Genomic DNA, 56,748 nt, shown 5'->3' with positions numbered 1-56,748 from the left:
CGGGCAGGGCCCTGCCCGCGCCGCAGGCCGGGCTGCCGGCCTTGAGGCGGAAGTCGGAGGCCTTCCAGTTCCCGCCCTTGGTCTCCTTGACGAACAGCGGGTTGGCGTCCGGGTTCCCGCGCAGGTCGAGGCTGTGGCTCTCCTTACCGCCGGTGGTCACGCCCTTGTGCGATTTGAAGGTCTTCAGGTCCTGGGAGTAGAAGGCCTCGTTGATCGAAGCTCGTCCCGTACTGCCACCAGTGCAGGAAGTTGTAGTCACCGCCCTGCGGCCGGTAGTAGGCGTTGTGGTCGATGCTGGAGATCATCTGGTTGGCGTAGAAGGCGCCGGGGGCGTAGCGGTTGGCATCGCCGTCGACGTTGACCATGGAGGCGTAGCGCCAGGGGTCCTCGGGGGAGGCCTGCGTCTGCTCTGAGGAGAAGATGTTGTTGGCGACCACCGTGTTCGTGGTGTCCCAGCTCAGGCCGCGCTTGGAGCTCCAGGGCTCCAGCGAGGTGCAGGTGCCGTCGGCGCTCCTGGCGTTGCAGCCCTTGGAGCGGGTGTCCTCGCGCACCACGAGGCTGGTCAGCGCGTGCGAGACGGTGTTGTTCCACACCGCGGAGTTGTCAGAGCCCTGGACCCTGATCGCCGTTCCCGCGCCGTCGATGATGTTGGAGGCGATGGTGCTGTGAGAGGAGACCTCGTCGAGGATGCCGAGGGGGACGTTGATGAGGTGGTTGCCCACGATCTCGGAGTTGATGACGCCCTCGTCGAACCAGATGCCGGCGGTCTGCACGCTCTCGTTGTTCCGGGGCAGCGAGGCGTCCACGCCCGAGGCGGAGTTGTCCACGGTGTTGAAGGCGTAGCGCACGTTCTCCGAGTGGGTCACCTTGGTGTCCGCGATGGTGCAGTAGGCGCCGCAGTCGGTCGTGATGAACCCTGCGGAGTTGGTCCCCCGCCAGTAGTTCTTCTCGATGACCGTGCCGGAGGAGGCGTTGACGTTGAGGGCGGCGCCGCCGTTGTACTCGAAGCGGTTCCCCGTGACCTTGGAGTTCGGAGCGCTGGCCAGGTGGAGCGCGCTGCCGGCCGCGGAGTACCGGAAGGCGTTGTTCTCGATCGTCTGGCCTTCCTTGGAGGCGACGACGGCGCCGCCGCCGGTGAAGACACCGATCTCAGGATCCTTGTAGTCCCAGCGCTGGAGCGGGGAGTACTTCTCGACGACGATCCCGGACAGCGTGGTCTTGGCCCCGTGGAGGGTGAGCGCGCGGTGCTGCTGGACGACCTCGACGGTGTGCTGGGCCGGGTCGACCCCGATGACGTAGGCCGTTCCCCGGTGGGGCTTGGTGTTGAAGCCGCCGTAGGAGTTGCCCGGCTTCTTGAGGGTCACGGGGTCGGGGTCGTCGACGTAGAAGGAGGAGGCGTTCACCTCGCTCCTCGAGGCGACCTGCTTGAGCGGCTTGCCGTCAACGAACACCTGCTCGGGGTAGGCCGCCATGCCCTCGACCGCGGGATTGGCGTTGGTGGTGCACACGTCGCAGAAGCGGACCATGTCGTGGCCCGTCGACCACGTGCCGTCGCCCCCGGCCGACCACGAGGTCGGCACCTCGGCCCCGGACAGGACCGGGGTGGCTCCGGCGGCAGCGCGGATGGTCACACCCTTGTCGACGAAGATGTTGCCCTCGCGGTAGGTGCCATCGGCGAGCTCGACGACCTGTCCGTCGCTCGCCGCCTTGAGGGCGGCGCCGAGCGTCTTGTAGGGCTTGGCGGCGGAGCCGTCGCCGGAGTCGGATCCGGACGAGGCTGAGACATGGACCACCGACTCCTGAGCGGCGGCAGGGGCCGTGAGCCCCGGGGCTGCCGCCCCTAGGAAGAGGATGGCGAGCAGTGCAGTGGATCGGCAGTATCGGCGCATCATTGTGTCGTCGTCTCCTGGTGGTGGGTGGACCCCGCAACCGTACCGTTACGAGGAGGCCCAAAACGGTGACATATTGCGCATTTACACCTTTCTGGGAACTCGGGAGGAGCCTTTCAGGATCCTCCAAGGAACCACCCACTCGCGGCTGAGCCGCAGCAGAAGGGGTCCCGACCACCGATGCTACACGCGATCACGAGCCACATGCGCACCACGAACCATATCTGCCACAATCGGATCATGAGTGACATGCCGTACCCCACCATCCTTGTTCGCGGAGAGATAAAACTAGGCCAGTTCTTGAAGCTCGCCGATCTCGTCGAGGACGGCGCCGAGGCCAGGATCGCGATCCAGTCGGGCGATGTGAGCGTGAATGGCCAGGTGGAGCGGCGTCGCGGGCACCGCCTGTCCGACGGCGACGCCGTCGAGATCGCCCTCCCCTCAGGATCGGCGGGAGCGCGGGTGAGAGTCGAGGCCTGATCCGGGGGCTCGGAGGCGCGCGCCATCCGCCGGAGCGCCGAGCCGCGGCTAGGCCATCGCGCCTCGGGGCGGGCAGGGCTCCACGAGCGGGGCCGCCCGCGCCCCGCAAGGGGTGGGCCTCCCCAGGCATCATGCGATCAGTGCCTGGTCAGAGACTGTTCAGAGGTTTCTCAGTGATGGAGGCACCCCGGCCCGAGGAGGGCCTTGATGTCCGAGTAGAAGGCCTGGGAGGCCTCCACCCTCAGTGAGGGGGCGAGCTGGGTGCGGACCTCCCGGCCCGGGCTGGTCAGGTTGAGGCGCACGACGCTCGCGCCTGGGTGGCGCTGGAGGAGGTCGCGCAGCTTCTCCACCAGGGGCCCGGTGCAGCGGTTGGTCGGCAGCGTGAGCGTGACGGCCTCATGCGTGGCGCTGGAGATGTCGGGGAGGGAGAGCTCCTGGGCGTAGAGGGAGACGGCGCCGTCGCGGCGGGTGAGCTTGCCCCGGATGGTGACCACCGTGTCCGGCGCCAGCATGGTGGAGACGGTCTGGTAGGTGGAGGGGAAGAAGAGGGCCTCGATGGAGCCGCCCAGGTCCTCGATCTGGGCGATGGCCCACAGGTTGCCCTGCTTGGTGGTCTTACGGGTGAGGCCGGTGATGAGGCCGGCGATGGTGACCATGGCGCCGTCGGGGCGCTCGTCATCCTCCACGAGCTCGGAGATCTCGGTATCGGAGAGCTTGGCGAGGAGGGGCTCGATGCCGAGCAGCGGGTGATCGGAGACGTAGAGGCCGAGCATGTCGCGCTCGTAGGCGAGCTTGTCCCGCTTATCCCACTCGGGCAGGTCGGGGATCTCGGAGGAGAACACGGGCCCGGAGGAGAAGGGGTCATCGGCGCCGCCCGCTCCGCCGTCGCCCATCAGGGAGGCGAAGAGGTCGAACTGGCCAGCGGCCTCGTTGCGCTTGACTCCGATGATCTCGTCGACGAAGTCCTCATGGCAGGCCTGGAGCGCGCGGCGGGACTTGCCCAGGGAGTCGAAGGCGCCGGCCTTGATGAGGGAGTCGATGGTGCGCTTGTTGCACACCACGGCGGGGACCTTGTCGAGGAAGTCCTCGAAGGAGGTGAACTCGCCCTTCTCCTTGCGGGCCTTGACGATGGCCTCGACGACGTTGAGGCCGACGTTGCGCACGGCGGACAGCCCGAAGCGGATGCCCCCGCCAACGGCGGCGAAGCGCGCGCGGGAGGCGTTGACATCCGGGGGCAGGACGGTGATGCCCATGTGGCGGCACTCCCCCAGGTAGACGGCGAGCTTGTCCTTGTTGTCCTTCTGGCTGGTCAGCAGAGCCGCCATGTACTCGGTCGGGTAGTGGGCCTTGAGGTAGGCGGTCCAGTAGGAGACCACGCCGTAGGCCGCGGAGTGCGCCTTGTTGAAGGCGTACTTGGCGAAGGGGACCACGACGTCCCACAGGGTCCGGACCGACTCCTTGGAGAAGCCGCCCGCCACCATGCCGGCCTCGAACTCGACGAACATCTTGTTCAGGATGTCCATCTTCTTCTTGCCCATGGCCTTGCGCAGGGCGTCGGCCTTGCCCATCGTGAAGCCCGCCAGGTCAGTGGCGATCTTCATGACCTGCTCCTGGTAGACGATGAGGCCGTAGGTGGTGCCGAGGATGGGCTCGAGGGCGTCGGCGAGCTCGGGGTGGATCGGGGTGATCTCCTGCAGGCCGTTCTTGCGTAGGGCGTAGTTGGTGTGGGACTCCGCGCCCATGGGACCGGGGCGGTAGAGGGCGCCGACGGCGGAGATGTCCTCGAAGTTGTCCGGCTTCATGAGGCGCAGGAGGGTGCGCATGCCGCCGCCATCGAGCTGGAAGACGCCCAGGGTCTCACCCCGGGAGAGGAGCTCGTAGGTGGCTCGGTCGTCGAGCTCGATGTGGTCGATGTCGAGGGCGGGCTTGCCGTTGGCGACGATGTTGTCCAGGGCGTCGGAGATGACCGTCAGGTTGCGCAGGCCCAGGAAGTCCATCTTCAGCAGGCCGAGGTGCTCGCAGGTGGGGTAGTCGAACTGGGTGATGTAGGCGCCGTCCTGGAGGCGCTGCATCATGGGGATGATGTCGGTCAGGGGCGCCGAGGACATGATGACGGCGCAAGCGTGGACGCCCCACTGGCGGGTCATGCCCTCCAGCCCCTTGGCGAGCTCGACGATCTTCTGGGCGTCGGGGTCCTCGGCGTGGAGCTTGCGAAACTCCTCGGCCTCCCCGTAGCGCTCGTCCTCGGGGTTGAAGATCCCCTTGATGGTGATGTCCTTGCCCATGATGGTGGGAGGCATGGCCTTGGTGAGGCGGTCTCCGACGGCGTAGGGGTAGCCCATGACGCGGCTGGAGTCCTTCAGGGACTGCTTGGCCTTGATGACGCCGTAGGTGACGACCTGGCTGACCTGGTCGGCGCCGTACTTGTCCTTGACGTACTCGATGACCTCGTCGCGCCGGCGCTCGTCGAAGTCGACGTCGATGTCGGGCATGGAGATGCGCTCGGGGTTGAGGAAGCGCTCGAAGATGAGACCGTGGCTGAGGGGGTTGAGCTCGGTGATGCCCATGGCGTAGGCGACCATGGAGCCGGCGCCGGAGCCGCGGCCAGGCCCGACGCGGATGCCGCGCGCCTTGGCCCAGTTGATGTAGTCGGCCACGACGAGGAAGTAGCCGGGGAAGCCCATCTGGACGATGACGCCGATCTCGTACTCGGCCTGCTTGCGGCAGTCCTCGGGGATCTGGCCGCGGAAGCGCTTGTCCATGCCGGCCCAGCACTCCTTGATGAACCACGACTCCATGGTCTCGCCCTCAGGGACCGGGAAGACGGGCATGAAGGAGGCGCCGTCGTCGACGGTGGCGAAGTGGACGTCGCACTGCTCGGCGACGAGGAGGGTGTTGTCGCAGGCCTCGGGCATCTCCTTGAAGAGCTTCGCGCATCTCGCGGCCGGGACGCAGGTAGTAGGTGTCGCCGTCGAACTTGAAGCGGTCGGGGTCGGACAGGACGGAGCCCGAGTTGATGCACAGCATGGCGTCCTGGATGGTGCGGTCCTCGGGGCGCACGTAGTGGGAGTCATTGGTGGCCAGCAGGGGCGCGCCGATCTCCTTGGCCAGGCGCAGGAGGTCCTTGGTGACCCGCCGCTCGATCTCGAGGCCGTGGTCCATGAGCTCGACGTAGAAGTACTCCTTGCCGAAGATGTCCTGGAGCTCGCCCGCGGCCCGACGGGCCTCCTCCCACTGGCCGAGCCGCAGGCGGGTCTGGACCTCGGAGGAGGGGCAGCCGGTGGAGGAGATGAGGCCCTTGGCGTAGCGGCTGATCAGCTCGCGGTCCATGCGGGGCGCCTTGCCCATCTGGCCCTCGAGGGAGGCGAAGGAGTCCAGGCGCATGAGGTTGTGCAGGCCCTCAGTGTCCCGGGACAGCAGCGTCATGTGGGTGTAGGAGCCCCGGGCTGAGACGTCGTCGGAGCGCTGGGACTCGTCGCCCCAGAAGACACGGGTCCTGTCATGGCGCGAGGTCCCGGGCGTCACGTAGGCCTCGACGCCGATGATCGGCTTGATCCCGGCCTTGCGGGCCGCGGCGTAGAACTCGTAGGCGCCGAACATGTAGCCGTGGTCGGTGATGGCCAGCGCCCTCTGGCCCAGGCGCTTGGCCTCGGCGACGTAGTCCTTGATCTTGCCCGCGCCGTCCAGCATGGAGTAGTCGGTGTGGACGTGGAGGTGGACGAAGTCGTCCGCCGGAGTCGTCTGTTCCTGCTCTCCGCTCGCGCCTGCCATGGCCTCATCCTAGGCCCCCGGCGGGGGGACCTGCGCCGTCACCCGGGCCAATGGCGCCGACAGGCCGAGAAATGGCGAGGTTTGAGGATTGCCCGGCCCCTTCGCCGCCCACAGCGCAGCACCGGCACGAGCGTCCTCCTGCTGACCTGCGAAATTGCAGGTGATGTCGCAATGTCAGAAAAAGGAGTCCTCAAACCTCGCCACCTGAGGAGGCCTCATCAGGTGGCGCGCCGCTCCCCCACGCGCATGATCCGCGTGATCGTCTTGGCCATGTCCTGGTGAGGGATGCCGGCGTCGAGGTAGGACTCACCGCTGACCGCCTCGTAGCCGCGGCCCTCGTAGAAGCCCATGGCCCGCTCCTGGGCGGAGAGCACCACCGTGACGCTCACGGCACCATCGCCGCGCGCCCCGGCTCTCTCCAGCGCGACATCCTCCAGGGCCGCGACCATCCGGGCGCCCAGTCCAGCGCCCCGGCAGACCCGGCGCACCGCCAGCCTCCCCAGGTGGACCCGTCCGGGACGCTCGGGATCCAGGAGGATCCTCCCCGTCGCCAGCGGTGTCCCGTCAGCGCCCCGCGCGAGCAGATGGATGGTCGACGCCTCGAAGTCCCGGGCGTCGATCTCCTCCACGAACGGCACGTCCTGCTCGTCGACGAAGACCTCCAGGCGCACATCCGCCGCGCCGTGGCGCAGCGCGTCGGCCTCGGGCCCCGACTCATCGCCGACCGCGCTGGTCAAGCGGATCGGCTCGATCACCGCCGTCGCCGACGGGATCCGCAGCCCCACCGTCCCCGCCAGGCTCATACGGCCCTCATCGCATCGAGGGCGCGCGCCAGGTCCTGCGGGTACTCCGAGCGGAAGCGCATCGACTCCCCCGTGATCGGGTGGTCGATTCCGAGCTCCACGGCGTGCAACCACTGCCGGACCAGCCCGGTCCGCTCCGCGAGAGCCGCATCCGCCCCGTATGTCCCGTCCCCCACGCAGGGGTGCCCCACCGCCGCCATGTGCACGCGGATCTGGTGGGTGCGCCCGGTCTCCAGGTGCACCTCCGCCAGGCACGCCCGCGGCATGACCTCGATGACGTCGTAGTGGGTGATCGACTCCCGCCCACCGTCGATGATGGCCATCCTCCACTCGCGGCTCGGATGCCGGCCGATCGGCGCGTCGATAGTCCCCGACGACGGATCGAGGTGCCCCTGGACGAGCGCGTGGTAGACCTTGTCCACATCATGGTTCCGGAACGCCCGCTTGAGCACGGAGTACGCGCGCTCGCCCTTGGCCACGATCATCACCCCGGAGGTGCCCGCGTCCAGGCGCGAGACGATCCCCTGCCGCTCCGCCGCGCCGGAGGTCGCCACGCGCACGCGCATCGCCTTGAGCGCACCGAGCACGTCCGGACCATCCCAGCCCATCGACGGGTGCGCGGCCACGCCCGCCGGTTTGTCGACGACGACGATGTCCTCGTCCTCGTACAGGATCCCCATCCCCTCCACCGGGGTGGCCACGGGCTCAACGGGCCTGGGATCGGGCAGGTCGATCTCCAGCATCGCGCCGCCGAACACGCGATCCGACTTCGCCAGCGGGGCGCCTCCCATCCTGGCCCCGCCGTCGGCGCAGATCTCGGCGGCCTTGGAGCGGGACAGGCCCGTCATGCGGGAGACAGCGGCATCGGCGCGCTCGCCATCGAGGCCATCGGGCACGGGGAGGAGGCGCAGGCTCATGACCCCGCCCCCGGCTCATCGCGCCGCCCTGCCCGCCGGGACCTCCTCGCGTCGCCGCCCCCCTCGGTCGCGACCGCTGCGCCCGCGGCGCTGTCAGCACCGTGATGATCATCGTCCTTGCCCGCACGGGTGCCATCGAGATTGATGCCCAGGACCGACAGGACCATGATGGCCCCGGCCGCGCCGACGATCGCGATGTCGGCCACGTTGCCGACGAACTGCCCCCCGTAGTCGATGAAGTCGACGACGTGCCCGTGCAGGAAGCCCGGAGCGCGCACGAGCCTGTCGATGAGATTGCCGATGGCCCCTCCGAGCACGAGGCCCAGGGTGATCGTCCACGCGCGCGACCCGAGCCGGCGCGAGGCCCGGACCACGACCACCACCACCACGAGCGCGACGACGGAGAAGATCCAGGTCTGGCCCGTGGCCAGGGAGAACGCGGCACCGGGGTTGCGAACGAGGACGAGCCCCAGAAGATCGCCGATGATCGGGATCCGCGCGTGCCCGGACAGGGCCGCCACGGCCCACAGCTTCGTCACCTGGTCGACGGCGATGAGGATCGCGGCGATGAGGCAGACGATCGGCAGCGCGCCCATGCGGCCGATCAGGCCGCTCGCTGCGCGAGTGGGCGCCTCGTCGTGCTCCGAGGCGGAATCATCGGCATCCTCCCCCGGGGCGGAACCGCCCGGCCCTCCCGGGTCGGCGACAGGCTCGGGCCCGCCGGGCGGAGTGGCCATGGACGGGCCGGGGACCTGGGCCGAGCCGCCCAGGTCGACGGGCATGGTGCCCGAGCCGGCCAAGGACGTGGGGTGGATCTGGGAGATGTCGTCGTCGGTCATGGGTTCTTCCAAGAGTCAGCGCGGTTCGCCCACGCGTCGAGGGCGGCCACCCGGCTGGGGTCGCCGCCCTCGACGATGGGCATGCGGTGCCGGCGCGCGGGGCGCCGGGCCGATCAGATGTGGCCGGCCTCGGTGCTGGAGCCCTCCTCGACGTTGGTGAGGAGGTTGGTGAGGTAGCTCTTGAGGCGGGTCCGGTAGTCGGACTCGAAGCGGCGCAGCTCGTCGATCTTGTGCTCCAGGCCGGAGCGCTCCTTCTCGAGCTGGGCGAGAGTGCGGTTGCGCTGGTCCTCTGCGTCGCGGACGATCTGCTCACCGGTGGCGCGGGCCTCGGCGACGATGCGCTCGCCCTCAGCCTTGCCGTTGGACACGTGCTCGTCGTGCAGGCGCTGCGCGAGCTTCGAGCATGCCGGAGGCGGCACCGGGCTCGTCACCGTTGCCGCCCAGGGCCGACAGCGCCGGGGAAGCCGTGGGGGCGGAGACCGCCGGGGGCTCGTTGACGACCGGAGCGGAGGCCACAACAGGGGCGGCGGTGCTCACGGGAGCGGCCTGGGAGAGCTCCTCGATGCGGCGGTTGGCGGCGTCGAGCTTCGCCTTGAGCTCGACGTTCTCTGCCTCGAGCTGGCGCATCGCCTCGACGACCTCGTCAAGGAACTCGTCGACCTCGTCCTGCTCGTAACCCTCGCGGAACTTCGTCGCCTGGAACTTCTTGTTGAGGACGTCGTCTGCTGTCAGCAGCGTCATATCGTCACCTCGGTGTCGTTACGGACATTGTCACAAGCACCGGATCAACCGGTGACTCACGCTGACTACAGTACCTGAACTGACGCCGCGCGGGGACGGAGAGGGATGCGAATCACGCCGTCCTCGTCACACCTGGAGTGGACCGGTCCCCTCACCGGGAGCGGGAGGAGCAGGTCACCAGGGTTCGTGAGCGGCCCCTCACAGGAGCCCGCTGAGGATCGCCAGGAGGTACTGGACGATGACGATACCGAACCAGAGTGCCAGGAAGCTCAGGTCGATCCCGAAGGAGCCCAGGGTGAGAGCGGGGATTCGCCGCCTGAGGAACCGCAGCGGGGGGTCGGTCAGGGAGTACACGAGATTGGCCAGCAGGAGCACCGGGCCGGTGGGCCTCCACGACCGGGCGAACACGGCCACCAGGTCGAGCACCACCCTGATCACGAGGACGAGGATGTAGATGTGCAGCAGGCTGCTGATGATCGAGATGATCGAATGCGGCGCTTCCACTCCGACGGCTCAGCTCTGATTGAAGAAGCGGTCGTGCTCCTCGGCCTCACCGTCGTCGATCTCGACGCTCGCGGGGGTGAGAAGGAAGACGCGGGGGGTGATGGGCTCGATGGCGCCGCGCAGGCCGTGCACGAGTCCGGCGGAGAAGTCCACCATCCGGCGGGCCTCGGCCTCGCTCATGCCGGTGAGGTTGATGATGACCGGCGCGCCGTCGCGGAAGGCCTCGCCGATGACGCGGGCCTCGTTGTAGGTGGAGGGGTGCACGGTGACGATGCGACGCAGATCGGGCACCGGCACCGGCTCCAGGGCGGTCTCATAAGCGCTCGGGGCCGACGGCTCGGGGTCGGCCTCCTCGGTCACCTGATCGAAGGCGGGGGCGTAGGCCTCCTCGTCCTCCGCGTAGAGGTCCTGCTCGGGCTCGGTGTACCCGAGGAATGTCGACATCTTGCGCAGTGCGCTCATGACTGGCTCCTTCTCCGTTGGCTCCCCCGGGCGTCCCCTGGCCTCCCGGTGTGGGCGACGTTATCGGTCATCGGAGCGAGCGTCGGTGATTGGGCACGGCGTGTCCTCAGGGCAACCGTGAGGCAAGACCTCTACGATCAGGCGATTCTCAGATTGTTGTCAGGACGATACCAGCCATGCGCCCCGTGACCCCCTCGCGGCGGTAGGAGAAGAAGCGCCCGTCCTCGAAGGTGCACCACTCGCCCGGCGCGATCCGCGTGACGCCGGAGCGCTGGAGCTGGGCGATGACGCCGGCCGCCACGTCGAGGCCGGGGGTCCCCCAGGAGGTGGTGGCGGCGCAGGCCGGCTCGACGGCGGCGGCCTCGTCGCGCAGGGCCCCGGGCACCTCATAGCAACGCCCGCAGATGCTCGGGCCGATGGCCGCGCTGATTCCCGACGGATCCGCCCCGAGCCGCGCCATCTCCTCGACCGCCCTGGGCACGATGCCGCCGAGCATTCCCCTGCGGCCGGCGTGAACCGCGGCCGCCAGGCGCCCGTCCGCGGAGGCGAGCAGCAGTGGCACGCAGTCGGCGACCAGCACGCCCGCGCCGCGCGGGGTCCGGGGGGAGGCCTCCTCCGCGCGCGCGTCGAGGATGAGGGCGTCGGCGGTCGGGACGCTCCCCCGCCGGGCATGGGCGACGACGTCGGAGTGGACCTGGTTCATCCAGGCGATGTCCCCGCCTCCCAGGCCCACAGCGCCCTCCAACCAGGCGCGGCAGGCGGCCACACGGCCGGGGTCGTCGTCGACGTGGGCGGCGAGGTTGAGCCCGGCGTAGCGCGCGTCGATCGGCGCGGGCAGGCGAGAGGCCCCCGCGCCGCGGGTGGTGAAGTACCCGCGGGCGCAGGGGCCCAGGTCGGCCTCGATGAGGCCGGGGATCACCATGTCGGCTCCCGCGCTCAGCGCAGGAAGTCGGGCAGGTCGATGGTGTCCTCGGCGTCGGCGCCCAGCATCGGGGGCACCGCGAGCTCCACAGGGGGCTGCTCGGCGGCGGCGTCCACGAACACGGGGACGGATCCGGTGTTGTCCGAGGGCGAGACCGGGACGGAGGCGGGGCGCTCCTGGGCGGCGGCCCCGGGCAGCGGGGGGACCGCGGTGGGGGCGGAGGCGGCCACCGGGGCGGGCTTGACCCCCGTCGGCCGCGGGACCGGAGTGGTCACCGGGGCGGGGTCCGCCGCGTGCGAGGAGCTGCGGGGCTCAACGGCGCGGGTGGCCGGCTGAGCGGAGTGGCGGGCGCTCTTCTGGGAGGCCGCGCGGTCGAGGCCCGCGGGGACGGGCTCCTCGTCGAAGCCGGCTGCGATGACGGTGACGCGGACCTCGTCGCCCAGAGCGCCGTCGACCACGTTGCCGAAGATGATGTTCGCCTCGGGGTGCACGGACTCCCGCACGAGGTTCGCGGCCTCGGAGATCTCGAAGAGGCCGAGGTCGGAGCCACCCTGGAAGAAGATGAGGACTCCGTGGGCGCCGTCGATGGAGGACTCCAGCAGCGGGGAGGCGATGGCCTGCTCGGTGGCCGCCAGCGCGCGGCCCTCGCCGGTGGCCGAGCCGATGCCCATGAGGGCGCTGCCTGCGTTCTGCATGACGGACTTGACGTCGTTGAAGTCGACGTTGATGAGGCCGGGGGTCGTGATGAGCTCGGTGATGCCCTGAACACCTTGGAGGAGGACCTGATCGGCCTGCTTGAAGGCGTCGACCACGGAGATGTTGCGGTCCGCGATCTGCAGGAGGCGGTCGTTGGGGATGACGATGAGGGTGTCGACCTCGGCGCGGAGCTTGTTGACGCCCTCCTCGGCCTGGGCGGCGCGACGACGGCCCTCGAAGGAGAACGGACGGGTGACCACGCCGATGGTCAGGGCTCCGAGCTCGTGAGCGACGCGGGCCACGACGGGCGCGGCGCCAGTGCCGGTGCCGCCGCCCTCGCCCGCGGTCACGAAGACCATGTCCGCACCCTCGAGGGCCTCGCGGATCTCCTCCTCGTGGTCCTCGGCGGCCTTGCGCCCGATCGACGGATCCGCCCCGGCGCCCAGGCCACGGGTCAGGTCCCGGCCGACGTCGAGCTTCGTGTCCGCGTCGGACATGATGAGGGCCTGGGCGTCGGTATTGACCGCCAGGAACTCCACGCCGCGCAAGTCGGCCTCGATCATGCGGTTGACGGCGTTGACTCCGCCACCGCCGACGCCCACGACCTTGATGATCGCCTGGTAGTGCTGGGACTCCACCACTGTCTGCCTCCGCGCTCGTGCGAGCCCTCCGGGCTCCCCTCGACCCTCAACCTCACGTTGAGGTTTATACTTATGTCATTCTTGTGATGACAAGGGCAACGCTATGGGTCGATGGCGGAACCGGCCTGGATTTTCCTCGGCGTGTCAGGCGCGCGCTCAGCGGGTCGTCGGGTTGTGCGGCGCTGAGACGTCGTAGACGCTGGCCGACGTGGTCAGCAGGGTGGCCAGGACCCGCGCCTTGAGGGCGCTCTGGGAGCCGTCGCCCCACACGACTCTCGCCCCATTGGCCAGCGACAGCGCCACCTGGCCCGTGGTGGAGATCGTCGACTGGGAGACCTGCTGGCGGGTCGTCGCGTCGAGGCTGCCCATGATGGCGGTCATCGTGGCGACCTGCGCGGCGTTGAGAGGCGGGGCGCCGCCCTTGTCCGCCCCGTCCGCGGCCAGGCGCGTGAGGCCCGCGGGCGCCTCGGCCACGGTCTCGAGGACGACGGCCTCGGAGTCGAGCACCGCGTATCCCTCATCGGTCTCCTGCGCCGCGACCGGGTTCCTCAGCTCCAGGGTGACGGTCAGGCCGTGGGGCCAGGAGCGGGTCACTGAGGCCGAGCGCACGCGGACCAGGCCGTCGGCGACCTCGCCGCCGAGCCGATCGACGTCGAGCCGCACGAGGGACTCCCCCTCGTGGGCGGCGAGCACGCCGCGCACCTGGTCGGCGCCCACTGCGCCGCTGGCACCCTCCGCCCCCTGGACGGCGATGTCCGCCGGGCGCAGAGCCAGGAGCGGGGAGTAGAGGACGCCCCAGGCGATCGCGGCAACGACGAGGAGGGCGACGACGGCGCCCGTCAGGCGCCGCAGCCTCAGTGAGCGGGCGGCCCGGCGCCGCTCGGCCAGGCGGTCGGTGAGCCCGGTGGAGACGACGGAGGAGGCGGCTCGCTCGCGCAGCCGCCCGAGCGAGCCGGGGTCGGTCCTGGTCGCGACCCCGGTCGGGACGGCGGCTAGGTCCGCGCCAGGCGCTGCGGCGGGGTATCGCGCGGGGCCGGCCCCCTCGGGAGCGGCAGGGCCGGAGCGGGCCCTCCCCCCGGCCCGGTCGGGGGCCCGCCCCGCCTCCTCGACGCCCGTGGGCTCGACGGGCTCGCGCGTCGGGCGCGGAGCGCGGGGCCTCCTCATCGGCTCCCCTGGCCCTCGCCGCCGGAGGCGGGCGACGCCGTGAGATCGGCGAGGACCACCTCGCCGAGCGCGGTGACGTCCCCCGCCCCGACCGTCAGGAGGAGGTCGCCGGGACGCGCGAGGGCGGCGATGGCGCGGGCGGCCTCGACGCGGTCGGGGACGAAGCGGGCCTTGCCGCCTGGGACCTCGGCGACGATCGTCCCGCCATCCACGCCGGGGAAGTCCTCCTGAGCCTCGCGGGCGGGGTAGACATCGGCGACGACGATGGCGTCGGCCTCGGCCAGGGCGGCGCCGAAGCGGGGGGCGAAGGCGGCGGTGCGGGAGAAGAGGTGGGGCTGGAAGAGGACGAGCAGGCGGCCGCCCCGAGCGCTGGCGACCCCGCGGGCGGTGGCCAGCAGGGCCTCGATCTCGGTGGGGTGGTGCGCGTAGTCGTCCACCACCCGCACCCCCCCGGCCTCGCCGCGGTCCTCGAAGCGGCGCCCGGTGCCGCCGAAGGCGCCCAGGGCGTCGGCCATCGCCTGCCCGGCGACCCCCAGCTCGACGCCCGCGGTCCAGGCGCCGGCCGCGTCGAGGGCCACATGGTCGCCCAGGCCCCGCAGGTCGAGCGAGACGAGCTCTCGCGCGCCGTCGGGAGTGGCGCGGGTGAGGGCGGCGGAGGTGGAGCCCGCTCCCCTGCCGGTGATCCGCAAGCGGGTGTGGGCCTCGTGGCTGGCGCCGAGGAAGGCAGGCTCGGCGGTGCCGAAGGTGGCCACGCGCAGTCCCTCGGCGACGGCGGAGGCGGCGAGGCGGGCGGCGCCCGGGTCGTCGGCGCAGGCCACGAGCAGCCCACCGGGGACGAGGCGCCGCGCGAAGTCGACGAAGGCGGCCTCGAAGGCCTCGGGCGTGCCGTAGTTGTCGAGGTGGTCCGGCTCGACATTCGTCACCAGGGCGATGCGCGGGGCGTAGTTGAGGAAAGAGCGGTCCGACTCGTCGGCCTCAGCCACGAAGGCACGACCGGAGCCCAGATGCGCGCCGGTGCCCAGGGAGCGGACCACGCCGCCGATCGCGAAGGAGGGGTCCGCCCCCGCCTCGGTGAGCGCCTCGGCGAGCATGCCGGAGGTGGTGGTCTTGCCGTGGGCGCCGGCCACGGCGACGAAATCGCGGCCCTGCGCGGCCAGGGCCAGGGCCTGGGAGCGGTGCAGGACCTCCTGGCCGCGCTGGCGGGCGGCGGCCAGCTCGGGGTTGACCTCCTTGATGGCGGTGGAGACGACGAGCGTCGCGTCGGGCGGGACGTTGCCGGCGGCGTGGCCGATGACCACGCCGATCCCGGCCGCGGCGAGGCGGTCGAAGGCCTCGCCCCCGTTGGCGTCGGATCCGGTGACCGTGGCGCCGCGCTCGACGAGCAGCTGGGCGACGACGCTCATGCCCGCGCCGCCCACGCCCACGAGGTGGAAGGCCCGTCCCTCCAGGCCAGCGGGCCCGGAGGTCCCCGGATGACTGGACTGCTCGCTGGTGCTCACTTCTTCTTCCCTTCGGCATCGGCACTGCTGGTCACTGCGCCTCGGATGAGGGCTCCGAGCCGGGCGGCGCCGTCGCGCGCGCCCACACCGGCCGCGGCGCTCGCCATGGCGGCGCGCCGCTCGGCGTCGGCGATGACGCCGGTGAAGGAGAGCAGGGCATCGGCGTCGAGCTCGGCGTCGGGGACGATCCGCCCTCCCCCGGCGCTCACGCAGTCGGCGGCGTTGAGGCGCTGCTCGCCGTTGCCGATGGGCAGGGGGACGTAGAGGGCGGGCAGGCCCAGCGCCGTCAGCTCGGCCACGGTCCCGGCGCCGGAGCGGCACACGACGCCGTCGGTGCAGGCGTAGGCCTGCTCCATGGCGGTCAGGTAGTCGAGGACCCGGTAGCGGCCCGGAAGGGCCGGGTCCCGCCGGGCGGCGTCCTCCAGGGCCTCGCGGAGGGGGGCGTCCTTGCCCTTGCCGGTCAGGTGGAGGACCTGGAGCCCCTTGGGCAGGCGGGCCATCGAGGCGGCGAGGATCTCGTTGAGGCGCTGAGCGCCGAGCGAGCCCCCGGTGACGAGGAGGGTGGGGCGCTCGGGGTCGAGGCCGAGGGCGGCGGCGCCCTCGCGCCGGGCGGCGGCGGCGCCGTCGGCGGTGGCTCGGGACGCGACGAGACCGGCGATCGCGGGGCGCAGGGGCAGCCCGGTCATCTCGGTGGAGCCCTTGGCGGCCTTGAGCGGGGTGGAGGCGAAGGTGAGGGCCACTGCGCGGGCCCAGCGGGCGCCGAGCCTGTTGGCCAGGCCGGGGCGGGCGTTCTGCTCGTGGATGACGATGGGCACGCCGGCGCGGCGGGCGGCGAGGTAGGCGGGGGTGGCGACGTAGCCGCCGAAGCCGACGACGACGTCGGCCCTCACGCGCTCGATCGCCTCGCGCGCGGCGCGCACGGCGGAGCGCAGGTTGCCTGGCAGGCGGAGCAGGTCGGGGCTCGGCTTGCGGGGCAGGGGGACGCGGGGGATGAAGGCGAGGTCATGTCCCGCCTCGGGAACGAGGCGCGCCTCCAGGCCCTGGCGGGTGCCGAGGACGAGGATCCGGGTGCCCGGATGGCCGCCGAGGGCGGGGTCGGTCAGGGCCGCGGCGGTGGCCAGGAGGGGGTTGACGTGACCGGCGGTGCCTCCCCCGGCCAGGAGGACGCGCAGGGGGCGCGAGAGGGCGTCGTCGGGGCGGTTGTCAGGCACGGTTCCTCCTGCGTGTCGAGATCACCGCAAGCGTACGGCGCACGGCGCCGGGGCGTGATCTCAGCGCCCGCTGGGCTCCCGGCTCCCGCCTGGCGAAGGACAGGGCTATCCCGATGGCGAGCAGCACGGATATCAGGGCGCTGCCGCCCTGTGAGATCAGCGGCAGAGGGACGCCCAGCACCGGCAGGAGGTTGGTGACCACGGCCATGTTGATGATGGCCTGGCCGATGATCCACACCATGATGCCGCCGACGACGACGCTGGCGTACAGGGAGTCGGAGCGCCGGATGATCCGGGCCAGGGCCCAGCCCAGGACCGCGAACAGGATGATGACGAGCAGCGCCCCGACCAGCCCGAGCTCCTCGCCGAGGACCGCGTAGGCGTAGTCGGACTCGGCCTGGGTGAGGTAGCCCCACTTCTGGCGCGATGATCCCGGCCCCACGCCCTGCCATCCGCCGGTGGCCAGGGCCCAGCGGGCGTGCTTGGGCTGGTAGCCGATGTCCAGGGGGTCATCGCGGTCGGGGTGGAGCCACACGAGGATGCGCGTGCGCCGGTTGAGGGAGATGACCGAGGCGAAGACGAACAGGGCCGCCCCGGCCGCCCCGAGGGTCACGAACCAGCGCTTGGCCAGGCCCGCCATCCAGCCCGCGCCGGCCAGCAGGATCCCGAGGATGATAACGGTTCCCAGGTCCCCGCCGCCCATGACCAGGGTGATGGCGGCGACCGGGAGCAGGGCGGCGGCGATCTTGACGAGCCAGTGCAGTCGCAGCCAGCGGCCCTCCGCGAACCAGCGGGCGATGATGAGGCCCGCGTACAGGCTCAGCCCCACCTTGATGAACTCCGAGGGCTGGGCGGTGCCGACGCCGGGGACCTCCACCCAGTTGCAGTTGCCGCCGGTGCAGGTTCCCAAAGGCGTGAAGACGAGCGATTGGAGTGCGGTGGCGCCCACGAGGGCGGGGATCGCCAGGTAGCGCAGCGCGCGCTCGGAGAGCAGGGACATGCCCCACATGCCGATCAGCCCGACCCCGGCGAAGATGAGGTATTTGGAGAAGTCGACGACGGCGTCGCGCCCGCGGGCGGCGGATACCACCTGCTGGACGGAGAAGACCGTCATGAGGCCGAGCGTGAGGAGCATGAGGGTGGCCAGCAGCAGCGCGTAGAAGCTCAGCAGGCTCGTGTCAGCGTCCCTCGGCCCGTCGGGGCCGCCGATCCGCCTGGCGGCGCGGCGCAGGGCGCGGCCGATGGGTCCGGGCCGACGAGCGGGCGCGGCGGGCGGCGTGGCGGCCTCACGCCCGGGGGGCGCTCCCTCCCCCGGCGCGGGGATGACGGGCGGCCGAGAACGCTGTCCGCGCGCACGACCGCTGGGGCCCGTGCGCGCGGGCCGACGTTGCTGGGCGCTCATGAACGCCCATCATCCCGGTTCTCGACGCTCGCGGCGTGGTGGCGCGCCGCGTCGGCGAAGAGGTCGCCGCGCTCGGCGTAGGAGGTGAACTGGTCCCAGGAGGCGCAGGCCGGGGCGAGCATGACGGTGTCCCCCGGCCGCGCCATGGCGGCCGAGGCGGCCACGGCGCCCTCGATGACCTCGCGGGGTGAGCCGTCGGCGACGCTTGTGACGGGCAGGCCGGGGGCCTGGGCGCTCAGGGCCTCGGACATCGCGGACTGGTCGCGCCCGATGAGGATGACGCCGCGCAGGGCGGGGGCGACGTCGCGCACGAGCTCGTGGAAGGTGGCGCCCTTGGTGTCCCCGCCGGCGATCCACACGCCGGTGCCGGCGGGCAGCCCTGTGAGCGCGGCCCGCGCGGAGTGCGGGTTGGTGGCCTTGGAGTCGTCCACCCAGGCGACGCCGCCCGCCTCGGCGACCGTGACGAGACGGTGGGCGCCGGGGGCGAAGGCGCGCAGTCCCACGGCCACGGCCTCGGGCCCGACGCCGGGGAGGCCCGAGCCCAGGGCGAGGGCGGCCGCGGCGAGGGCGTCGGCGACGATGTGGGCCGGGAGGCGGTCGGGGCTCCCGCCGGGCGCGAGGTGGGCGAAGTCGTCGAGAGTGGCGATCTCGCGGCCCTCGGCGTGGCGCGCCGAGTGCAGGGCGCGGTCCACGAGGAGGTCCTCGACGAGGCCGACCTGCCCCAGGCCGGGGGCGCCCAGCGTGAAGCCGACGGCGAGGCAGCCCTCGACGACATCGGCGTCGGCCACCATGGCGCGGGTGACGCCATCCTGGCAGTTGTAGATGGCGGCGCGCTGCGCGCGGGCGTAGACGCGCGCCTTGTCCGCGGCGTAAGCCTCTGGACCGCCGTGCCAGTCGAGGTGGTCATCGGCCACGTTGAGACAGGCCGCCGACACCGGCGAGAGGGTGCGGGTGGTGTGGAGCTGGAAGCTGGAGAGCTCGACGGCCAGCGCGTCGGCCCTGCCCGCCAGGACGGTGGAGATCACCGGGTCGCCGATATTGCCGACGGCCGGGGCGGCGAGCCCCGCGGCGGTGAGGATGGCCGCGAGCATGCCGACCGTCGTCGTCTTGCCATCGGTTCCGGTCACGGCGAGCCAGGGCACGCCCGGGCGCGCCGAGGAGCGTTGGAGGCGCCAGGCGAGCTCGATCTCGGACCAGGTCTCGATGCCGGCGGCCTGGGCGGCGGCGAGGATCGGGCCGGTGGCGGGGACTCCCGGGGAGACCACCAGCAGGCGCAGATCGGAGGAGCCCAGGGCGGCGGCGATGTCCTCGGGGCCGCCCGCCATGCGCGAGGCGACTGGGGCGACGAGGGCCTCAACGGCCTCGGCGCGGCCGTCGTAGGCGTGGACCTCGGCGCCCAGGGTCGTCAGGGCGTCGACGACGGCGGCCCCGGTCCTGCCCAGGCCCACCACTCCGACACGCGCGCCGGCCAACTCGTTCATCTCGGGGCTTCCCTTCCTTCAGGTACTCAGGAGGCGCCATGGGCGCCGTGGGGTGCGGCGCCGTGGGCGCCGATGCGGGGAGGGACGGGATCAGGAGACGAGGAACTCCGCGTAGAACAGGCCCAGGCCCGCCACGACGCACAGGCCCGCGATGATCCAGAAGCGGATGACGACGTTGACCTCGGTCCACCCGCCGAGCTCGAAGTGGTGGTGCAGGGGCGCCATGCGGAAGACGCGCCTGCCCGTGGACTTGAAGGAGACGACCTGGATGATCACGGAGATGACCTCCGCCAGGAACAGGCCGCCCAGGATGACGGCGAGGAACTCGGTGCGCGACAGGATGGACAGCCCGGCGACCGCCCCGCCCAGGGCGAGCGAGCCGGTGTCCCCCATGAAGATCTTGGCCGGGGAGGCGTTCCACCAGAGGAACCCGAAGCAGGCGCCCATGAGGGCCGCGGCGATCATGGCGAGATCACGGGGGTCCCGGACCTGGTAGCAGGTGTTGACCAAGATGTCCGGGTGCCCGTAGACGCAGGACTGGTTGGTCTGCCAGACGCTCACGAGGGTGTAGGCGCCGAAGACCATCGCGGAGGCGCCCGCCGCGAGGCCGTCGAGGCCGTCGGTGAGGTTGACGGCGTTGGACCAGGCGGTGATGAGGAAGTTCGACCACAGGACGAACAGCAGGAGGGCGACGGCCGCCCCCGCCAGGGTCAGGCCGGTGACGCCGCCGAGGCCGAAGGAGCCGTCCCCGCCGCGCAGGAAGGCCATGTCGATGAGGGAGTCGCGGGTGAAGGAGACCCGGGTGGAGGCGGGGGTGAGGCCGTTGCGATCGGCGAAGAGGAGGCCGGCCACGGAGAAGGCGATCCCGATGACCGCCTGCCCGAGCATCTTCTGCCAGGGGGTCAGGCCCAGGGATCTCTGCCGGGAGATCTTCTCGAAGTCGTCGAGGAAGCCGATCAGCCCCAGCCCGACGATGAGGAAGAGAAGGAGGATCCCGCTGGCCCGCGGCATGCGGAGCTCGACGAGATTGGCCGCGGCGTAGCCCAGGACGAGGGCGATGATGATGACGAGGCCCCCCATCGTGGGGGTGCCGCGCTTGATGAAGTGCCCCTCCGGGCCGTCGTCCCGGATGAACTGCCCGTAATGGCGCCGCTCCAGGAACTTGATGAGGGCGGGCGTGCCCAGGAGGGCGACGAGCAGGGAGACGGCGGAGGAGACGAGGATGGCGGTCATCGGGCGTCCTTTCCATCACGTCCGTCGGTCGCGCCGTGGCCGGCGGCCGTCGGGCCTCCGGCGGCCAGGTGGTCGGCCACGCGCCAGGCGCCCGATCCATGCGAGCCCTTGACGAGGACCGCGTCCCCGGGGGCGAGGAGCGAGGGGATGCGGGCGATGGCGTCGTCGGCGTCGGAGGCCTCGACGACCTCCACGCCGCGCTGGCGGGCGGCCTCGGCCGCGGGTGCCGCGCCCGCGCCGATGGCCACCAGGAGGGCGGCTCCGGCGTCCGCGGCGAGGGCCCCCGCGGTGGCGTGATCGGCGGCGGAGGCCTCCCCGAGCTCGAGCATCTCCGAGATGACGACGACGCGGCGGCGGTCCCCGGCCAGCGCGGGCAGGGAGGCGAGCGAGGCGGTCATCGAGTCGATGTTGGCGTTGTAGGAATCATCGATGAGACGGCCGCCTCCGGGCAGGTCGCTGACCGCCATGCGGTGGGGGCTCTCCAGGCCCGCGGAGGCGATGGCGTCCAGGAGGTCATCAGCGCCCACGCCCGCGGCGAGGGCCAGCCCGAGGGCCGCCAGGGCGTTGGCGACGTTGTGGGCGCCGGGCAGTCCCAGGCGCACGCGGCGGGGGGCGGCGCCGGGCAGGTGGATATCGGCGACGGCGTGGGCGGACTCGTCGAGCTCAACGCCGGTGGCGCGCAGGTCCGCGCGCTCGTCACCGCTGGCGGAGAACGTGAGGACCCTGCCCGGCGCGAGGGCGCGCATGGCGGCGGCCCGATCGTCGTCGAGGTTGAGGATGGCGGTGCCGCGGGGCAGCAGGCCGCGCACGATGTGGCTCTTGGCGGTGGCGACGCCCTCGATGGAACCGAAGCCGCCCATGTGGGCGTGGCCGATCATGAGGACGGCGGCGGCGTCCGGCGGGGCGATCTCCACCAGGTCCGCGATGTCATCCGGTCCGGAGGCGCCCATCTCGAGGACGAGGTAGCGGGTGGACTCGTCCGCCTCGAGAACGGTCAGGGGCAGGCCGATCTCGTTGTTGAACGAGGCGACCGGCGCGATCGTGGGCCCCTGGGCGGCCAGGAGCTGGCGGGTGAGGTCCTTGGTGGTGGTCTTGCCCACCGAGCCGGTCATCGCGACGACGGCCAGGCCCCGATCCCCCGCGCGCTGGCGCAGGTCCGCGAGGTGCCCTCGGGCGATGCGCCCGAGAGCGGGCACGGTGTCCCCCACGACGATGAGCGCCATCGCCGCACCGGGCCCATCGGCCTGGCCGGCCTCGGCGAGGGCGGCGCGAGCCGCGGCCTCATCGCTGACGAGGGCGGCGGCGGCGCCGGCGCGGGCGACGGCGGCGAGATAGTCATGGCCGTCCGCGCGCTCGCCCTTGATCGCCACGAAGAGCGCGCCCGGCCCGGCCTGGCGGGAGTCGGTGACGACTCCGGTCACGGGGGCCGCCGGCGGAGCGGGGGGGATGAGGCGGCCCGCGGCCCAGGAGGCGAGCTCGTCTATCGTGCGGGCGATCACGCGGCACCCCATTTCGCCTCAACTGCCTCGCGCATGACGGGGGCGTCGTTGTAGCGGATGAACTCGCCGGCCGCCTCGAGGAAGGGCTCATGGCCCTTGCCGGTGACGATGACGGTGTCCTCGGGGCCGCGAAGCTCGACCCCGCGGCGCACGGCGTCGCCGCGCCAGGTGGTGATCTCCTCGACGTCGGTCAGGTCAGGGCGCACGGAGCGCACGCCGTCGAGGATCGCGTCGCGGATGAGCCGGGGGTCCTCGCTGCGTGGGTTCTCGTCGGTGATGACGAGCACGTCCGCCAGGCGCGCGGCGACCTCGCCGAGCATAGGGCGCTTGCCCTGGTCGCGGTCACCGTCGGAGCCGAAGACGACGATGAGGCGCCCGGGGGTGATCGGGCGGACGGCGGCGAGCGCCAGCTCCATGGCGTCGGGGGTGTGGGCGAAATCCACGATGGTCAGGCCCCGAGTGCCGTCGCGCTGGCTGATGCGCTGCATGCGGCCCGGGATGTTGTGCGCCGTGGCCAGCGCCCGGGCGGCGACCTCGGCGGGAACGCCGGCGCGGATCGCCATGACGAGCGCCAGGGCCGCGTTCTGGACGTTGACGAGCCCGGGCAGGGGGCAGCTGGCGGCGATCTCCACGCCGTCGGGCCCGTGAAGGGTGAAGGTGGTGGCCGAGTCCGTAAGGGACACGGCCGCGTCAGCGACCCACCAGTCGGCGGGGGCGTCGCCGCCGTAAGCCCGCACGCGGTCCAGGGGGAGGTCACCGGCCCGGGCGATTCGCTCGGCGAGCGCGGCCCCCCAGGAGTCGTCGACGCAGACGACGGCGCGCCGGGCGCGCTCGGGGGTGAAGAGCTGGGCCTTGGCGTCGAGGTACTCCTCCATCGTGCGGTGGAAGTCGAGGTGGTCGCGCTGGAGGTTGGTGAAGCCGGCGACATCGATCCGGGTGCCGTCGAGGCGGTGCAGGACGATGGCGTGGCTGGAGGCCTCCAGGGAGGCGGCGCCCACGCCCTGCTCGACGCACAGCGCCATCATGCGCTGCAGGACGGGCCCCTCGACGGTGGTGCGGGGCGACTCCACGGACAGGCCGCCTGCGCGCAGCTCCACCGTGCCGGCCATCATGCAGCCGCCGAGGTGGGCGGTGAGCATGGCGTCGAGGAAGTAGGAGGTGGTGGTCTTCCCGTTCGTGCCGGTGACGGCCGTGGTGACCAGCGAGCGCGAGGGGTGGTGGTAGATCTCCGCGGCCAGGGGGCCCACGACGGCGCGCGGATCGGGGCTGAGGAGCACGGGGATCCCGGGGCAGGACTCGTGCACGATGCTCGCTCCCGCCTCATCGGTGACGACGGCGACGGCGCCGGCCTCGACGGCCTGGGCGGCGTAGTCGGCGCCGTGAGCGCGGAAGCCGGGCAGGGCGACGAAAAGCTCTCCGGGAGCGATGTCGCCGGAGTCCACGGAGGCCCCGGAGACGGTCAGGGGGACGGGGGCGTTGACGCCCTGGGCATCGGCGGGGGTGGCGGGGCTCAGGGAGAATCGCTGGGCGAGGTCGCTCACAGCGATGGGAGCGTTTCGGTGCGGGCGCAGGGCCGCGGCCGACTCGTACGCGTGGTTGCTCATAGTCCCACAATCTATCGCGACCGGCGGCGCTCGCAGATCAGGAGGGGCGACCCGGTTCTGTGATCCCTGCGTTGCCTCATAGGGCGCTTGAGGGCCGTGAGCAGGATCTCCCCCGAACGGGGCAGGCGCGGGCGCATGGCGGCCAGCGGGGCGGCGCGCCCGGCGGCCGGCCCCATGGCCCCCTGATCGGGCCCGGCCGGGCTCGCGAGGACTGGCGCCATCGCTCAGCCCCGCCCCGGGGTCGCGCTCGCCCCGCCCTGGCCTGAGGGGGCGGCCTGAGCGCCCTGGTGGGCCTTGGCCGTCGCCATGACCGAGGGGTCCGGGGCGATGCCGAGCTTGTGGAGCGTGGCCAGGGCGATGGTCCGGAAGACGGGGGCGGCGACGACGCCGCCGTAGATGCCCGAGGGCTTGTTGACGATGACGGCGGCGGCGATGGCCGGGTCGTGGGCGGGGGTGAAGCCGACGAAGGAGGCGACGGTGGCGTCCTCAGAGATGATCTCCGTGGTGCCGGTCTTCCCGGCCACGAGGTAGCCGTCGATCGAGGCCTCCTCGGCGGTGCCCCCCTCCTGGGTGACGCCGACGAGCATGTCGGTGAGCGTCTTGGCGGTGGCCTCGGACACGACGCGCACGCCCTCGGGCCGGGACTGCCGCGTGACCGTGCCGTCCGCGGCGGTCCACGAGTCGATGACCCGGGGCGCCAGGCGCACGCCCTTGTTGGCGACGGCCGCCAGGACCTGGACGGACTGGAGCGCCGTCCCGGCGATGCCCTGGCCGAACATGGTGGTGTAGCGGGTGCGGTCGTCCCACTCCGCGGGGGGCGTGAGCAGTCCCGCGGACTCCCCCGGCAGCTCGATGCCGCTGCGGGCGCCCCAGCCGAAGCGCTCCATGTAGGCGTGGCGGATGTCGTCGGCGACCCTCTCCCCGATCTGGACGGTGCCGACGTTGGAGGACTCGGCGAGGACCTGCGCCGTCGTGAGCCGCTCGACGCCGTGGGGGTGGGAATCAACGAAGCTCTGGCCGTTGGCGGCGGTCCAGGAGTAGGGGACGGTCCAGGTCTCCTCGGGCCTGACCGCGCCCTCCTCCAGGGCGGCGGCGAAGGTGACGACCTTGCCGACGCTGCCGGGCTCGAAGACGGCCTCGACGCAGCGGGCCCCGAGGTCGCCCGCGGCGGAGGCGGTGGGATCGGCGGGGTCGACGGTACGGCTGTCCGCCATGACGAGGACCTCGCCGGTGGAGGGCACCATGACGACGCAGCACCCCCATTCGGCGCCCTGGGCGGTGACGACCTCGTCAATGGCCTGCTGGGCGAGGACCTGGAGGTCGGGGTCGAGGGTGAGGGTGACGGTCGCCCCGGGGATCGAGGCGGTCTCGGTGACCCTCCCCGAGGGGATCTGCGCGCCGGTGCGGCCCACCTCCACGGAGCCGGAGCCGTTGACGCCCGTGAGCCGCTCGTCCTGCGTGCTCTCAATGCCGGCCGTGCCCTTGAGGACGCGGCCATGGCCCTCGGCGGTCAGGCCGACGACGTTGCCGGCGACGTAGCCTGCCGGGTAGGTGCGGCGAACCCGCTGGTCCGGCTCGACGCCGCGGATGCCCAGGGCCTTGATCTGGCGCCAGGTGTCCGGGGGGACCGCCTCGGCGATGACGGAGTAGGTGGACTCCCCCACCATCCTGGCCCCGAGCTCGGCCGCGTCGACCCCGAGGATGGGGGCGAAGCTTGTCGGCCGCGGCGGCGGGTCCGTGACCGACGACGACGGTCTCGGGCAGGCCGGTGGTGGGGTTGTCCTGCTCGACCTTGTCCTCCCACTGGGCGACGATCTGCTGGTTGACGCCGATGTCGAAGCTCACCGAGGAGGTGGCCAGGATGGTGCCATCGCGTCCGCAGATGTTGCCCCGCAGGGCGACGTTCGTCCATGTGAGCGTGCGCTCAGCACGGGCCTTCTCCGCGAGGTCCGGGCCCCGGACCACCTGGAGCCAGGCGGTCCTGCCCGCCACGGCGGAGAAGCCGGTGAGTCCGAGGAGCTGCAGGGCACGGCGTCGGCTCGGGTTCATCGGCGGTTACTGCCCACTCGTGCCGGTGCTGCCAGCGCTGGGAGCGCCGTCCGCGCCCCCGGCGACACTCGCGCCGGGGGTCCCGGCGGCGCTGCCGCCGGTGACGGTGCCGCTGCGCAGGTCGACCACGCCGGGGGCGGGGGCGGGCACCATGCCGAGCTCGGCGGCGCGCTTGGCCAGGGCGTCGGGCGCCGCGGCGTCGTTCACCTGGCCCCGCACGGTCTCCACGTGGTCCTGGATGACGTCGAGCTCGGTGGAGGCCTTCTGGAGGTCGTAGGCGGTGGCGGCCATCTTGGCGTTGAGCACCATCGTGGTAACCAGGGCGCTGATGAGGATCGTGACGATGAGCAGCGCGAAGGGGATGACGGAGCGGCCGGGCGCGATGCCGCGCACCACGCGCAGCTGGCGCTGGGGCAGCGGAGCCTCCCGGACCACTCCCTGGGACCGGACTCGCGCACCGCCCTCCCAGGTCCTCTTGGTGGGGCTGCTGGGGCGGGCCGTGGCGGCGGTTGCGGCGCTCATCGGCTCCTCCTTCCTCGATCGGTCGATGCTCTGCGGCGGTGTGCCGGTTCAGGGGCCGGTGCAAGGGAGGCGGGGCGGGTTCGGGTGACCGCCCGCAGCCGCACGGGGGCGCTGCGGGGATTGGCGTCGAGCTCGGCCTCATCGGCCCGCTCGGCGCCCCGGGTGAGGGGCTCCAGGTAGGGGCGGTCCTCCTCGGGGATGATGGGAAGGCCCTGGGGGGCCCTGCTGGTGGAGCCGGCGGTGATCGCCTGCTTGACGATCCGGTCCTCCAGGCTCTGGTAGGACTCGACGATGAGGCGCCCGCCCACCCTCAGGGAGTTGAGGGCCCGGGGCACGGCGCGCTCGAGGACGTCCAGCTCGGCGTTGACCGCGATCCGCAGCGCCTGGAAGGCGCGCTTGGCGGGGTGGCCGCCGGTGCGCCGGGCGGCGGAGGGGATCGCGTCGCGCACCAGCTCGGCGAGCTCGTCGGTGCGCGTCAGCGGCGCGCCGCCGTCCCGCCGGGCGACGATCGCCCGGGCGATGCGAGGGGCGAAGCGCTCCTCGCCGTAGACGCGCAGGATGCGGGTGAGCTCGGCGGCGTCAGCGGTGGCGAGGATCTGCGCGGCGGTGGGGCCCGCGCCCTGGTCCATGCGCATGTCCAGCGGGGCGGGGCGGGCGTAGGAGAAGCCGCGCTCGGCGTCGTCGAGCTGGAGGGAGGAGACCCCGAGGTCCATGAGGACGGCGTCGACGACGCCCACGCCCTCCTCGTTGGTCACGGCTCGCTCGCGCGCCACGTCCTCGACGGCGTCGTAGGTGGCCCGCACGGCTGTGAAGCGCTCACCGAAGGGGGCGAGGCGCTCACTGGCCAGGGCGATGGCCTGGGGGTCACGGTCGATGCCGATGACGCGCAGGGTCCCGAAGCGCTCCAGGGCCCCCTCGCTGTGCCCGCCCATGCCGAGCGTGCAGTCGATGAGGACGGGGGTGGCGCCGTGAGCGGCGGCTCCCTCGATGGCGGGGGCCATGAGATCGAGGCAGCGGGCGAGGAGCACCGGGGTGTGGCGCTGCGCCGCGGGACCCGCGGGGGCGGTGATCGCGTTCATCGGCCCTCCTCCTTCCTGTCGTGCCGCGGTGCTGGTGGGGTGGCGCCGCCGGCGCCGGGCCGAGTCGGCCTCGGATCGTCCCGCCAGGACTCCTCCCGCAGGTTCCGGCGCCGGGGAAGAGGCGTCGGATGCGGCGGCGGGCGGAGACCTCACGGGGCGATCCGGCTGGGCCGATCGGTTAGAAGAAGCCGGGGATGATCTCCTCGGCGGTATCGGCGAAGACCTGCTCCTGGGCGCTCAGGTAGTCCTCCCAGGCGGTGGCGTCCCAGATCTCGACGCGTGACCCGGCGCCGATGACGGCCAGGTCGCGATCCAGGCCGGCGTAGGCGCGCAGAGGAGCGGGCAGGGTGATGCGGCCCTGCTTGTCGGGGACCTGGGAGTCGGCGCCGGAGAGCATGACGCGGACGTAGTCGCGCGCCTGCTTCTGCGCCAGGGGCGCCTCGCGGAGCTGGGCGTACATGCGCTCGAACTCCGCGGTGGTGAAGGCGTAGAGGCAGTGCTCCTGGCCCCGGGTCAAGACGATCCCCCCGGCCAGCTCCTCGCGGAACTTGGCCGGGAGGATGAGGCGGCCCTTGTCGTCGAGGCGGGGCGCGTGGGTGCCCAGGAACATCGGGTCCACTCCTCCCCCTCGGCGATCCAGTGGACCCCACCCTACTCCACTTGCCTCCCTTTCCAACCACCTCGACATCCACTTGTGATGGATATCCACCAACCTTTGACGAAAGAACCGCGAGATTCCGCGGTTTTACGCGGTGGAGGGAAGTGGGGGGACATGACGGCGCCGGGCTCGTCACCGTGGGTGGTGACGAGCCCGGCGGGCGGTTATGGGGTCAGGAGGAGCGCGGATCCAGGGGTCTCGAGGGCGCCGGGACGGGGCGCGGGGGCTCCCGTGGAGGGAAGTGGAGGGGGCTCAGCGGTCGCCGTCCCGGCGGCGCTCCCAGCGCTCGGACTGGCGCTCCATGAAGGTGGAGCGCCCGGTGCGGGCCCTGCCGGCCCCGCCACGGGCGTCCTTGAGCATCGGGGGCCGACGCGCCATGAGCGCGACGCCGGCGACCGCCAGGCCGAAGCCGGTCACGCCGACGATGATGGAGACGAGCCCGTTGCCGTGGCCCAGTACGACGCCGGAGACGACCACGACCAGTCCGACGAGCACCAGGGCGATCCCCCATCCGATGCTCCTCGGGGAGACGCGCGCGAGATGGCGCTCGGGATGCTGGATGGTCTCCGCGAGGGCGGGATCCTCCTCATGGAGCTGGCGCTCAAGGTCTCGCAGCACCCGCTGCTCGCGCTCGGTGAGCGACATGCCAGTCCCTCGCTTCCTGTTCACTGCTTGAGCCTCGCCGCCCTGGGGTCATGGGAGCGGGGCAGGTCCGGGACCGGCTCTCGGAGCCCGGCCTGAAGCCCCGAGCCGGTCGCCCGTGCAGATATACCGAGCCCAGGGATTCGTCATCGAGTCTACTTGCTCTGGTTCACCGACCGCTAACCGGGGGGCGGAGAAGACTGGCCGGGGACACGGCTCCGGCTCCCCATCTGCGCCGAACCTCGTCCGCCGCGCGCTCGGGCGCCCCGCGGCGGGGGTCGTCGTCGAGGTGGAGCTGGACGCCGTCATCGCAGCGGCTCAGGCCCTCGCAGCGCACTCCGAGGAGACGGTACCCGCCCGGCGGGGCGGGCAGGGCCTCGAAGAGGGACTCGATGGTCTGCCACACATCGCGGGCCAGGTCCGTGGGCTCGGCCAGGGTCCGTGAGCGGGTCACCGTGGTGAAGTCGGCGCCGCGGGCCTTGAGGACGACGACACGGGCCCGGCTCCCCCGCCCTGAGGCGCGCCGCGCATTGGTGGCACTGGTCGAGCAGGACACGACGGGCGTGATCGCGGTCGCGCAGGAGGTCGAAGAAGGTGGACTCCGTGCCCACGGACTTCTCCTCGCGGGAAGGGTTGACGGGGCGGGGGTCGATCCCGTGGGACAGGGCGGACAGGTGGTGGGCGGCGGAGGGGCCGAGGATGCGGATGAGGGTGCGGGTGTCCGTGGCGGCCAGCGCGCGCACGTCGGTGATGCCCCAGCGGGCCAGGGCGGCCTCGCTCTTGGCGCCCACCCCCCACATGGCGCCCACCGGCAGGAGGTCAAGGAAGTCCTGGGTGGCGGTGGCGGGGATGAGGAGGAGCCCATCGGGCTTGGCGTGGGAGGAGGCGAGCTTGGCGACGAGCTTGGTCGACGCGATGCCCACGGAGGCCGGCAGGCCCAGGCGGTCGCGGATCTCGCGGCGGATCCAGCGGCCGATGGCGCTGGGGGCACCCATGCGGCGCCGGGATCCGGTGACGTCGAGGAAGGCCTCATCGACGCTGACCTTCTCCAGCAGGGGGGTGACCTCTCCCAGGATGCCCATGACGGCCCGGGAGACCTGGCTGTAGTGGCGGTGGCGCACGGGCAGGACGACGGCCCGCGGGCAGCGGCGCATGGCCTCGGCCATGGACATGGCGGAGGCCACCCCGTAGGCGCGGGCCTCATAGGAGGCGGCGGAGACGACCCCGCGCCCCTGAGCGCCGCCGACGATGACGGGGCGGCCGACGAGCTCGGGATGGTCGAGGAGCTCGACGGAGGCGAAGAAGGCGTCCATGTCGACGTGGAGTATGGGGGTGGCGGAGTCGTCATCGCCCCAGTCGCGGCGGGCGCCGGCGGCGCGCGGGGCCCTGCTCATGGGTCCTCCTCCCCCGCTGGCGCCCTGCGCGGCGCCCCGCTGATCCGATCGTGCTCGTGGCGGCCTCAGGCTAGCGTGCTCCTGTGACACGCAAGCAGGCCCGTGGCGGCGATCGACGGCGAGGAGGCGCGGCGCGCTCCCCCTCGCGCTCCCTGGCGGCCCTCCCGGTGGGCCCGGTGCCCACGTCCTTGGGAGTGGCGGAGCTGCGGGTGCGCGAGTCGGGCGTGCTCCTCCTCCTCGATGGGACGGAGTCGTCGTGGATCGACCTGCGCGATCCGGCGCACCTGGACTTCGAGTACCAACAGCAGATGGAGGCCGTGCTCAACGCGCTCAGCCGGACCGGGCGGGTGGGCGCGGCGCACGGGCCCGGCGCGCCGGTCCACGCGCTGCACCTGGGTGGGGCGGGCTGCGCGCTGGCGCGCGCCTGGGACGCCACCCGGCCGGGCTCGACGCAGACGGCGGTGGAGATCGACGAGGTCCTGGCGGCGAGCGTGCGGGAGTGGTTCGACCTCCCGCGCTCGCCACGGCTGCGGATCCGCGTGGGCGATGCGGCGCGAGTGGTGCCCGGGCTGCGCGCCGGCGAGTGGGATGTCATCGTGCGCGACGTGTTCGCCGCTGGACGGGTGCCCGCGTCCTGCCGGGACGAGGCCTTCCTGAGGGGCTGCCGCGAGGCGCTGGCCGACGGCGGGCTCCTCCTGGCGAACTCGTCGGCGATGCCGCGCGAGCAGGCCCATGACGAGCTGGAGGCGGCCTCCCGCCTCTTCGGCGGGGTCCTCGTGGTGGCCGATCCGGCGGTGGCCCGCGGCAAGCGCCAGGGCAATGTGGTGATCGTGGCCCGCCGCGAGCCCTTCGGACCGGCTGAGGAGGAGGCGGTCGAGCGGGCGGTGCGGCGATTACCGCTGCCGGTGCGAACGTGGGGCGCGGGCGCTCTGGCACCTCGCGGGCGCTGAGCCCGTCCCCCGGCCCCTCCCCAGGGTCAGGACGGGTTAGCGCCGGGGTCCTTCGTCTCGAGGAAGGCCTCGAGGCGGGCGCCGATCTCATCGGCGCTGGGCAGGTCGAGCAGGGAGGTGAGCTCGCCGATGCCCTCCTCGTCCTTCCTCGGGGCCAGGGCGTCGTACTGCGCCTCCAGGGCGCTGACGATCGCGGTGACCTCGGGCTGCTGCGAGGCCTCGGCGTCGATCTCGAGCCTGTTGAGGCTGGCGGCGGCCTCGAGGTCGCCCAGGGGCAGGGCGAGCCCGGTGGCACTGGCGACCGCAGCCAGGAGCGCTGAGGCGCCGGCCGGGTAGTCGTCACGGGCGACGTAGTGCGGGATGCCCGCGGCCAGCCCGCGGGAGTCGAGCCCGGCCTCGCCCAGCCGGACCTCCATGTAGGTGGCGAAGGTGCTGGGGATCTCGACGGTGCCGAAGAAGTCGGGCTGCTCGGGCAGCAGATCGAGGCGGCTTCCATGCTGGTGGATGAAGGTGGGGCGGGTGTGGGGCACGGCCAGGGGCAGCCCGTGGATGCTGATGGCCTGGCCGACGCCCAGTGAGACGGCCAGGTGGGTGATGGCGCCGGCGACCTCCTGCCAGCGGTAGTCCGGCTCGGCGCCGTGGAGGACCAGGAGCTGGGCGCCGTCGTCGTCGGTGAGGAGGTCCAGGACGAGGCTGGGCATCTCCACGTTCGTGAACTGGCGGGACTCGAAGCGCGCGACGGGGCGGCGGGCCCGGTAGTCGATGATCCCGTCGACCTCGAAGGTGGCGAGGCGCTCGTGCGGGAGGGCGAGGAGCAGCTGCTCGACCGCCAGCGCCCCGGCGTGACCCGCGTCCATGGCGCCGTCGAAGTGGTGGAGGAGGACGCGCGGGGCGATGGGGCGCGTCAGGTTGGCGAAGGTGTAGAGCGGCGGTTGGATCATCCCTGGTCTCCTCTCTTGATCGTCGTCGCGGTCGTGGTGATGATTGCCCGGCCGCCCGGGGAGGACGGGAGGGGCGCGCCTCCATCGCTCCGGGCGAGGGGCGCCTCAAGGGGCAACACGCCGCAGACCCGGAGTGTTCCCGCGCTGCTTCCGCCCGGCCCGGGAGCGCCGCGCGGCGCGGATGTGTTCGCGGTGGGCGTCGCCCGGGCCGCGCCACGGCACCCCTACGAGGAGAATAATGGACGGCCCTGTGCTGCGGGCGCATCGGACGTCCGCGAGCCACCGCAGCGCGACCGCTCCCGGGCCCGCCCGGGAGCGCGCTGGGCCGTCCGGCGGCCCGTCATATCCGTCATTGATCTCAGTGAGGCCCCGTGAGCACGTCGAGCAGGTCCCCCCAGGTTGCGCCCGATCCCACCCCCAAGGCGCTCCCCGCCGACCAGGGCCCGCAGGAGGCGGCCCGTGAGCGCGAGATCGCCGTCGAGCAGCGGGTGGTGGACGCCGCCTACGGAGAGCTGGACCGCCGGCTCGCCGAGGCCAGGTCCGCCCTGATGCGCACTGAGGCGCGCGGCGCGAGCGGCACCCATCAGTCCCGGGGCGAGCGCGACGCCTACGCCGTTCACTACTCCGGGCTGATCTCCACCCTGGAGGGCGTCGAGGAGCGCCTGGTCTTCGGGCGGATGGACATGCGCGCCGGCGATCCCGCCGCCCCCGGGGCGGGCGGGAGAGGTGGGGATGCCGACGGCGCGGGCGGCCCGACGCCGGGGGACGGGGCGGGCGCGGCTGGCGCCGTCGGCGCGCCCGCGCGGCACTACGTGGGCAGGATCGGGCTGCACGACGCCGCCCGCCGCGAGGTGGTCCTGGACTGGCGGGCGCCCTTGGCCAGGGCCTTCTACCAGGCGACCGCCTCGGATCCGATGGGGCTGGTGCGGCGCCGTCATATCGATACGCGCGCCCGGCACGTCCTGGGGGTGGAGGACGAGCTCATCGATGTCTCGGCCCTCGACGGCGGTCGGGCCGTCGGCGGGCAGGCGGCGAGCCTGGCGGCGGAGGGGCTTCAGGGCGAGGGGGCGCTCCTGGCGGCGATGTCGGCGGCCCGCGATGGCCGTATGGGGGACATCGTCGCGACGATCCAGGCCGAGCAGGACCGGATCGTCACGGCTCCGGGCACGGGGGTGCTCGTGGTCCAGGGCGGGCCGGGCACGGGCAAGACGGCGGTGGCGCTGCACCGCGCGGCCTACCTCTTCTACGCCGAGCGCGAGCGCCTGGAGCGCTCTGGCGTGCTGCTGGTGGGCCCCTCGCGGACCTTCCTGCGCTATGTGGAGCAGGTGCTGCCCTCGCTGGGTGAGACGGGCGTGGTCTCCACGACCATCGGCGACCTGGTGCCCGGGATCCGGGCGCGCGGCGCCGAGAGCGCCGCCACCGCGGAGATCAAGGGGCGGGCCGTGTGGGCCCGGGTGCTGGCCCGGGCGGTCAAGGGCCTCCAGCGCGTGCCGGACGGGCCGCGCCCGATCGTGGTGGAGGGCACGGCGCTGGAGCTGAGGCCCGACGACGTGCGAGAGGCGATGTCCCGGGCGCGGCGCGGCGGCAAGCCGCACAACCTGGCCCGCGAGCCCTTCGCGCTATGGCTGCTGGAGCGCTTGACGGACCAGTTCGCCGCCGCGACCCGCCAGGACGCCTCGGACCCGGAGACGCGCGCGTGGATCCGCGAGGACATCCGCACCTCGCGCGACGCCCGCCGGGAGATCAACCTGTGCTGGATGCCGACGACGCCGCAGGGCCTCCTGGAGCGCCTGTGGGCGCGCCCGGCCCTGCTGGAGCGCCTGGCCCCCGAGCTCACCGGCGCCGAGCGGGAGGCCCTGCGCCGCTCGCCCGGTTCCGAGTTGACGCCCGCGGACATCCCCCTCATCGACGAGCTCGCCGAGCTGCTGGGCCCCAGTGACGACGCCCAGGCGCAGCGGGCCCGCCTGGAGGCGCGCCGCCGCGAGGAGCTGGTGGCCTACGCCGCCGAGGCGATCGAGTCCCAGGAGCTGGGCGGCGGGATCGTGACGGCCGAGATGCTGGCCGACCGCGTCGCCGACCACGGCCCCTCCCTCACCCTCGCCGAGCGCGCCAGGGCGGATCGGAGCTGGACGTACGGGCACGTCGTCGTCGATGAGGCGCAGGAGCTGGGGGCGATGGCCTGGCGGGCGCTGGCGCGGCGCTGCCCGGTGCGCTCCTTCACGGTGGTGGGCGACCTGGCGCAGTACTCGGGGCCGACGGCGCCGTCGAGCTGGGGGCAGGCGCTGCAGGCGCTGGGCACGAGCCCGTCGGCGGATGGCGGGAGGAGCCCCCGGGAAGGTCATCACCAGCGCGGCCGGCACGGCCGAGGAAGGCACGGAGGCCGAGGGCGGCGCGTCTCGCAGGCAGGCTCGACGCCGCTGCGCGAGGAGATCCTCACCGTGTGCTACCGCACCCCGGCCACGGTCATGGAGGCCGCGGAAGCGGCGGTGGCCTCGCTGGGGCACCCACCGGTCTACCCCGTCTCCTCGGCGCGCGACCTGCCGGACTGCCTGCAGGTGGACCGCGTGGGCCCGGTGAGCCCGGCGGAGGGCGCCGAGGGCGCCGAGGTCGCAGCCCTTGAGGGGGCGGTCCTGACGGCGGTGCGCGAGGAGATGGCGGCGCTCGATGAGGCGGTGGGGCCCGAGGGGGGCCGGATCGCCGTCATCGCGCCCGATCCCGGGCCCTGGGCCGCGCACCTGGCGGCCGATGCCGCGCTGGCCGCCGCGATGGAGGCGCCGGGAGGGGACGTGCTGCGCTCGCGCCTGGCGGTCATGGGCCCGGTGATGTCCAAGGGCCTGGAGTTCGACGTCGTCGTGCTCGTGGAGCCGGGCCAGATCGGCCGGGCGAGCCCGGGCGACCTGTACGTGTCCATGACCCGCCCGACCCGGCGCCTGCGCGTGGTCTCCTCCGGGCCGCTTCCGGGCGGGCTTACGACACCGTAGGTTACGGTTGCGTAGGAGCGCGCGCCGCGCCCGGCGGCGCCGACCGACACGAGGAGGACGAGTGGATCAGGACCAGGGCGGTTCTGCCGCCACTTCTGCTGGCCCCGCCGCGCCGGCCCCTCGGGCCACCGGCCCAGGGGCCTCGGCGCCCGGGCGGGTGAGCCGGCCGCACTACGCCCCGGGCGTGGCGGCGACGATCCCGCCCGTCACCGAGCCGCTGTCCCGGATGCTCGACGACGCCGCGCGCGACTACCCGGACCGGGTCGCCCTGGACTTCCTGGGCGCCACCACCACCTATGAGCGGCTGGCCCGCCAGGTGGCCCGAGCCGCGGAGGCGCTGCGGGGCCTGGGGGTGCGGGCCGGAGACGTCGTCGGCCTCATCCTGCCCAACTGCCCCCAGCACGTCGTCCTCGCCTACGCGGCCTGGCGGATCGGCGCGATCGTCGCCGAGCACAACCCCCTGGCCCCGGCCGCCCAGATCCGCGAGCAGATCGAGATCCATCAGGGCGGGGTCATCATCGCCTGGGAGAAGACGATCGCCCGGGTCGTGGCGGCCACCGGGTCGCTGGCCGAGGCCTCGCTGGAGGGCCGCCAGGTCCTCAGCGTCGACCTCTCGCGCCGGCTGCCCCTGACGAGCCGCCTCGCCCTCAAGCTGCCGGTGGCCGCCGCCCGCTCCCAGCGCCGCGAGCTGCGCGGGCAGGTGCCCGCGGGCGTGCGCTCCTGGGACGACCTCGTGGCCGCCTCCCCCCTGCTGCCCGCGAGCCACCCGCTGCCCGGCGTCGACGACGCCGCCGTGCTCCTGTACACCGGCGGCACCACGGGAACCCCCAAGGCCGTGCGGCTCACCCATGCGAACCTGCGATCCAACGCCGAGATGAGCCTGGAGTGGGCCTCACAGGCCTGCGCGCCGGGCCGCGAGACCTTCTACGCGGTGCTGCCCTTCTTCCACGCCTTCGGGCTCTCCCTCAACCTGCTGTGCGCAGTCGGCCTGGCGGCGACCCAGGTGGTGCTGCCCAAGTTCAGCGCGGATATGGTGCTGACGGCCTGGAAGCGGCGGCCGGCCACCTTCTTCCCGGGCGTGCCGGTCATGTTCGACCGGATCCTCGCCCGGGCCAAGGCCACTGGCGCGGACCTGTCGAGCTGCTCGGTGGCGGTGTGCGGGGCGGCGGCGAACCCCAAGGCGGTGGCGCGGGCCTGGGAGGAGGCCACTGGCGGGGTCATCATCGAGGGCTATGGGATGACCGAGACCTCCCCCATCATCCTGGGGAATCCCATCTCCCCCGAGCGGCGCGCGGGGGCGCTGGGGGTCCCCTACCCGTCGACTGAGGTTCGGCTCGTGGACCCGGAGGCCCCGCAGATCGAGGTCGCGCCCGGCGAGGTCGGCGAGCTCGTGGCCCGCGGCCCCCAGGTCTTCGCCGGCTATTGGCACGACCCCGAGGAGACCGAGGCCGTCATGCTGCCCGGCGGCTGGCTGCGCACCGGTGACCTCGTGCGCCAGGAGGCCGACGGCTTCTACGTCATCGCCGACCGCCGCAAGGAGCTCATCATCTCCGGCGGCTTCAACATCTACCCCACCGAGGTGGAGGCCGCCGTGCGCTCCATGCCGGAGATCGCCGACGTGGCCGTGGTGGGCGTGCCCAGTCGCGTCGGCGACGAGCGCGTGGTGGCGGCGATCGTCCCCCATGAGGGGCAGACCGTCACCCTGGAGCAGGTGCGCGCGTGGGCCGAGCGGACGCTCTCCCATTACGCCCTCCCCCGTGAGATCGCGATCCTGTCCGCTTCCCCGCTCGATGATCGGCAAGGTGCTGCGGCGCGCGGTGCGCGACCAGATCATGGCCGTCCGGGGCGAGGGCGGGGGAGGCCAGGGACCCCAGTCCGATCAGTGAGGGCGCGCCCGGACGATGGCGATCGGCGGCCCGCGGCCGGCCAGCGGCCCCAGCCCCGTCAGCCCAGTCAGTCCCTGGGGATGCGGTAGCGCTCCAGGAGGCCCAGGGCGAACTCGGGGTCATAGTGGTTGGTGGTCAGCGGCGTCGCCTCGTCGAGGGCGGCGACGGCGTCCATCTCCTCCCCGGCCAGGGAGAAGTCGAGGATGTCGAGGTTGGCGACCATGCGGTCGCGGTGCGCGGACTTGGGGATGATGATGACATCGCGCTGCAGCAGGTAGCGCAGGGCCACCTGGGCGGCGGTCTTGCCGTGGGCCTCCCCGATGGCGGTGAGCACCGGGTGGGTGAAGATGCCCTTGCGGCCCTGGGCGAGCGGCCCCCAGGACTCCAGGGCGGTGCCGTACTTCGCGCACCAGGGGCGGGAGGCCGCCTGCTGGTTGAAGACGTGGGTCTCCATCTGGTTGACGGCCGGGGCGACATCGACGTTCTGGGCCAGGTCGACGAAGCGGTCCGGGAAGAAGTTGGACACGCCGATGGCGCGGGCCTTGCCGGCCTCGAGGGCGGCCTCCATGGCGCGGTAGGCGCCGTAGTAGTCGCCGAAGGGCTGGTGGACGAGGAGGAGGTCGACGTAGTCGGCGCCCAGGCGTCGCAGGGAGGCGTCGATCGAGCGGGCGGCCGTGTCCTCGCCGGCGTTGGAGAACCAGATCTTCGTGGTGAGGAACAGGTCCTCGCGGGGGATGCCGCAGGCGGCGACGGCGGCCCCCACGCCCTCCTCGTTGCGGTACGCCTGCGCGGTGTCGATCGAGCGGTAGCCGACCTCGATGGCCTCGCGCACGGCCCGCTCGGTCTCCTCGGGCGGGGTGCGGAAGACGCCGTAGCCGATGACCGGCATGGCGACGCCGTTGTTGAGGGTGGTGGTGGGGATCTCAGGGGCGGATGGAGCGGTGTCCATGAGGGTCTTTCTCGCGGTGGGGCGGTTGAGGCGGTTGCCGCGGTGACGGTCGCCGCGCTTGGGCTCTTACAGAAGGCCGGAGGCGGCCAGGGCCGCACGCAGGGCGTCGATCTCCTCGGCGGAGGCGCGCACGAGCGGCAGGCGCAGGGTGGCGCTGGGGATGCGCCCCTGGAGGAGGAGGGCCTCCTTGGCCATGACGGCCCCCTGGCCGCCTCCCATGATGGCGCCGACGAGCGGGCGCATGCGCTGGGCGACGGCGCGGGCCCCGGCGAGGTCCCCCTCGTCGACCTCGGTGATCATCTCGCGCCAGGAGTGCGCATCCGCGTGGGCCACCACTGAGATGACGCCGCTGGCGCCGTGGGCGAGCCAGGCGAAGTTGAGGCCGTCATCCCCCGAGTAGTACTCCAGGCCGGTGGCCTCCATGCGGCGGAAGCCCTGCTCGACATCGCCGGTGGCGTCCTTGACGGCCAGCACCCGGGGGTGCTCGGCCAGGTGCGCGAGGGTGTCGTCGGTGATGCGCACACCGGTGCGGCCGGGGATGTCGTAGACCATGACGGGCAGGTCAGTGGCCTCGACGACGGCCATGATGTGCTGGTAGACGCCCTCCTGGCTGGGGCGGTTGTAGTAGGGGGCGTTGATGAGCAGGCCCTCGGCGCCCGCGGCCTGGCTGCCCGCGCCGATGCGCACGGCGTGAGCGGTGTCGTTGGAGCCGGCGCCGGCCATCAGCATGGCGCGCCCGGCGAGGGCGTCCTTGACCTCGCGCAGGAGGGTCTGCTTCTCGGGCAGATGGGTGGTGGGGGCCTCCCCGGTGGTCCCGGCCAAGAGGATGAGGTCGGCGCCGTCGTCGACGAGGGAGACGGCCAGGGACTGGGCGGCGGGGACGTCGATCTCACCCTCGGGGGTGAAGGGCGTGACCATGGCGACGCCGACGGAGCCGAAGGAGCGCGGGGGCAGAGTGCTCTGGGTCATGCCCTGAGGGTAACGGCGATCACGCGCCTAGGACAGGGCGTCTCAGGGCCTAACTCATCCTGACCGCGGTGATGGCCCCGGCGCATGCCCCGACCGGGGCCCTGCCGCGCCCGACCACGCGCGCCTCGAAGCGGCGGCCGCTGGCCACGCTCCTCGCGTGCCGCCGACCACGGGGCCGACCCCGATGCGGGCGGTGGCGTGGATCATTCGCCGCCTCCTCAGGCTGGGGCGCTCGAGCCCGTTCCTGGCGCCGACCGCCGACCACCATGGTCAGGCCGGGTCCTGCGGGGAGGGCTCGGCGATAGGCTCGCGCTCATGAGTGAGAGCAACGAGCGGCGCCACGCGCCTTCCGTCTTCGACGCTGATCCCGCCTCCGGGCTGAGCGGGGGGCCTGTGGGAGGGCGGGACGCTGCGGAGGAGGCGGCTGAGCCGGTCGCGGAGCCGGCGGGCTTCGTGCGCCCTGCGCGGGAGTCGGACCTGCCTCTGATCGGGAGGGTCCACGCGGCGACCATGCTGGCCTCCATGGAGGCGGGCCACGCCAGCGCTCACGGTGGCGCGGGCCTGCCCGACGGCGTGCGGGCGATGATCGCGGCACCCGTGGTGGCGGCGGGCTGGGAGGAGCCGGTGACCGCACCACCGAGCCCGCGGCACCACGTCCTCGTGGCCACGCGGGGGGCCCTGGTGGTGGGGCTGGTGGGGCTCGCCCCCACGCAGGGCCTTGACGATTCCGGGCGGCCAGTGGCCGGAGCCGAGGCGGTGGAGGTGACGGCGATCGGGGTGGCGCCGGAGCACCAGCGGCTCGGGCACGGCTCGCGGCTCATGGCGGCGGCGGTGGACTTGACCCGTGCGGACGGGGCGGGCGCGGTGAGCGTGTGGGCGGTGCGCGGGGATGAGTCGATGTCCAGGCTGCTCACGGCGGTGGGGATGGCTCCCACGGGGATGCGGCGCGAGCTGCCGATCGGCGATGGCGTCATCGAGGACTGCTGGGCCGCTGCCATCTGACTCATCGCGTGACATGGCGCGGTTTGAGGATTCCTTTTTCTGACATGCTGTCACATCGCATGTGAGCGCAGGTCAGAGCGTGGCCTCATTCGAGACTCGGGCATTCCGGGCCCATCTGCGGGCGAGCAATCCTCAAACCTCGCCACTTTCGACCCGCGTCAGAGGCCAAGGAGGTTCTCCAGGCCGATCGTGAGGCCCTCGCGGGAGCCGATCTCGCGCACGGCCAGGACGACGCCGGGCATGAAGCTCGCCCGGTCGAAGCAGTCGGTGCGGATGGTGAGCTGCTCGCCCGGGTTGCCCAGCACGACCTCCTCGTGCGCGGTCAGGCCCCGCAGGCGCACCGCGTGGACGTGGACGCCGTCGATGACGCCGCCGCGCGTGCCCAGGGGGTCGGACTCTGTGGCGTCGGGCGAGGGGGCGAGGCCCGCCTCGGCGCGGGCGGCGGCGATGCCCCGCGCGGTGGCGACGGCGGTGCCGGAGGGGGCGTCGACCTTGTTCGGGTGGTGCAGCTCGATGACCTCGACGGACTCGAAGTAGGGGGCGGCCATGGCGGCGAAGCGCATGGCCAGGACGGCCGAGAGCGCGAAGTTGGGAGCGATGAGGACGCTGCGCCCGGCCGCCTCGGGGCGGGCCAGGTGCTCGCGCACGCGCCCGTAGGACTCCTCGTCCCAGCCGGTGGTGCCGACGACGACGTCGAGGCCGGCGTCGATGAGGGCGTGGACGTTGGCCTCGGTGACGGTGGGCACGGTGAAGTCGATGGCGACGCCCGCTCCGGCGAGGGCCTCGGGGGTGATCTCATCACCGGCGTCGAGGCGGGCGACGAGCTCAAGGCCCTCGGCCTCCTCGACGGCCTGGCAGACGGTGGACCCCATGCGCCCGGCGGCGCCGACAACGGCAACACGAATCATCATGCCGGCAGTCTACGCAGCCGCTCCCACGTGCCGCCGGACGTGGCCGCGGGCTGGCGGGCCCCTTGGCCCTCAGGCAGCGGGCCCGACGAGGACCCGGGCGCGCCTCCGGGAGGCCAGCCAGGCCGCCAGGGCGCGCACGTCCTCGGCGGTGACGGCCTCCAGGAGCCGCAGGTTCTCGTCCATGGAGCGCAGGCGGGCCGTGGTCACCTCGCCGCGGCCGAGGCGGCCCATGCGGGCCAGGGAGTCCTCCCCGCCCAGCACCATGGAGCCGCGCAGCTGGGCGCGGGCACGGGTGAGCTCGTGCTCGGTGATCCCGTCGGCGGCCAGGCGCTCGAACTCCCCCACCATGACGGCGGCGACCTCCTGGGCGTCCCCGGGGGCGCAGCCCGCGTACATGCCGAAGGCGCCCGAACCCGCGTAGGCGGCGTCGAAGGCGTACGTCGTGTAGGCCAGGCCGCGCTTCTCGCGCACCTCCTGGAACAGGCGTGAGGACATGCCCCCGCCCAGGACAGTGGTGAGCACGCTCATCGCCCAGCGGCGCTCGTCGCGCACGGGGATGCCCTGGCAGGTGAGGTAGAGATGGCTCTGCTCGCTATCGCGCTCGACGGTGACGTCGTGGACGTCGAGATCGACGATCGCCTCGGTCTCGAAGCGGCGGGGGCGCGGCACGGCGTCGGCCGAGGCGTCCCAGCCAGCCAAGGCGAGGTCGGCGGCCACGCGCTCGCAGATCTCGTCGTGGTCGACGGCGCCGGCCGCGGCCACGACGAGAGCGTCGGAGGCGTAGGTGCGCCGGTAGTGCTCCCAGATGGCGTCGCGGGGCACGGCGGTCACGGTCGCGGGCGTGCCGCCGATGGGCCGGCCCAAGGGGGTGCCCTCGCCGAAGGCGGCGCGGGCGAAGGCCTCCTGCGCGACGTCCTGGGGGTCGTCGGCGGCGTCGGCGAGCTCGGAGACGATGACGGTGCGCTCGGTCTCCACCTCGGCTGGGTCGAGGAGGGAGGAGGTGACCATGTCGGCCAGGATGTCCAGGGCGGTCAGGGCGTCCTCGCCCTGGACGCGGGCGTAGTAGGAGGTGTGCTCCTTGGAGGTGGCGGCATTGGACTCCCCGCCGATGATGTCGAAGGCCTCGGCGATGCCGCGCGCGTCGCGCGTTGGCGTGCCCTTGAACAACAGGTGCTCCAGGAAGTGAGTGGAGCCCTCCTGGCCGGGGGCCTCGTCGCGCGAGCCCACCCCGAGCCACATGCCGAGCGCGGCCGAGCGCAGCCCGGGCACCTGCTCGGTGATGACCCGCACTCCCCCGGGCAGGATCGAGCGGCGCAGCCGGGCGCCGTCGTCGGTGAGGCTCAGCTCTGTTCCGGGGGCTCCCGCGCTGGCGCGGATGAGCTCCACCTCGGCGTAGTCGGCGCCGCTGCGCGCGGCCCTGGCTCCCATGGCCGTCTTGCTCGTTCTCGTCTCAGTCACCCGCGCAGCCTAACCGCCCCGGTAGATGTTTCTCGCGCAGGCGGAGCGTGATGCTCCGCCTGCGCGAGGAACGTCAGGAGTGGTTGACCGCGAGAGGATCAGTCCTCGGAGGCCTCCGCGGTGCGGGTGCGACGGCGGCGCGGGCGGCGCTCACGGCGCTCAGGCCCCTCGGCCTCGCCCGCCTCGGCGTCCTCCGACTCGGCGGAGGCGGCGCGGGCGCGGCGGGGCCGGCGCTCACGGCGCTCAGCGCCCTCGGAGCGCTCGCCGCGTTGGGCGCGGGCCTCGTCCTCCGCGGCCTGCTGCTCCTCGGTGAGGACGGCGTGCAGGCTGAGCTTGCCGCGCGGGTCGATCTCGGCGAGCTCGACCTGGACCTTGTCGCCCACCGCCAGGACATCCTCGACGTTCTCCACGCGCCTGCCGCCGACGAGCCGGCGGATCTGCGAGATGTGCAGAAGGCCGTCCTTGCCCGGGGACAGGGACACGAAGGCGCCGAAGGTCGTGGTCTTGACGACCGTGCCGATGAAGCGCTCGCCGATCTCGGGCATCTGCGGGTTGGCGATGGCGTTGACGGCCTCGCGGGCGGCCTCGGCGGACGGGCCGTCGGTGGCGCCGATGTAGATCGTGCCGTCGTCCTCGACCGTCAGGTCCGCGCCGGTGTCCTCCTGGATCTGGTTGATCATCTTGCCCTTGGGGCCGATGACCTCGCCGATCTTGTCGACGGGGATCTTGACGGTCAGCACGCGCGGGGCGGTGGGGGCCATCTCGAAGGGCTCGTCGCCCAGGGCCTCGTCGATGAGGTTGAGGATGTGGAAGCGGGCGTCGCGGGCCTGGCCGAGCGCGCCGGCGAGGACCTCGGAGGGCAGGCCGTCGAGCTTGGTGTCGAGCTGGAGGGCCGTGATGAAGTCACGGGTCCCGGCGACCTTGAAGTCCATGTCGCCGAAGGCGTCCTCGGACCCGAGGATGTCGGTGAGGGTGGCCCACTTGGTCTCGCCGTCGATCACCTCGTGCATGAGGCCCATGGCGATGCCGGCCACGCGGTCGCGCAGCGGCACGCCGGCCTGGGCCATCGACAGGGTCGAGGCGCACACCGAGCCCATGGAGGTCGAGCCGTTGGAGCCCAGGGCCTCGGAGACCTGCCGGATGGCGTAGGGGAAGTCGTCGCGGCTGGGCAGGACGGGCACGAGGGCCCGCTCGGCCAGCGCGCCGTGGCCGATCTCGCGGCGCTTGGGGGCGCCGACGCGGCCGGTCTCACCGGTGGAGAAGGGCGGGAAGACGTACTGGTGCATGTAGCGCTTGTGGGTGACCGGCGAGAGGTCGTCGATCTGCTGCTCCATGCGCAGCATGTTGAGCGTGGTGACGCCCAGGATCTGGGTCTCGCCGCGCTCGAAGATCGCCGAGCCGTGGACGCGGGGCAGGACCTCGACCTCGGCGCCCAGGGTGCGGATGTCCTTCAGGCCGCGGCCGTCCATGCGGATGCCCTCGGTGAGGGTGCGGTGGCGCACGACCTTCTTGGTGACGGACCGGAAGGCGGCCTTGAGGGCCTTGGCGTCCTCCTCGGCGGGGAAGGCCTCGGCGAGGTCGGCCAGGACCTGGTCGCGGACGGCGTCGACGGCCTCGTCGCGGGCGTGCTTGCCCTCGGTGGCGATGGCGGCGGCGAGGCCGTGGGCCTGGGCGGCCTTCTCGACGGCGGCGTACTGCTCGTCGGAGTAGTCCAGGTAGAGGGAGAACTCGGCGGTGGGCTTGGAGGCGCGCTCAGCGACCTCCATCTGGGCCTCGCACAGGGCCTTGATGTGCGGCTTGGCGGCCTCCAGGGCCTCGGCGACGACGGCCTCGGTGGGAGCGGTGGCGCCGGCGGCGATGAGGTCCATCATGTTGTCGGTGCCGCCGGCCTCGACCATCATGATGGCGACGTCGCCGTCCTCCAGGACGCGGCCGGCCACGACCATGTTGAAGGTGGCGCGCTCGAAGCTCGGACCAGCGGGGGAAGGCCACCCACTGGCCGTCGATGAGGGCCAGGCGGGTGCCGGCCACGGGGCCGGCGAAGGGCAGGCCCGCGATCTGGGTGGACATGGAGGCCGCGTTGATGGCCAGGACGTCGTAGGCGTCGTCGGGGTGGATGGCCAGGACGGTCTCGACGACCTGGACCTCGTTGCGCAGGCCCTTGACGAAGGAGGGGCGCAGGGGGCGGTCGATGAGGCGGCAGGCCAGGACGGCGGAGGTGCCGGCGCGGCCCTCGCGGCGGAAGAAGGAGCCGGGGATGCGGCCGGCGGCGTACTGGCGCTCCTCGACATCCACGGTCAGCGGGAAGAAGTCGAACTGGTCCTTGGGGTGCTTGCCCACGGTGGTGGCGGACAGGATGGCGGTCTCGCCGTCGAGGTAGGCCATGGCGCTGCCCGCAGCCTGCTTGGCCAGGCGGCCGGTCTCGAAGCGGATCACGCGCTTGCCGAAGGAGCCGTTGTCGATCACTGCCTCAGCGGCGGTGACCTCGGGGTCATCAATGAACATCGTCGATGTGTCTCTTTCTCACAAAGATATGGCAGGCAAAGTCTATGCCGGGACCCGCTCGGGTGGCCGGAATCATCACGTGAGATGGGCCGCGCCGCGGGAAGGGGGGAGGCAGGGACCCGCGGGGCCCGCTCCCCCGCCGCGCGGTCGACGCGCTCGCCGATGCGCGCGGCAGGATCAGCGCGAGCGCGCCCGGCCCCGTCATCCGAGGGATGACGGGGCCGGGCGGAAGGCCTCGGGCGTGGGCCTCAGCGGCGGATGCCGAGGCGGGCGATGAGGGAGCGGTAGCGCTCGATGTCCTCCTTCATGAGGTAGTCGAGGAGGCGGCGGCGCTTACCGATGAGCAGGTAGAGGCCGCGGCGCGAGTGGTGGTCGTGCGTGTGGGTCTTGAAGTGCTCGGTGAGGTTGGAGATGCGCTCGGTGAGAACGGCGACCTGGACCTCGGGGGAGCCCGTGTCACCCTCGTGGGTGGCGTACTCGGCGATGATCTCGGACTTGCGCTCAGGGGTGACCGACATGTGCGGGCTCCTTCTTCTCGTTGCGCGGAGCGCCGGGGCATGTTCACCCGGGCATGACGATTCCGCGGCCGATCGACGGCTCGCCAACAGTACCAGCAGACCACTCCCCTCCCCTCCCCGGGGCCTGTGGGGCCGAGCACAGGGCAGGCGCGACCCCTCCGGGCGGGGCCGCGCTCAGGCGGTGACGTCCTGCGGGCGCACGGGCCCGGGAACGGGGACGCCCAGGGCGCCGGCGGTCTCGATGACATCCTGTCGCATCCGCTCGAGCAGCGGCTCCAGGGAGTCGAAGGCGAGCATGGGGCGCAGGTGGGTGACGAAGTCCACGGCCACGTCCTCACCGTAAAGATCGAGGTCCGCCCGGCCGAGGACGTGGGCCTCGATGGCGCGGGCCGAGACGTCATCGAAGGTGGGGTTGGTGCCGATCGAGATCGCGGCGGGCAGGCGCTCGCCCTCGGGGGCACCGCCCCGCCCCCCTCGCACGAGCCATCCGGCGTACACGCCGTCCGGGGGCACGACGCCAGCGGTGGCGGCGTCGAGGTTGGCGGTGGGGAAGCCGAGCTCGCGACCGCGCCGCAGCCCGTGGATGACGAGGCCGCGCACGCGATGGGGCCGCCCCAGGATCTCAGCGGCTTGGCGCACGTCCCCGGCGGCCAGGCACTCGCGCGCCCAGGTGGAGGACCATCGCCGCCCGCCGGGGGCCAGGACCTCGGGGACGATCTCGATCTCGACGCCGTCGGCGGCGCCGACGGCGCGCAGGGAGTCGGCGTCGCCGGAGTTGTCCCGGCCGAATCGCGCGTCGTCCCCGACGACGACGGCCCGCGCGCCGAGGAGGCCCTCGAGCCAGTCGCGCACGAAGCCCTCGGGGGACTGATCGGCGAAGCCCAGGGTGTAGGGGATGACGAGGACGGCGTCCAGCCCGGTGGCGGCCATGGCCTCGAGGCGGTCGGGCAGGGAGGAGATCATCGTCAGATCGATCCCGGGGCGGTGGACGGTCAGGGGGTGCGGGTCGAAGGTGACGGCGACCGCGAGGCAGCCGGGCCCCAGGGCGCGGGCGCGCTCGACGACGCGGGCGAGGATCCGCTGGTGGCCGCGGTGGACGCCGTCGAAGACGCCGACGGTCACGGCGCTTCCAGCGCTAGCGGCGCCGCCGGGGGCGCGCGGCGACTCGGGCACCTGCTCGGCGCCGTACCAGATCTCCACCGGGTGCGATCCTGCTCTTCTCATGGCCGGCGGGCGCCCGCGGGTGGGCGGCCCCACCGGGCCGGCCTGCATGACTGGGGCAACCCTGCCACGGAGGCGGCGACGGCGCGAACCGGGAGGAGTGGGCGTGCCGGGCGGCGCCCGGGCGGAGGGGTAGCGCCGGGCGGCCCTCGCCCATATACCATCGACCGACGGTCGGTCGATGCGGATCGGCCCAGAGCCCTCCCGGGAGGAGACCGGTCCCATGCCCCGTGTCAGCAAGCCCGCGGCCGAGCGCCGCGAGGAGATCCTCGACGCCGCCGAGCGCCTGTTCGCCACCAAGGGGATGACGGCCACCACCACCGGCGACATCCTGGACGCGGTGGGCATCGCCAAGGGCACGCTCTACTACCACTTCACCAGCAAGGACGCGATCCTGCGCGCACTCATCGAGCGCGAAGCCGCGCTGATCGCCGAGCGCGCCGCCGCCGCGGCGGCGACCGGCCTCCCGGCGCCGCAGCGGTTCATGGCGGTCATAGGCGCCATGAGGGTCGAGGACGACGCGGCCGCGATGATCGACGACCTCCACGACGCCGCCAACACGTATTCCCACCTCCTGTCCCTGGTTACCACGATCCGCGCGGTCACCCCGATCCTGGTGGGGGTCGTGGAGGACGGGATCACCGAGGGCTCCTTCGCCTGCTCCGACCCGCGCACCACCATCGAGATCCTGCTGACCAGTGGAGCCATGCTCGTCGACGAGGGCATCTTCACCGGTGAGGCCGACCAGGCCCCCCGGCGCATGGCCGGCGTCCTGCGGGCCGCAGAGGCCCTCCTCTCCACCGCCCCCGGGGCGCTGACCGGCCTGGCCGCGCCCGGCTCCTCGGAGGCGGAGCGATGAGGCTGCTCGTCCTGCTGGTCATGGGCTCCTTCATCACCTCGCTCGGCACGGGGATGACGGCCTTCGGCCTGGCGATCATGGCCTATGCCTCCACCGGCTCGGCCAGCGCCGTGGCCGCCGTGCAGACATGCGCCCTGGCACCGCTCATCCTCCTGGCCCCCGCCGCGGGAGCCCTGGCCGACCGCCACGACCGCCGCCTGGTCATGATCACCGGCGACGGCGGCTCCGTCCTCGGCCTGCTCGTCATCCTGGTGGCGCTGCGATCGGACCGCCCGAGCCTGGCGCTCGTGCTGGTCGGCGTCACCCTGTCCTCCATCATGGCCTCGCTCACCGAGCCCGCCCTGCGGGCCTCCGTCTCCGAGCTCGTCGATCCCGCGCAGTACGTGCGGGCCTCCGGCCTCCTCCAGGCGTCGAGCGCCGCCAAGCTTCCTCGTGGCCCCCGCCCTGGCGGGCCTCCTCCTACCGGTCCTGGGACTGCCCGGCATCATCATCATCGACGCCTCCACCTGCGCCCTCACCGCAGCCTGCTCACTGGCCGTGCGGCGGGCCCTGCCCGCGCGGGCGGCCGAGGCGCCCGCCCGCGAGCGCCTCCTGGGCGGATGGCGCCAGATCCGCTACGAGCCCCGCCTGCGGGCCCTCGTCATCATCATGACCGCGCTGACCTCCACGATCGGGATCGTGCAGGTGCTGTTCAAGCCCTCCCTCCTGCCGTGGATGAGCGCCTCGAGAGTCGGCCTCATCGAGACGCTGTGCGCCACGGGCCTCCTGGTCGGCGCCGCCCTGGCGACCGCCACGCGGGCCCGCCCGGCCACCCTGCTCACCGGCGGCACCGCCGTCACGGGGGCCGCGATGATCGCCGTGGCCGCCCGCCCCTGGCCCTGGTCGGTCGCCATCGCGGGGATCATCGCCTTCGCCGCGCTCGCCCTGTGCCAGGCGGGCGCCGATGCTCTCGCGCGCGCGTGCCTCGCCCGTGGGCGCGAGGCCTCCGCCTGGGGAGCGATCAGCCTCATCACGCAGTCGGGCTACCTCCTGGCCTACGCCACCGCGGCCCCGCTGGCGGACTACGTCTTCTCCCCCCTCGTGCGCGACGGCGGGTTCCCGGCGGCGCTGGTCGGCTCCGGGCCGGGACGGGGGGCGGCGCTGACGATCACCGTCGCCGGGGCGCTCACGATCGCGCTCGCGGCCCTCCTGGGCGCCAAGCGGGGGCGTTGGAGCCCGCGAGCGATGCCCGCCTCCCCCACCGACTCGCTCAAGGAGGGCGCGATATGCTCCGCAGGCTCCTGAGGGCCGATCTGGCGCGCGGCGCCGCCGTCGCCGTGACCCTGACGGCGCTCATCGCCCTGGCCTGCTCACTGGCGAGCGCGTCCGCGCGCATCGTCGTCGACACGACGACGGCCACGAGCCAGCTCGCCCGTCGGGCCAATCTGCCGGACCTCGTGCAGATGCACGCGGGGTGCCTCGACGCGGGCGCAATCACAGCCTGGGCGGACTCCCGCCCGGACGTCGTCGACCACGAGATCATCGAGTCCCTGCCCGCGCCCCGCGCCGAGCTGTGGATCGGCGGCGCCAACCAGGCCGACTCCTTCCAGGAGCCCGCCTTCGTCACCGCCCCGCGGCGCATCGACCTGCTCATAGGCGACGACGGCAGGCCCGTGGATCCGAGGCCGGGCGAGATCGCCCTGCCGATCCACTACTCGGTGGCCGGGGCGGCGAGCGTCGGGGACACGGTTTCCGTGGGGACCGGGGAGACGGCTATCAGCATGAGGGTGGTGGGGTTCTTCCGGGACGCCCAGATGAACCCCGCGATGATCCCCTCCAAGCGGCTGGTGGTCAGCCCCCAGGATTTCGAGGCGCTGGCCGCGCGCATCACCGAGCCCGAGTACTACATCGAGTTCGACCTGGCTGACTCCGCCCGGCCCGGCTCGGTGATCGCCGCCTACAACGACGCTGGCCTACCTCATCAGGGCATCCATGTCGACGCCTCGATGATCCGCCTCATGAGCGCGCTGAGCACCCAGCTCATCGCCGCGGTGGCGGTGATCGTGGCGCTCGTGCTGGCGGCGGTCTCCGTGCTCGCGCTGCGCTACACGGCGCTCACGGCGATCGAGGCGGACCTGGCCCAGATCGCGGTGCTCAAGGCGATCGGGGCGGCGCCGGGCCGGATCGCCCGGCTCTACCTGGTCAAGCACCTCGCCTTGACCAGCATCGGCGCCTTCATCGGCTACGCGGTGGGAGTCCCGCTCGGCGCCGCCCTCGAGGCCCCCGCCCTGACCTACCTGGGCGCGCCCCCGACCAGTGCCTGGGCCTTCGGGCTGCCATGAGCCGCGGTGCTGGTACTGGCGGGCCTCGTCATCGGCCTGACCCGCCTGACCCTGCGACGGATAGGCCGCCTCAGCGCCGTCGAGGCGCTGCGTGCGGGCGCCTCCGGGGCGGTGAAGGCGCGCCGCCACCGGTGGCGCCTGTCCCGCTCTCGCCGCCTGCCCGCCCTGCAATGGCTCGGGATCCGGCAGGCGCTCCGGCCCGCCAACATCCTCATGCTGGGAGTGCTCACGCTGGCCACCACCACGATGCTGATCCCCCTCAACATCGCCTCGACCCTGGACAACCCCAGCATCGCCACGTACCTGGGCGCCGGCGAGGCCGACCTGCGCATCGACGCGCGCGGCGGGGACGAGGACCTCACCGCGACGCGCGAGGCCCTGGAGGCCGACCCACGCATCGAGCGCAGCGCCGTCATCCAGCGCCGCGGCTATGAGATGCGGGTCGCCGAGGACCGGTGGGAACCGCTGCTCATCGACATCGGCGATCACGACGCCTTCCCGATGAGGTACCTCTCCGGCCGGGGCCCCGGCGGCGCCGACGAGATCGCCCTGTCCTACAGCCAGGCGCGGGCGGCCGGCGCCTCCGAGGGCTCCACCGTCACCGTGCGCGGCCAGCGGGGTGACCGGGACCTGACTGTCACCGGCGTCTACCAGGACATCACCAACAACGGCCTGACCGCGAAGGCGCTCTTCGACGACGGCTCCCCGGCCCTGTGGCGCCTGGCCTACGCCGATGCGCGTGACGGCGAGGACCCGCGCGCCGTCGCACGACCTGAGGCCCGTTCTCCCCGAGGCCCAGGTGACGGCCATGAGCGACCACGCCTCCCAGTTTTTCGGGGCCACGGGGTCCCAGGTGCGCCGCATCGCGCTCATGACCTGCGCGTCATCACTGGCACTGTCCTTCCTCATCACCGCGCTGCTCGTGACGCTGATCCTGACCCGGGAGCGCGAGCAGGTCACCACGCTGCGAGCCCTGGGGGCGCCCGTGCGGTCCATTCGACGCCACTACCTCACCCGCTTCGGCATCATCGCCGTCATCGGGCTCGTCACCGGGATCCTCCTCGCCCTCTCCGTCGGGGATCTCGCCGTGAGCACGATCATGGCCTCCCGAGGAGCGCCCGGGATCGAGCTGCTCCCCCAGGCGCGGGTCGTTGCGCTCATGATCCCGGCCGCCGTCATCGTCACGACCGCCGTCGCCATCGGGCTCGCCCTGCGGCGGCTTCCCACCGCGTCCCCGCGCACCAGTGAGTGAGAAGGAGAACCGCCGATGAGCCCATCACCGCGCCGCGCCGCCCGACCCGACCCGCGGGCGCCCGAGGACGCGACCGGCGCCCCCGCGCTGCGAGCCACCGGCCTGGTCAAGGCCTACCAGCGCGCCCCGGTCCTGGACGGGCTGGACCTGGAGATCCCCGCCGGTCAGTTCGTCGCGATCATGGGGCCATCGGGCTCGGGGAAGTCCACTCTCCTGCACTGCCTGAGCGGCATGGACCGCCCCACGAGCGGCACGGTCGAGCTCGCGCACTCGGGCGGCGTCGTCGACCTGACGACGCTGCGGGAGAAGCGGCTGGCCGACCTCCGCCTGAAGCGCATGGGCTTCGTCTTCCAGCAGCCGCACCTCCTGGCCACCCTGTGCCTGCTGGACAACATCGTCCTGCCCGGCTTCCTGGCCGGGGCGCGGCCGCGCCAGGAGGTGGTGGAGCGGGCCGAGGGGCTCATGCGGGCCATGGGGATCGCCGATCAGGCCGGCAGCGGCATCAACGAGGTCTCCGGCGGCCAGCTTCAGCGGGCGGGGATCTGCCGGGCCCTCATCAACGACCCCGCCGTGGTCTTCGCCGACGAGCCCACGGGCGCGCTCAACTCCGCGGCCGCCTCCCAGATCCTCGACCTGCTCGGCAAGATCCACGCCGGTGGGACGACGCTCGTGGTGGTCACGCACGACGCCCATGTGGCAGCGCGCGCCGCCCGGGTCCTGGTGCTCGTCGATGGCGCCATCGAGGAGGACATCGCCCTGGGCGACTACGACGGGTCGGGCGCCGCCGAGCGCCTCGACAAGGTCTCCCGAGCCCTCCAGCGCCAGGCGGTCTGAGCCGGGCACCAGCCGCGCTGCCCAGGGAGGAGGGGGCGGGCCCCGCCTCCTCCCCCGCGCCGTCGATTCAAGCCGCCGCGGCCAAGCGGGTTCTCAGTGCCCGTGGTTCCCGCAGCCGCAGCCACCAGGGGCGGCCGGCGCGGCGCTGACGGCGCGCAGGCCCAGGATGTTGCCGGCCTTGCGGCCGGGGACGATGCCCCCGACGCTCGCGGCGCCTCCGACCGCGGCCGCCATGGGCTGGACCACCTGGGGGGCCGGGGCGCGATCGGCCTGGGCCCCGGCGGGCCCCGCGCCGGGGCCACCGCACGCGCGTCCTCCGCAGCCGCATCCACTCATCGCCGTACTCCCTTCGCCGGGGCTCATCATGCTGGTGATAGGACGAGGGCCGGCCGGGCCCGCCCGCCCTTTCGGATCAACAGTGCCACGAGGACGCCGTCGGGATCGAACCCGGCGACGACGCCCCGCCCCCCGTCGCGCTCGTCACCGGCGGCCGTCGCCGCCCTCACGACCACGGGGCGCTCGGGCACCGGCCCCTCGCGGTCCAGCACCGCCTGGGGCAGTCCCTGCCCGTGGCGGATCGCGCGAGCCTCGTCGCGGCTGAGCTCGACGGCGGGGAAGCAGCGCCGCCCGGCCTCGGCCAGGGGAAGCACGCGCAGACCCGATGGCGGGTCCTCGCCGGCGCCGGCCTCCACCTGGGCGCTGGCCCGGTCCAGGGTGAGGGCCTCGGTCACATCAAAGGGGCCGACGCGGGTGCGGCGCAGGGAGGTCAGGTGCGCGCCGCAGCCCAGGGCCTCGCCGAGATCGCGCGCCAGCGCGCGGATATAGGTCCCCGAGGAGCAGGTCACGCGCAGGTCGAGGTCGAGGACGGGCACCTCCTGGCCATCCGGTCCTGTCACGGTTCCCGGGCGGAGGGCCCCGAGGGGCGTGATCGCGTGGATGGTGACGGGGCGCGCCGCCAGGGCGACATCCTCCCCGTCGCGCACGCGCTTGTAGGAGCGCACGCCGTCGACCTTGATGGCGGAGACAGCGCTGGGGACCTGCATGATCGGGCCGGTCAAGCCGGCCAGTGCGGCCTCAAGGCGCCCGTTGAGACCGGCTTCCCCAGCCTCGCCCGCGGGCGCAGGGCAGCCCCGCCAGGCGGTGGGCTCGCCCTCAGCGTCCTCGGTGAGGGTCTCCTGACCCAGGCGCGCGGTCGCCTCGTAGGTCTTGTCGGCGCCCACGAGGTGGGTGAGGAAGCGTGTGGCGCGGCCGACCCCGAGGATGAGCAGGCCGGTGGCCATGGGGTCGAGGGTGCCGGCGTGGCCGACCCTGCGGATGGCGCCCATGCGGCGCGCGGCGGCGACGACGTCGTGGCTCGTGACGCCGGCGGGCTTGTCGATGAGGAGGAGGCCGTCGTCGGCGGTGACGGCGCCGCGGGCGACGCGGGGACGGCTCACCGCTCCGCCGCCGCGCCCCGCGCCCCGACGGCCCCGGTGGCGGGCTCATCGTCGGGGCCCTCGGCGAGGTCCTCAGCGGGCTCCTCGTCGTCGTGCCGGTAGGGGTCGGCGTCCCCGGCGTAGGCGGCGCCCTCGGCAGCGCGGGCGATCCGCTCGTCGTTGACACGGGCCTGGGCGAGGGCGTCCTCGATGGACCTGGCCGTCGTCGGCAGGGCATCGAGCTGGAAGGCGATCGTGGGGGTGAGCCGGATGCCGAGCGCGCGGCCCACCTCGGAGCGGATGAGGCCGGTGGCCGAGCGCAACGCGGCGGCGGTGTCCCTGCGCTCCTCGTCGGAGCCGTAGACGGTGTAGAACACGGTGGCCTGCTGCAGGTCACCGGTGACACGGACGTCGGTGATGGTGATGAACCCCAGGCGGGGGTCCTTGACGCGGCCCTGGAGGAGGCGGGCCACGGTCTCATGGATGCGGTCGGCGACCTTGCGGGCGCGGGCGGAGTCGGCCATGGGGCTCTCCTTCATCCGGCATGCGGATTCACACAGCATGCGGGTCGATGCGGGGCGGTGAGTCATCCGGGCGGGGCGCCCGGCGCGCCGATAGTATCGGGCCCGCCTCCCCCAGGCGCGAAAGCCAGGTCGACCAAGCCATGAAAGCACGATGAGCGCTCCCTTCTCCCCCACCCGGTCCCCCGCCACCGCCGGCCTGACGATGGTGCTCGGCTGCTACCTGCTGTGGGGGATGTTCCCGCTGTACTTCCGCCAGCTGGCCGCCGCCGGCAGCCTGGAGATCATCGGGCACCGGATCCTGTGGACGCTGGCCACCTGCCTCGTCGCCGTGGCCCTGCTGCGCCGCTGGGGCCGGCTGCGTGCCGCCCTGACCACGCCCCGGCTGGCCGGATCCCTCGTGGTCTCAGGCGTTATCGTCACCCTCAACTGGCTCATCTACGTCTATGGCGTGAACTCGGGGCGCACGGCCGACGCCGCCCTGGGCTACTTCATCAACCCGCTCGTCACCGTGGCGCTGGCGGCGCTCCTCCTCGGGGAGCGGCTGCGCCGGCTCCAGCTGGCGGCGCTGTCCCTGGCGGGGCTCGGCGTGCTCGTGCTCGTCGTCGCCCAGGGGACGCTGCCGTGGGTGAGCCTCGGGCTGGCGGGGACCTTCGGGCTCTACGGGTTGGCGAAGAAGCGCTCCGGGGCGCATGTGGACGCCCTCACGGGGCTCACCGTGGAGTCCCTGGCTGTGGCGCCGCTCGCCGCCGCCTACCTGGGCTGCCTCGCCGCCCAGGGCCGGACGGTCTTCCAGGGCGCGCAGGCCTCGCCGAGCATCGGGGCGCTGCTCCTGATGGCGGGGCCCGTGACGGCCGTCCCCCTCCTGCTCTTCGCCGCGGGCGCCCGCCGGGTCGCCCTGACGACGATCGGCATGGCGCAGTACCTCGGGCCGATCCTCCAATTCCTCCTGGCGTGGCTGGTGCTCCACGAGGAGATCTCCGGCGCCCGCTGGGCCGCCATGGCGCTGGTGTGGGCGGCGGTCGCCGTGTTCGTCGTCGACCTGGCGCGCCAGGTCTCGCGGCGCCCCTCAGGCCTGGGATGGCGGCAGCGCTGAGCCGCCGCCGTCCTCGCGCGCCCGCCCGTCGGGCCCGTCGCCGTCGGCGGGCGCGTACCTGTTCAGGATCGGCCCGATGAGGTCCATGGGCAAGGGGAAGACGACGGTGGAGTTCTGGTCGGCCCCCAGCTCAAGGAGGGTCTGGAGGTAGCGCAGTTGGAGCGAGGCGGGCGAGCGCGAGAGCGTGTCCGCGGCCTGGCGCAGCTCCTCGGAGGCCTGGAGCTCGCCACGGGCGCTGATGACCTTGGCCCGCCGCTCCCGCTCGGCCTCGGCGCCCCGGGCCATCGCGCGCTGCATCTGCTCGGGGATCTCCACGTCCTTGATCTCGACGACGCCCACATCCACGCCCCAGGGGCGGGTCTGGCCCTCGATGATGTCGCGCAGGTCGGCGTTGAGGGCCGAGCGGTGCGCCAGAACGGTGTCGAGGTCCACGCGCCCGAGCACGGAGCGCAGGGTCGTCTGGGCGATCTGGGAGGTTGCGATGGCGTAGTTCTCCACCTCCATGACGGCCTTGACCGGGTCGGTCACGTTGAACAGGACGACGGCGTTGACCCTGGCGGGCACGTTGTCCTCGGTGATGACCTCCTGGGGCGGGATCGTCAGGGTCACCACGCGCGTGTCCACCTTCTGCATCCGCTCCACGAGGGGGATGACGAGATGCAGCCCCGGCTCGTAGACGGGGCGCAGGCGCCCCAGGCGGAAGACGACGCCCCGCTCGTACTGGGAGACGGTCTTGAGCGACAGGGAGAGGAGCAGGGCGAGGAGGATGACCGCGCAGAGCGCGGCGAGCATCGGGGTGGTCATGCGGTGGTGTCCTTCCTGGAGGGCAGGCGGGACCAGCCCGCCGTGGAGAGGCTTCCGGCTCTGAGGCCAGCCCTGTCCCCCGCGCCGCCCCCCCCGGCCCGCGCCGGCCCCGGGGATCGTGGCGGCCAGCTCCTCGGCGCCGATATGGGGCAGGTGCTCGGGGGCGCCGTCAGGGGCGGACCGCAGATGGCGAGCGAGCGGGTAGGAGCCCGCCGCCATGATGGCCAGAGCCGTCCCCAGGACGATGAGGTCGCCGGGGCGGTGGAGGAGCAGGGTCATGCTCAGGCACAGGAAGGCGCCGGCCATGGCGATGACGAGGGCCAGGCCCCGGTGGAAGCGCCCGGCCTCGGAGTAGGGCCAGGGGTCCACGGGCCTGGTGATCTCCCGGGGGCCTGGTGTGGGAGAGCACGTGCTCTTCGCCGGGCAGCGCCCGCAGATCGCGTGCGCGCCCTCGTAGCGGATGACCCGCTTGTCCGGGTCGAAGGCCGTCGGCCACAGCCATTGGTCCTCGTGGCAGCGCCAGCCGTCGACATCGTCGTGGTAGACGAAGTCCGCGTGCCGCCAGTTCAGGGAGCGCCGGGCGCTGCGCGAGCCGAGGACGTCCACGGCCCACGCCACGCCCAGCATGACGAGCGCGTACGCGGCCACGAGCCAGGAGCTCACATCGGGCGGGGCCATCAGTCACTCAGCTCCGCGCGCTCGCCGCGCCATGACTGGTGCCGGGTGTCGAGCTCCTCGTAGAGCGCGTCCTTCTCGAAGGACTCCACGGTTCGGCCCTGGCGCCAGTGCCGCGCCCCGAGAGAGGCGATGCGGAGGTAGGGCAGGACCCCGCCGAGGATGAAGATGAGGTCACCGGGCATGCGCCCCCACTCGATGATCGTGTTGACCGTGTCCGTGATGTAGGTGAGTTGGCGGGCCTCGTAGTAGCCGGTGCCCACCGAGTAGCGCAGCTGGAGGATGCCCAGCGGCAGGAGGGTGGCGAAGCACATCCAGGCCAGTCCGATGTTGAGGCTCCAGAAGGAGGTCTTCGCCAGGCGCTCCGGCCATTTCTCCCTCGGGATGAGATAGCGCAGGGCGAACATGCCCAGCCCGAGGGCCATGAAGCCGTAGACGCCCATCATGGAGGCGTGCGCGTGGTTGGCGGTCAGCGCGGTGCCGATCTCGTAGTAGGAGACGATCGGCAGGTTGACGAGGAAGCCGAAGACGCCAGCGCCCAGGAAGTTCCAAAACCCGACGGCGACGAGGAACATGAC

The 56,748-nt window shown here is 72.8% G+C and carries 43 protein-coding genes and 8 pseudogenes (2 of these 51 only partly in view); 12 read left to right on the top strand and 39 right to left on the bottom strand.

Translation table 11 applies throughout. The annotated features are described in order from the left end of the window. Window positions 1-160, bottom strand: partial view of a hypothetical protein gene (locus ABXS69_RS05035; RefSeq protein WP_366181433.1) — the beginning only. It extends 404 nt beyond the left edge of the window; only the first 160 of its 564 coding nucleotides appear in the window; the start codon lies at window positions 158-160; its stop codon lies off the left edge, out of view. Continuing rightward, on the bottom strand, window positions 144-1,892 hold the full coding sequence (locus ABXS69_RS05030) for a right-handed parallel beta-helix repeat-containing protein (protein ID WP_366181432.1): 1,749 nt from the start codon (window positions 1,890-1,892) through the stop codon (window positions 144-146). The genes ABXS69_RS05035 and ABXS69_RS05030 overlap by 17 nt, the downstream gene beginning before the upstream one ends. A gap of 246 nt (window positions 1,893-2,138) precedes the next feature. On the opposite strand from ABXS69_RS05030, the gene ABXS69_RS05025 reads away from it, so the two are divergent. Beyond that, on the top strand, window positions 2,139-2,369 hold the full coding sequence (locus ABXS69_RS05025; RefSeq protein ID WP_366181536.1) for an RNA-binding S4 domain-containing protein: 231 nt from the start codon (window positions 2,139-2,141) through the stop codon (window positions 2,367-2,369). Window positions 2,370-2,539: 170 nt separating this feature from the next. Here the strand turns inward: ABXS69_RS05025 and dnaE are convergent. The 23 genes and pseudogenes from dnaE to dinB form a co-directional block, all read right to left on the bottom strand. Then, window positions 2,540-6,140, bottom strand: a pseudogene (gene dnaE / locus ABXS69_RS05020) (DNA polymerase III subunit alpha). 218 nt (window positions 6,141-6,358) lie between these two features. Next, window positions 6,359-6,943 (bottom strand): GNAT family N-acetyltransferase, encoded by a 585-nt coding sequence (locus ABXS69_RS05015; RefSeq protein WP_366181431.1) that lies wholly within the window; start codon window positions 6,941-6,943, stop codon window positions 6,359-6,361. Then, window positions 6,940-7,860, bottom strand: a complete 921-nt coding sequence (locus ABXS69_RS05010) for an RluA family pseudouridine synthase (protein WP_366181430.1) — start codon at window positions 7,858-7,860, stop codon at window positions 6,940-6,942. Before ABXS69_RS05010 ends, ABXS69_RS05015 begins: the two co-directional genes overlap by 4 nt. Next, entirely contained in the window at window positions 7,857-8,456 is a 600-nt protein-coding gene (gene lspA / locus ABXS69_RS05005) for a signal peptidase II (RefSeq protein ID WP_366181535.1), read from the bottom strand. The genes ABXS69_RS05010 and lspA overlap by 4 nt, the downstream gene beginning before the upstream one ends. Window positions 8,457-8,812: 356 nt before the next feature. Further along, a pseudogene (locus ABXS69_RS05000) lies at window positions 8,813-9,440 on the bottom strand (DivIVA domain-containing protein). Window positions 9,441-9,638: 198 nt separating this feature from the next. Continuing rightward, a complete protein-coding gene (locus ABXS69_RS04995) occupies window positions 9,639-9,944 on the bottom strand; it encodes a YggT family protein (RefSeq protein WP_366181429.1) in 306 nt (101 codons plus the stop codon). Between the two features lie 9 nt (window positions 9,945-9,953). Beyond that, complete coding sequence (gene sepF / locus ABXS69_RS04990; protein ID WP_366181428.1) at window positions 9,954-10,406, bottom strand: cell division protein SepF; 453 nt, start codon at window positions 10,404-10,406, stop codon at window positions 9,954-9,956. Between the two features lie 148 nt (window positions 10,407-10,554). Next, window positions 10,555-11,328, bottom strand: a complete 774-nt coding sequence (locus ABXS69_RS04985; RefSeq protein WP_366181427.1) for a polyphenol oxidase family protein — start codon at window positions 11,326-11,328, stop codon at window positions 10,555-10,557. Between the two features lie 14 nt (window positions 11,329-11,342). Then, on the bottom strand, window positions 11,343-12,665 hold the full coding sequence (ftsZ, locus tag ABXS69_RS04980) for a cell division protein FtsZ (protein ID WP_366181426.1): 1,323 nt from the start codon (window positions 12,663-12,665) through the stop codon (window positions 11,343-11,345). Between the two features lie 156 nt (window positions 12,666-12,821). Continuing rightward, on the bottom strand, window positions 12,822-13,829 hold the full coding sequence (locus ABXS69_RS04975; protein WP_366181425.1) for an FtsQ-type POTRA domain-containing protein: 1,008 nt from the start codon (window positions 13,827-13,829) through the stop codon (window positions 12,822-12,824). Continuing rightward, entirely contained in the window at window positions 13,826-15,328 is a 1,503-nt protein-coding gene (gene murC / locus ABXS69_RS04970) for a UDP-N-acetylmuramate--L-alanine ligase (RefSeq protein ID WP_366181424.1), read from the bottom strand. Before murC ends, ABXS69_RS04975 begins: the two co-directional genes overlap by 4 nt. Beyond that, window positions 15,325-16,539: a UDP-N-acetylglucosamine--N-acetylmuramyl-(pentapeptide) pyrophosphoryl-undecaprenol N-acetylglucosamine transferase gene (locus ABXS69_RS04965; protein ID WP_366181423.1), complete on the bottom strand. Its 1,215-nt coding sequence runs from the start codon at window positions 16,537-16,539 to the stop codon at window positions 15,325-15,327. Before ABXS69_RS04965 ends, murC begins: the two co-directional genes overlap by 4 nt. Beyond that, entirely contained in the window at window positions 16,532-17,941 is a 1,410-nt protein-coding gene (locus ABXS69_RS04960; RefSeq protein ID WP_366181422.1) for a putative peptidoglycan glycosyltransferase FtsW, read from the bottom strand. Before ABXS69_RS04960 ends, ABXS69_RS04965 begins: the two co-directional genes overlap by 8 nt. Further along, window positions 17,938-19,422, bottom strand: a complete 1,485-nt coding sequence (murD, locus tag ABXS69_RS04955) for a UDP-N-acetylmuramoyl-L-alanine--D-glutamate ligase (RefSeq protein ID WP_366181421.1) — start codon at window positions 19,420-19,422, stop codon at window positions 17,938-17,940. Before murD ends, ABXS69_RS04960 begins: the two co-directional genes overlap by 4 nt. A gap of 90 nt (window positions 19,423-19,512) precedes the next feature. Continuing rightward, a complete protein-coding gene (gene mraY / locus ABXS69_RS04950; RefSeq protein ID WP_366181420.1) occupies window positions 19,513-20,655 on the bottom strand; it encodes a phospho-N-acetylmuramoyl-pentapeptide-transferase in 1,143 nt (380 codons plus the stop codon). Then, window positions 20,652-22,166 (bottom strand): UDP-N-acetylmuramoyl-tripeptide--D-alanyl-D-alanine ligase, encoded by a 1,515-nt coding sequence (murF, locus tag ABXS69_RS04945; protein ID WP_366181419.1) that lies wholly within the window; start codon window positions 22,164-22,166, stop codon window positions 20,652-20,654. Before murF ends, mraY begins: the two co-directional genes overlap by 4 nt. Then, entirely contained in the window at window positions 22,151-23,758 is a 1,608-nt protein-coding gene (locus tag ABXS69_RS04940; protein WP_366181418.1) for a UDP-N-acetylmuramoyl-L-alanyl-D-glutamate--2,6-diaminopimelate ligase, read from the bottom strand. The genes murF and ABXS69_RS04940 overlap by 16 nt, the downstream gene beginning before the upstream one ends. Before the next feature lie 224 nt (window positions 23,759-23,982). After that, a pseudogene (locus ABXS69_RS04935) lies at window positions 23,983-25,807 on the bottom strand (penicillin-binding protein 2). Between the two features lie 6 nt (window positions 25,808-25,813). After that, entirely contained in the window at window positions 25,814-26,329 is a 516-nt protein-coding gene (locus ABXS69_RS04930; RefSeq protein WP_366181417.1) for a hypothetical protein, read from the bottom strand. Further along, the gene (gene rsmH, locus ABXS69_RS04925) at window positions 26,326-27,408 is read right to left on the bottom strand and encodes a 16S rRNA (cytosine(1402)-N(4))-methyltransferase RsmH (protein ID WP_366181416.1); all 1,083 of its coding nucleotides are present in this window, start codon (window positions 27,406-27,408) and stop codon (window positions 26,326-26,328) included. Before rsmH ends, ABXS69_RS04930 begins: the two co-directional genes overlap by 4 nt. A gap of 178 nt (window positions 27,409-27,586) precedes the next feature. Then, window positions 27,587-28,018 (bottom strand): division/cell wall cluster transcriptional repressor MraZ, encoded by a 432-nt coding sequence (gene mraZ / locus ABXS69_RS04920; protein WP_366181415.1) that lies wholly within the window; start codon window positions 28,016-28,018, stop codon window positions 27,587-27,589. 300 nt (window positions 28,019-28,318) lie between these two features. Beyond that, entirely contained in the window at window positions 28,319-28,711 is a 393-nt protein-coding gene (locus ABXS69_RS04915; RefSeq protein WP_366181414.1) for a DUF3040 domain-containing protein, read from the bottom strand. Window positions 28,712-28,877: 166 nt separating this feature from the next. Beyond that, window positions 28,878-30,102, bottom strand: a pseudogene (dinB, locus tag ABXS69_RS04910) (DNA polymerase IV). Between the two features lie 176 nt (window positions 30,103-30,278). On the opposite strand from dinB, the gene ABXS69_RS04905 reads away from it, so the two are divergent. Further along, a complete protein-coding gene (locus ABXS69_RS04905; protein ID WP_366181534.1) occupies window positions 30,279-31,052 on the top strand; it encodes a fused MFS/spermidine synthase in 774 nt (257 codons plus the stop codon). Between the two features lie 26 nt (window positions 31,053-31,078). Here ABXS69_RS04905 and ABXS69_RS04900 read toward each other — a convergent pair whose 3' ends face one another. After that, window positions 31,079-31,993 (bottom strand): PAC2 family protein, encoded by a 915-nt coding sequence (locus tag ABXS69_RS04900; RefSeq protein ID WP_366181413.1) that lies wholly within the window; start codon window positions 31,991-31,993, stop codon window positions 31,079-31,081. A gap of 470 nt (window positions 31,994-32,463) precedes the next feature. On the opposite strand from ABXS69_RS04900, the gene ABXS69_RS04895 reads away from it, so the two are divergent. Then, window positions 32,464-34,974, top strand: a complete 2,511-nt coding sequence (locus ABXS69_RS04895; protein WP_366181533.1) for an AAA family ATPase — start codon at window positions 32,464-32,466, stop codon at window positions 34,972-34,974. Between the two features lie 157 nt (window positions 34,975-35,131). Then, window positions 35,132-36,860 (top strand): annotated as a pseudogene (locus tag ABXS69_RS04890) (AMP-binding protein). A gap of 67 nt (window positions 36,861-36,927) precedes the next feature. Here ABXS69_RS04890 and ABXS69_RS04885 read toward each other — a convergent pair. Together ABXS69_RS04885 and dapA are read right to left on the bottom strand one after the other, a co-directional pair. Beyond that, window positions 36,928-37,809 carry an aldo/keto reductase gene (locus tag ABXS69_RS04885; protein ID WP_366181412.1) on the bottom strand — a complete coding sequence of 294 codons (882 nt, stop codon included), beginning with the start codon at window positions 37,807-37,809 and terminating at the stop codon, window positions 36,928-36,930. A gap of 66 nt (window positions 37,810-37,875) precedes the next feature. Beyond that, a complete protein-coding gene (gene dapA, locus ABXS69_RS04880; protein WP_366181411.1) occupies window positions 37,876-38,778 on the bottom strand; it encodes a 4-hydroxy-tetrahydrodipicolinate synthase in 903 nt (300 codons plus the stop codon). A 315-nt stretch (window positions 38,779-39,093) separates the two neighbouring features. Between dapA and ABXS69_RS04875 the strand changes: the two genes are divergently transcribed. After that, the gene (locus ABXS69_RS04875) at window positions 39,094-39,780 is read left to right on the top strand and encodes a GNAT family N-acetyltransferase (RefSeq protein WP_366181410.1); all 687 of its coding nucleotides are present in this window, start codon (window positions 39,094-39,096) and stop codon (window positions 39,778-39,780) included. 158 nt (window positions 39,781-39,938) lie between these two features. Here the strand turns inward: ABXS69_RS04875 and dapB are convergent, their stop codons facing one another. From dapB to ABXS69_RS04850, 5 genes and pseudogenes are all read right to left on the bottom strand, one after another. Beyond that, window positions 39,939-40,691 carry a 4-hydroxy-tetrahydrodipicolinate reductase gene (dapB, locus tag ABXS69_RS04870; RefSeq protein WP_366181409.1) on the bottom strand — a complete coding sequence of 251 codons (753 nt, stop codon included), beginning with the start codon at window positions 40,689-40,691 and terminating at the stop codon, window positions 39,939-39,941. Between the two features lie 69 nt (window positions 40,692-40,760). Continuing rightward, window positions 40,761-42,119 carry a pitrilysin family protein gene (locus tag ABXS69_RS04865; protein WP_366181532.1) on the bottom strand — a complete coding sequence of 453 codons (1,359 nt, stop codon included), beginning with the start codon at window positions 42,117-42,119 and terminating at the stop codon, window positions 40,761-40,763. 128 nt (window positions 42,120-42,247) lie between these two features. Continuing rightward, window positions 42,248-44,654: pseudogene (locus ABXS69_RS04860) on the bottom strand (polyribonucleotide nucleotidyltransferase). A 248-nt stretch (window positions 44,655-44,902) separates the two neighbouring features. After that, window positions 44,903-45,172, bottom strand: a complete 270-nt coding sequence (rpsO, locus tag ABXS69_RS04855; protein WP_017176975.1) for a 30S ribosomal protein S15 — start codon at window positions 45,170-45,172, stop codon at window positions 44,903-44,905. A 174-nt stretch (window positions 45,173-45,346) separates the two neighbouring features. Then, window positions 45,347-46,372: a bifunctional riboflavin kinase/FAD synthetase gene (locus ABXS69_RS04850; protein WP_366181408.1), complete on the bottom strand. Its 1,026-nt coding sequence runs from the start codon at window positions 46,370-46,372 to the stop codon at window positions 45,347-45,349. Between the two features lie 244 nt (window positions 46,373-46,616). Between ABXS69_RS04850 and ABXS69_RS04845 the strand changes: the two genes are divergently transcribed. The 6 genes and pseudogenes from ABXS69_RS04845 to ABXS69_RS04820 all read left to right on the top strand — a co-directional run bounded on the left by ABXS69_RS04845 (window position 46,617) and on the right by ABXS69_RS04820 (window position 51,659). Further along, complete coding sequence (locus ABXS69_RS04845; protein ID WP_366181407.1) at window positions 46,617-47,252, top strand: TetR/AcrR family transcriptional regulator; 636 nt, start codon at window positions 46,617-46,619, stop codon at window positions 47,250-47,252. Then, a pseudogene (locus tag ABXS69_RS04840) lies at window positions 47,249-47,608 on the top strand (MFS transporter); the annotation flags it as partial. The gene ABXS69_RS04845 and the pseudogene ABXS69_RS04840, both read left to right, overlap by 4 nt. A gap of 76 nt (window positions 47,609-47,684) precedes the next feature. Next, window positions 47,685-48,536 (top strand): hypothetical protein, encoded by an 852-nt coding sequence (locus tag ABXS69_RS04835; RefSeq protein ID WP_366181605.1) that lies wholly within the window; start codon window positions 47,685-47,687, stop codon window positions 48,534-48,536. Beyond that, window positions 48,518-49,573 carry an ABC transporter permease gene (locus ABXS69_RS04830; protein ID WP_366181531.1) on the top strand — a complete coding sequence of 352 codons (1,056 nt, stop codon included), beginning with the start codon at window positions 48,518-48,520 and terminating at the stop codon, window positions 49,571-49,573. The genes ABXS69_RS04835 and ABXS69_RS04830 overlap by 19 nt, the downstream gene beginning before the upstream one ends. Window positions 49,574-50,381: 808 nt before the next feature. Then, window positions 50,382-50,825 carry an FtsX-like permease family protein gene (locus tag ABXS69_RS04825; RefSeq protein WP_366181406.1) on the top strand — a complete coding sequence of 148 codons (444 nt, stop codon included), beginning with the start codon at window positions 50,382-50,384 and terminating at the stop codon, window positions 50,823-50,825. A 15-nt stretch (window positions 50,826-50,840) separates the two neighbouring features. After that, on the top strand, window positions 50,841-51,659 hold the full coding sequence (locus ABXS69_RS04820; RefSeq protein ID WP_366181405.1) for an ABC transporter ATP-binding protein: 819 nt from the start codon (window positions 50,841-50,843) through the stop codon (window positions 51,657-51,659). A 93-nt stretch (window positions 51,660-51,752) separates the two neighbouring features. Here ABXS69_RS04820 and ABXS69_RS04815 read toward each other — a convergent pair whose 3' ends face one another. The 3 genes from ABXS69_RS04815 to rbfA form a co-directional block, all read right to left on the bottom strand. Next, window positions 51,753-51,893 (bottom strand): hypothetical protein, encoded by a 141-nt coding sequence (locus ABXS69_RS04815; RefSeq protein WP_366181404.1) that lies wholly within the window; start codon window positions 51,891-51,893, stop codon window positions 51,753-51,755. A 128-nt stretch (window positions 51,894-52,021) separates the two neighbouring features. Beyond that, window positions 52,022-53,095, bottom strand: a complete 1,074-nt coding sequence (gene truB / locus ABXS69_RS04810) for a tRNA pseudouridine(55) synthase TruB (protein WP_366181403.1) — start codon at window positions 53,093-53,095, stop codon at window positions 52,022-52,024. Beyond that, window positions 53,092-53,598, bottom strand: a complete 507-nt coding sequence (rbfA, locus tag ABXS69_RS04805) for a 30S ribosome-binding factor RbfA (RefSeq protein WP_366181402.1) — start codon at window positions 53,596-53,598, stop codon at window positions 53,092-53,094. The genes truB and rbfA overlap by 4 nt, the downstream gene beginning before the upstream one ends. 151 nt (window positions 53,599-53,749) lie before the next feature. On the opposite strand from rbfA, the gene rarD reads away from it, so the two are divergent. Then, entirely contained in the window at window positions 53,750-54,691 is a 942-nt protein-coding gene (gene rarD / locus ABXS69_RS04800) for an EamA family transporter RarD (protein ID WP_366181401.1), read from the top strand. Here rarD and ABXS69_RS04795 read toward each other — a convergent pair. The 3 genes and pseudogenes from ABXS69_RS04795 to ABXS69_RS04785 form a co-directional block, all read right to left on the bottom strand. After that, window positions 54,665-55,495, bottom strand: a complete 831-nt coding sequence (locus ABXS69_RS04795; protein WP_366181530.1) for a slipin family protein — start codon at window positions 55,493-55,495, stop codon at window positions 54,665-54,667. The genes rarD and ABXS69_RS04795 overlap by 27 nt on opposite strands. Window positions 55,496-55,624: 129 nt before the next feature. Further along, window positions 55,625-56,173 (bottom strand): annotated as a pseudogene (locus tag ABXS69_RS04790) (hypothetical protein); the annotation flags it as partial. Beyond that, window positions 56,173-56,748: the end of a cbb3-type cytochrome c oxidase subunit I gene (locus ABXS69_RS04785; RefSeq protein WP_366181400.1), read on the bottom strand. The gene runs 1,767 nt beyond the window's last position; the window shows 576 of its 2,343 coding nt (coding positions 1,768-2,343); the start codon falls outside the window, past its right edge; it ends in the stop codon at window positions 56,173-56,175. The gene ABXS69_RS04785 and the pseudogene ABXS69_RS04790, both read right to left, overlap by 1 nt.

It is taken from the genome of Actinomyces timonensis, assembly GCF_040702965.1.
GTDB lineage: Bacteria > Actinomycetota > Actinomycetes > Actinomycetales > Actinomycetaceae > Actinomyces > Actinomyces timonensis_A.
The sequence above is the reverse complement of the archived record's forward strand: the minus strand, read 5'-3'. Positions and strand labels throughout refer to the sequence as shown.

What these genes read in the sequence shown, in the direction of transcription:
- ABXS69_RS05030 (WP_366181432.1), bottom strand. Translation starts at nt 1,892, where the DNA reads ATGATGCGCCGATACTGCCGATCCACTGCACTGCTCGCCATCCTCTTC.
- ABXS69_RS05025 (WP_366181536.1), top strand. Translation starts at nt 2,139, where the DNA reads ATGCCGTACCCCACCATCCTTGTTCGCGGAGAGATAAAACTAGGCCAG.
- ABXS69_RS05015 (WP_366181431.1), bottom strand. Translation starts at nt 6,943, where the DNA reads ATGAGCCTGGCGGGGACGGTGGGGCTGCGGATCCCGTCGGCGACGGCG.
- ABXS69_RS05010 (WP_366181430.1), bottom strand. Translation starts at nt 7,860, where the DNA reads ATGAGCCTGCGCCTCCTCCCCGTGCCCGATGGCCTCGATGGCGAGCGC.
- lspA (WP_366181535.1), bottom strand. Translation starts at nt 8,456, where the DNA reads ATGGGCGCGCTGCCGATCGTCTGCCTCATCGCCGCGATCCTCATCGCC.
- sepF (WP_366181428.1), bottom strand. Translation starts at nt 10,406, where the DNA reads ATGAGCGCACTGCGCAAGATGTCGACATTCCTCGGGTACACCGAGCCC.
- ABXS69_RS04985 (WP_366181427.1), bottom strand. Translation starts at nt 11,328, where the DNA reads ATGGTGATCCCCGGCCTCATCGAGGCCGACCTGGGCCCCTGCGCCCGC.
- ABXS69_RS04975 (WP_366181425.1), bottom strand. Translation starts at nt 13,829, where the DNA reads ATGAGGAGGCCCCGCGCTCCGCGCCCGACGCGCGAGCCCGTCGAGCCC.
- ABXS69_RS04960 (WP_366181422.1), bottom strand. Translation starts at nt 17,941, where the DNA reads ATGAGCGCCCAGCAACGTCGGCCCGCGCGCACGGGCCCCAGCGGTCGT.
- murD (WP_366181421.1), bottom strand. Translation starts at nt 19,422, where the DNA reads ATGAACGAGTTGGCCGGCGCGCGTGTCGGAGTGGTGGGCCTGGGCAGG.
- mraY (WP_366181420.1), bottom strand. Translation starts at nt 20,655, where the DNA reads ATGACCGCCATCCTCGTCTCCTCCGCCGTCTCCCTGCTCGTCGCCCTC.
- murF (WP_366181419.1), bottom strand. Translation starts at nt 22,166, where the DNA reads ATGGGGTGCCGCGTGATCGCCCGCACGATAGACGAGCTCGCCTCCTGG.
- ABXS69_RS04940 (WP_366181418.1), bottom strand. Translation starts at nt 23,758, where the DNA reads ATGAGCAACCACGCGTACGAGTCGGCCGCGGCCCTGCGCCCGCACCGA.
- ABXS69_RS04930 (WP_366181417.1), bottom strand. Translation starts at nt 26,329, where the DNA reads ATGAGCGCCGCAACCGCCGCCACGGCCCGCCCCAGCAGCCCCACCAAG.
- rsmH (WP_366181416.1), bottom strand. Translation starts at nt 27,408, where the DNA reads ATGAACGCGATCACCGCCCCCGCGGGTCCCGCGGCGCAGCGCCACACC.
- mraZ (WP_366181415.1), bottom strand. Translation starts at nt 28,018, where the DNA reads ATGTTCCTGGGCACCCACGCGCCCCGCCTCGACGACAAGGGCCGCCTC.
- ABXS69_RS04915 (WP_366181414.1), bottom strand. Translation starts at nt 28,711, where the DNA reads ATGTCGCTCACCGAGCGCGAGCAGCGGGTGCTGCGAGACCTTGAGCGC.
- ABXS69_RS04900 (WP_366181413.1), bottom strand. Translation starts at nt 31,993, where the DNA reads ATGATCCAACCGCCGCTCTACACCTTCGCCAACCTGACGCGCCCCATC.
- ABXS69_RS04885 (WP_366181412.1), bottom strand. Translation starts at nt 37,809, where the DNA reads ATGGACACCGCTCCATCCGCCCCTGAGATCCCCACCACCACCCTCAAC.
- dapA (WP_366181411.1), bottom strand. Translation starts at nt 38,778, where the DNA reads ATGACCCAGAGCACTCTGCCCCCGCGCTCCTTCGGCTCCGTCGGCGTC.
- ABXS69_RS04875 (WP_366181410.1), top strand. Translation starts at nt 39,094, where the DNA reads ATGAGTGAGAGCAACGAGCGGCGCCACGCGCCTTCCGTCTTCGACGCT.
- dapB (WP_366181409.1), bottom strand. Translation starts at nt 40,691, where the DNA reads ATGATGATTCGTGTTGCCGTTGTCGGCGCCGCCGGGCGCATGGGGTCC.
- ABXS69_RS04865 (WP_366181532.1), bottom strand. Translation starts at nt 42,119, where the DNA reads ATGGGAGCCAGGGCCGCGCGCAGCGGCGCCGACTACGCCGAGGTGGAG.
- rpsO (WP_017176975.1), bottom strand. Translation starts at nt 45,172, where the DNA reads ATGTCGGTCACCCCTGAGCGCAAGTCCGAGATCATCGCCGAGTACGCC.
- ABXS69_RS04845 (WP_366181407.1), top strand. Translation starts at nt 46,617, where the DNA reads ATGCCCCGTGTCAGCAAGCCCGCGGCCGAGCGCCGCGAGGAGATCCTC.
- ABXS69_RS04830 (WP_366181531.1), top strand. Translation starts at nt 48,518, where the DNA reads ATGCTCCGCAGGCTCCTGAGGGCCGATCTGGCGCGCGGCGCCGCCGTC.
- ABXS69_RS04825 (WP_366181406.1), top strand. Translation starts at nt 50,382, where the DNA reads ATGAGCGACCACGCCTCCCAGTTTTTCGGGGCCACGGGGTCCCAGGTG.
- ABXS69_RS04820 (WP_366181405.1), top strand. Translation starts at nt 50,841, where the DNA reads ATGAGCCCATCACCGCGCCGCGCCGCCCGACCCGACCCGCGGGCGCCC.
- ABXS69_RS04815 (WP_366181404.1), bottom strand. Translation starts at nt 51,893, where the DNA reads ATGGCGGCCGCGGTCGGAGGCGCCGCGAGCGTCGGGGGCATCGTCCCC.
- rbfA (WP_366181402.1), bottom strand. Translation starts at nt 53,598, where the DNA reads ATGGCCGACTCCGCCCGCGCCCGCAAGGTCGCCGACCGCATCCATGAG.
- rarD (WP_366181401.1), top strand. Translation starts at nt 53,750, where the DNA reads ATGAGCGCTCCCTTCTCCCCCACCCGGTCCCCCGCCACCGCCGGCCTG.
- ABXS69_RS04795 (WP_366181530.1), bottom strand. Translation starts at nt 55,495, where the DNA reads ATGACCACCCCGATGCTCGCCGCGCTCTGCGCGGTCATCCTCCTCGCC.